This window comes from Micromonospora sp. NPDC005367 (genome assembly GCF_040606825.1).
Taxonomy (GTDB): Bacteria; Actinomycetota; Actinomycetes; order Mycobacteriales; family Micromonosporaceae; genus Micromonospora.
Genome location: NZ_JBEXFP010000027.1, coordinates 1 through 56,148 on the forward strand (window position 1 = coordinate 1; position 56,148 = coordinate 56,148).

The following is a 56,148-nucleotide window of genomic DNA, read 5'->3' on the forward strand; positions in this document are numbered from 1 at the left end:
GTGGGAGAGTAGGACACCGCCGGACATTCTTTCCGTTCAGGGCCACCCCTTTTTGGGGTGGCCCTGAACGCGTTTCCACAGCAAATCCAGCAACATCCGACATCGGCCGGTCGATGAGGGTCCGCCGGCGGGTGATGGCCGCCGACTGGATGAGCCACCAGATGGCCCGCCGGCAGGGACGCCAGGCACTGAACCGAGCCGCGCAGAAACGCGCCAGCCCGGCGAATCAGCCGCGGGTCTGGATGGCGGTCCGGATGTCGCGGAAGAGCTTGCCCGCGTCGTCGACGCTGCGGCCGGGGAACATGCCCAGCACCACGCTGCCGTGATCGGCCCACCCGCAGACGGCGAAGTCGCCGCCCTCCCCGCTGGTCGTGCCGCACTTCATGACGCCACCGAGGTCACCGGCGGGCACGTCGCGCAGCCGGGTCACCTTCCCCGTCTCGTCGGCCATCAGGCCGAAGAGGCTGTCGAGGTCACGCTCCGGCTGCCACAGCAGGGTCGTGCCGCCGAAGATCAGCACCGAGCGCTTCTCGTCGGCCGGGTCGCGGTAGACGGTGCCGAAACTGCGGTCCAACTCGATGTCCGCGGCGAAGCCGCTACGGAGGTAGTCGGCCGTGCTGCGGGCCCGATCGCTGTCGTCCCGAGACAGCCCTGCCACCTGGTCGGGCGAGGAGATCCTCGTGTCCTTCTCCTGGGCGATCCGCCAGCCCATCACGCCCAGCGCGCCGGCTCCGGCCAGGCCCACGGCGAGCGCCGCACTCCACGCGATCCGCTGCCGCCGGGACCAACCCGCCCGCCGCTCCGGGCCGCTGGCGGGGTCCCGGTTGCTCAGCTGGATTGGCTCCTCGGTCAGCTCGACGGGCTCCGGGCCGTCGGAAAGCTGGCGATCAGTGAGATGTGCGTCGGACATAGCCGACACCGTACGCGAATGAGAGGTGGCGCACGCCAGGTCCGCCGAAGCCCTCCGTAGACTTTCTCGGGTGACCGAGAGACTGGATGCCCGACGCCCCGACGCCCCGACCCTGCCCGGCCAGTACCAGCCGGGTGAGGTAGAGCAGCGACGGTACGAGCAGTGGGTAGCCGCCGGCCACTTCCGGGCGTCGGCGCAGAGTGACAAGCCCCCGTTCACCATCGTCATCCCGCCGCCGAACGTCACCGGCTCGCTGCACATGGGGCACGCGTTCGAGCACACCCTCATGGACTCGCTGAACCGGCGTAAGCGGATGCAGGGCTTCGAGGCGCTCTGGCTGCCCGGCATGGACCACGCCGGCATCGCCACCCAGAACCTGGTCGAGCGGCAGCTCGCCACCGAGGGGTTGTCCCGGCACGACCTGGGCCGGGAGAAGTTCGTCGAGCGCGTCTGGCAGTGGAAGGCCGAGTCCGGTGGCGCGATCCTCGGCCAGATGCGGCGCCTCGGCGACGCCGTCGACTGGGACCGGGAGCGCTTCACGATGGATGCGGGGCTGTCCCGCGCCGTCCAGACCATGTTCAAGAAGCTCTTCGACGACGGCCTCATCTACCGGGCCAACCGGATCATCAACTGGTGCCCGCGCTGCCTCACCGCGCTCTCCGACATCGAGGTGGAGCACACCGACGACGAGGGCGAGCTGATCTCGATCCGCTACAGCGACGAGGTGGTCGTGGCCACCACGCGGGCGGAGACCATGCTCGGCGATACCGCGGTCGCCGTGCACCCGGACGACGAGCGGTACAAGCACCTGATCGGCACCGAGGTGGCGGTGCCGCTCACCGGCCGGCGGATCCCGATCGTCGCCGACGAGCACGTCGACCCGAGCTTCGGCACCGGCATGGTCAAGGTGACCCCCGCGCACGACCCGAACGACTTCGAGATCGGCCAGCGGCACGATCTGCCGGCACTGACGATCATGGACGAGCGGGGCATCATCACCGCGCACGGCCCGTTCCAGGGGCTGGACCGTTACGAGGCCCGCCCCGCGATCGTGGCCGCGCTGCGCGAGCAGGGCCGCATCGTCAACGAGAAGCGGCCGTACGTGCACGCGGTCGGGCACTGCTCGCGGTGCAAGACCACCGTCGAGCCGCGCCTGTCGCTCCAGTGGTTCGTGAACACCTCGCCGCTGGCCAAGGCCGCCGGCGACGCGGTACGGGACGGCCGGGTGAAGATCGAGCCGGCCGAGCTGGCCAAGCGCTACTTCGCCTGGGTGGACAACATGCACGACTGGTGCATCTCCCGCCAGCTCTGGTGGGGCCACCGCATTCCCGTCTGGTACGGGCCGGACGGCGAGATCGTCTGCGTCGGCCCGGACGAGCAGCCGCCGACGGGCGAGGGCTGGCGGCAGGAGGAGGATGTCCTCGACACGTGGTTCTCCAGCGGCCTGTGGCCGTTCTCGACCCTCGGCTGGCCGGAGCAGACCCCGGACCTGGCGAAGTTCTACCCGACCAGCGTCCTGGTCACCGGGTACGACATCCTGTTCTTCTGGGTCGCCCGGATGATGATGTTCGGCCTGTACGCGATGGACGGGGTGCAACCGTTCGACGTGGTGGCCCTGCACGGCATGGTCCGCGACGAGCACGGCAAGAAGATGTCCAAGTCGTTCGGCAACGTGGTCGACCCGCTGGACTGGATCGACAGGTTCGGTGCCGACGCCACCCGGTTCACGCTGGCGCGCGGCGCCAACCCGGGCCAGGACGTGCCGGTCAGCGAGGAGTGGTGCCAGGGCTCCCGCAACTTCTGCAACAAGCTCTGGAACGCCACCCGGTTCGCGCTGATCAACGGTGCGCACACCGACGGGCCGCTGCCGGCCGCCGAGCAGCTCTCCACCGTCGACCGGTGGATCCTGTCCCGGCTCGCGCACGTCACCGCCGAGGTCGACGAGCAGTTCGAGGCGTACGAGTTCGCGAAGGTCTGCGACCTGCTCTACCACTTCGCCTGGGACGACGTCTGCGACTGGTACGTCGAGCTGAGCAAGCCGGTGCTCGGCGAGGGCGGGCGGGCCGCCGAGGTCTCCCGCCGGGTGCTGGGGCACGTGCTGGACCAGCTGCTGCGGCTGCTGCACCCGGTGATCCCGTTCGTCACCGACGAGCTGTGGACCGCCCTGACCGGCGCGGAGAGTGTGCTGGTCGCCGCCTGGCCGGTGGCCGACCGTACGCTCGTCGACGACGCCGCCGAGGCCGAGGTCGGCACCCTGCAGCGGGTGGTGACCGAGATCCGCCGGTTCCGTTCCGATCAGGGGCTGCGGCCGACCCAGCGGGTCGCTGCCCGGCTCGATGGTCTCGTGCCGGCGGGTATCGCCGCGCACGAGCCGCTGATCCGGTCCCTGGCCCGGCTGGACCCGGCCGACGCCGACTTCCAGGCGAGCGCGACGCTGACCATGCCGGGCGAGGTGAGCGTGGCCCTGGACACCCGGGGTTCGATCGACGTGGCCGCCGAGCGGGCCCGGCTCACCAAGGACCGGGCGGCCGCCGAGAAGGAGGCCGCGCAGGCGCGGGCGAAGCTCGACAATCCCGCTTTCGTCGGGAAGGCGCCGGAGCACGTGGTTGCCAAGATCCGTGAGCGACTGGCGGTGGCCGAGGCGGACCTGGTCCGTGTCGACGCCGCGTTGGAGGCGCTGCCGTCGTGACCGATCACCAAGCCTTCGCCGAGGTGGAGGCCGAGCTGGCCGAGCGGGGCTTCACCCGGATGGTCTTCGAGCTGGACCGTATCGAGTCCCTGCTCGACCTGCTCGGCAGCCCGCAGCGGGCGTACCCGTCTATCCACCTGACCGGGACCAATGGCAAGACGTCGACGGCCCGGATGATCGACTCCCTGCTGCGGGCGTTCGGCCTGCACACCGGGCGCTACACCAGCCCGCACCTGGAAACCGTCCGGGAGCGGATCAGCCTGGACGGGGAGCCGGTCAGCGAGGAGCGGTTCGTCGCCACCTACCGCGAGGTGGCTCCGCTCGCCCAGCTGGTCGACGAGCGGTCGGCGGAACCGCTCACCTACTTCGACATGACCACGGCCCTGGCGTTCGCGACCTTCGCCGACGCGCCGGTCGACATCGCGGTGGTCGAGGTGGGGCTCGGCGGCGCCGAGGACTCGACGAACGTGCTCCAGGCCGGCGTCGCGGTCATCACTCCGATCGGTCTGGACCACACCGAGTGGCTCGGCGACACGATCGAGGACATCGCCCTGCACAAGGCGGGCATCATCTACCCCGGTGCCACGGTGATCTCCGCGGCGCAGGAGGAGGAGGCCGCCCGGCCGATCCTGGAGCGCTGTGCCGAGGTGGGGGCGACCATCGCCCGGGAGGGCTCGGAGTTCGGCGTGCTGCGCCGGTCGGTCGCCGTCGGAGGGCAGGTGCTGACCCTCCAGGGTCTCGGTGGTGTCTACGAGGAGGTGTTCGTCCCGCTGCACGGCGCGCACCAGGCGCAGAACGCGGCGGTGGCGCTCGCCGCGGTTGAGGCCTTCCTCGGTGCCGGCGCCCGCCGGCAGCTCGACATCGAGGCGGTACGTGAGGGGTTCGCGGCGGCCAGCTCGCCGGGACGGCTGGAGCGGGTACGCAGCGCCCCCACCATTTTGCTCGACGGCGCGCACAACCCGCACGGGATGGCCGCCACCGTCACCGCCCTGCAGGAGGAGTTCGCGTTCAGCAAGCTGGTGGCGGTCGTCGGCGTGCTCGATGACAAGGACGCCCCCGCCCTGCTCGAGCTGCTGGAGCCGGTGGTCGACCAGTTGGTGGTCACCCGCAACAGCTCGCCGCGGGCGATGCCCGCGCAGGAACTGGCGGCGCTTGCCGCCGAGGTGTTCGGCCCCGATCGGGTCGAGGTGGCGGAGGAGATGCCCGACGCGATCGAGACGGCGGTGGCGCTGGCCGAGGAGGACGTACCGGGCGAGCTGAGTGGGGTGGGTGTTTTGATCACCGGGTCGGTGGTGACCGTGGCCGACGCCCGCCGGCTGCTGAAGCGATGACCGGCCCGGAACAGCCGCGCCGTTCCGGGCTGCGTAACCCGCAGCGATCGGTACGCAGCCTCGGTGCCGCCACCCTGAGCATCGAGGCGCTGGTGCTGCTGCTCGCCATCCAGCCCATCCGGGTGGTCGGCGCGGACCTCAGCGGTGCCGCGGTCGGCACCGTGGTGGCGCTGGCGGTGCTGGGGGTGGTGCTCGCGGGCATGATGCGTCGCCCGTGGGCGTGGCACGCCGGCACCGTCCTGCAGGGGCTGTTGCTGCTCTCCGGCCTGCTGCACTGGTCGTTGCTGGTGCTCGGCATCATCTTCGCCCTCGTCTGGGGCTACGCCCTGCACGTACGCCGAGTGATCCTCGGCTAACCTCCCGCGCCGGGCATCCACCCGATGCCGGTGCACGCGTTCATGGAAAGAGTGGCCATCCCCCGCGGGATGGCCACTCTTTCCATGAACGGGGCCGCTCAGGGGCGCCGGGGGTGGGGGGTCAGGCGTCGGCGCGTTCGCGCCACTGGGTCAGGGCGATGCCGTGGCCGTCCGGGTCACGGAAGGCCGCGGCCCACACCTCGAACTTGGTACCCCGGTTGACCACGCGGGGCGCGTACGTGAAACGCACGCCAGAGTCGCCCAGCCGCCGGTACGCCGCCTGGATGTCGTCCACCTCGAGGTTGACGTGCACCAGCCGGCGGCTCACCGGCGCGGCCTCGCTCACCTGGCGGAGCACGAGCCGGGTCGGGCCCGAGGCGAGCAGCGCGTTGCCGTCGCCCCGGTCGATCTCGGTGAAGCCGAGCACGTCCCGGTAGAAGTCGAGCGACCGAGACAGTTCGGTGACCAGCACGGTCAGACCGATCCCGCTGATCGGTGCGGCGGGATCGGCCGGATCGTCCGTCGGGTCGCCGCCGAAGATCGCCTCGTCGAGCTCGGCCGGCGTGACGTCCTCGTCGCGCGGTTCGCGGAGCGGAGTGGGCTCGTCCAGCGGCAGATCGAGAGGGTCGAGCGGGTCCTCCCGGCCGGAGGTGGGAGCTGTGCTCGCGGATGCGACCGTTTCGAAGTCCTCCTCTGCCGGCGGGCGCGGAGCCGGAGTGGCCCGGCGCGGCAGCGGGCTGCTCGCCCCCGGCTCGACCACCGTTCCCTCCAGCACGACCGGGCCGCCCGGGCGCTGGTGCACCACGACCGGCTCGCGCTCGGCGGGCGGGCCGCCCGGGTCGTCGCGCAGCGGATCGCCGTCGAATGGATCACCACCGAGCGGGTCGCGGAAGTCGTCGTCGGCCGGGCGTCCCGCCCAGGGCGGGGCGTCCTGCGCGATCAGCATCTCGTCCACCGGCTCGGCGTCGGCGTACTCGGGTGGAAGGTCGGCGGCGGCCGCGGCTGTCTCGGCGTGCGTGGGCACCTCGTCCCAGAGCACCCGGACGTGCCGCTGGTCGTCGAGCGCCACCCGGATCGGCAGGGTCTGCCCGAGCGACGGCCACTTGGACACCGGCACCCGTGGTTCGATGATCTTCTTGCTGCGGGGCGGCAGCCCCGGCGCGTCGATGACCAGTTGCAGCTCGCACCGGCCGAACGCGTACTGGGTGGGTGGCTCGGAGGCGCTGTGCACGTGCCCCTCGCCGATCACCCACGTGCGTCCCCCGCCACGTACCGTGGCCAGCGCGATCGCCAGCACCAGCAGGGCGGTGCCGAGCGCTACGATGGCCCAGCTCATCATGCCGAGGCCGAAGAGCATCACGAAGGTGGCCACGGTGCCGAGCACCGCGGCGATCAGCTTGCGTACCGGTGCGATGGGCCGGCTCCCGCCATTCGCCACAGTGGACCTCCCGGGGGTCAAGGGTCAGGCTAGGCCGCAGCGGCCACCGGGGGATAGGTCAGCCGCCGCGCCGGTGCCGGGACCGGGTCGCTAGGCTGACCGTACCCAGCCAGACCGGCTTCCGCGCACAGGAGGAACTCAGCGTGTCCAGCAGCATCCCCGAGGAGCGCACGCTCGTACTGATCAAGCCTGACGCGGTCCGCCGCGGCCTCGTCGGCGAGATCATCTCGCGTTTCGAGCGCAAGGGGCTGCGGATCGACGCGATGGACGTCCGGACCATGGACGCCGCGCTGGCCGACGCGCACTACGCCGAGCATGTGGACAAGCCGTTCTACCCGCCGCTGCACGCCTTCATGACCGGCGGACCACTCGTCGCTCTGGTGCTCTCCGGCGACCAGGTCATCGACGTGGTCCGCAACCTGGTCGGCGCCACCGACGGGCGGCGGGCGGCGGGCGGCACCATCCGCGGCGACTTCTCCCTGTCCAACCGGGAGAACCTGGTGCACGCGTCCGACTCCGTCGACAGCGCCAAGCGCGAGATCGCGCTCTGGTTCCCCGAGCTGGCCTGACGCCGTCGCTCCTGCTCACCACCGTGCCGCCGGGCTCAGCCCGGCGGCACGGGTAGTTTCTCCGGGTTCCCCACGAGGTACAGCCCGGTGATCCGGCCCGCGACGGCGGCCAGGGTCAGCGCGTAGAAGGTGCCGACGGACTTCCCGATCAGAGCGCCCGGTCGGCCGTTGAGCTCCATTCGCCGTACCGTCACCGGGCACCGCGGGCCGTAGGCACCGGCGACGAAGCGGGCCACCCGGTCCGCTCCGACGATCGGATTGCGGGCCGCGGTCACCCGTCCGCCGCCATCGGTCCACGCGATCGCGTCGTGGGCCACCAGCCCGGTGAGCGCCGCGAGGTCGCCGTCGCGGGCGGCGGCGAGGAAGGCGTCCAGCAGCCGTTCCTGCTCGGCCGGGCCCGCGGTGAACCGACGCCGGTCCTGGCGTATCCGGGCTTCGGCGCGGTGCTGCAGCTGCCGGCACCTTCGGGTGACGGACCCGCCATCCACCGCCTACGTTGCCCGTCGGTCGGGTACAGAGAATCGCGGCTACGTCGCATCCAGCCCCACCGGACCAGCGCTCGCTCGGCCCACCACCCCTTCGGGGATTCGGGGTACGTCCGCTACCGTGACACCGCCCGCTCGTACACGATCTGCCGGAGGACCAGTGCCCCTGCTCTACACCATCGGCAAGCTCACCGTGGGGCCGACGATGCGGCTGGCGTTCCGCCCCACCGTGGAGGGGCTGGAGCATGTGCCGGAGACCGGTGGAGCGATCTTCGCCGGCAACCACCTCTCGGTCGCCGACGAGCTCATCCTCGGCACGGTGGTACCGCGGCACCTGGCGTTCTGGGCCAAGTCCGAGTACTTCAAGGGCGTCGGCCTGAAGGGGGCCTTCTCGAAGTTCGTGCTCACCGGGCTCGGCGCGATCCCGGTCGAGCGGGGCGGTGGACGGGCCGCGTTGTCCGCGTTCGACGCGGCGATCCCGGCGCTGAAGGCCGGTGACCTGGTGGTCGTCTATCCGGAGGGGACACGGTCGCCGGACGGACGGCTGTACCGGGGCCGCACCGGGGCGGTACGGCTGGCCGTCGCCGCCGGTGTGCCGATCATCCCGGTCGGCACGATCGGGACGGAGAAGGTGCAGCCGATCGGGGCCCGGATTCCGCGTCCCGGCACCGGGAAGATCACCGTCCGGTTTGGCAAGCCGCTGGACTTCACCGGCCGATCGGACGACCGGACCTCGTTGCGTGCCATGACCGACGAGGTGATGAGCGAGATCCAGAAGCTCACCGGTCAGGAGTACGTCTCGAGGTACGCGCCGCCGCGCGCCCATCCGGACCCGATCCGCCCCGATCCGGCCTGAGCCGCCATTCCACCCGAGGCGGGTCGGCGTCGCGCGGAGGGTCGACCGTTCACCACGGGCCGGGTCAGTTCTGATCCGTGGTGACGATCCGGCCGCGCAGGGTGTCGAGCAGGCCGGCGCTGTCCTGCAGGGAGAGGCGGGTGAAGATCGCGCTGGCGATGCTGCCGTGGTCGACCGACGTGCAGACGACCACCGCGTCACCCTCGGCGCGTCCCACCGCGCAGCGCTGATGCCGGCCGCGTACGCCCGTGTCGACGGTTTCGACGGAGCCGAGCTGGTACTCCTCGCTGAGCCGCGCGATCTCGTCGTCCGCGGCCGATTCGGTGTCGAACCGGAAGCCGGTGCCGCCGAAGACGGTCACCTGCTTGCCGTCCGGGTTCGTGTAGACGCCCGCGAAGGTGTCCTCGGCGAGCAGGTGCGTCTTGCGTACCTCCGCCTCCAGCTGCCGGGCCGCCTGCGTGCTGCGGCCGTCCTGCCGTAGCGACAGGTCGGCGACCTGGGCGGGGAGTGCGGCGTGAGCCGGGTACTGCGACCAGATCGGCATCCCGTAGTACGCCGGAGCGCCACAGCAGCAGGCGAGAGCGAGCAGCAGCAGCCACGGCCAGCGGCGTCGCTTCCGGACCGGGACGGGCACGTACCCCTTCGGGGCCCGCCAACCGGGCGGCGGCGCGGCCGGTGGCGGCGCGGGCCGTCGCTTCGACCGGCGCTGCTTCGGCGGCGCGGCGGGCTGCGGCGGTATCGGTTGCGGTAGCGGCGCTACCCGCTGCGGCGGCGATCCGACCGGTTGCGGCGGCGGTGCGCTCGGTGCCGGAGAAACCGGGTGCGCGGGCGGCGGCACCGGGTGCGCGACCGGCGGCGGTGGGGTCGGCGCGGGCGGCCCGGAGTAGGGGCGCGTCGGCGGAGCTGGTGGGTAGGACAGCGTCGGCGGCAGGGCCGGCAGTTCGGCCGAGGGCAGCTCCCAGCCGTCGGTGTCCGCGCCGGCCCAGGGATCCACCGGGATTCGGTGTTCGGGCGGCTCGGGCATCGGCGGCGGGGTCGGCTCGGCGGACTCGCCCCAGGAACGTCGCCGTGGCGGTGGCGGCGGTACCGGGGCGGAACCGCTCCAGCGCGGCGCCGGCTCGGGCGCCCCGCCGACGGGCAGCGGCCTGGTGCCGGAGGGGCCGTCGGGCTGTGGCGCGCCCCCGCCTGTCGGCGCGATTCCGTCGACGCGGCTGCCCTCCGGCTCGTCGACGAGGGTGGGCTCCGTCAGGTCGGTGCCCGTGGGCCCGTCGGTCCTCATCGGTTCGTCGAGGCCGAGGGTGCCGTCGGTCCGGCCCGGCGGCGCGGTCTCGTCGAGGCGGCGCGTGTCGTCGGGACCGATCGGGTCGTCGGGACCGATCGGGCCGTCCGACCCGCTCGGGGTCGGCGCGTCAGCGGGAGCGGCGACCGAAACGCCGGACGGAGCCGCCGGGCCCGTGGCGGCGGCTTCCGGTGGTGCGGGGGAGGGATCGGGCTGTTCGGCGACGGCCGGATCACGGTCCGACCCCGTGCCCGGGGCGTTTCCGTGGGTCGGCCGGTCCGCCCCCGGCTGCGGCTCCGGCATCCGGCAATCTCCTCTCGCGCCGACCCGAGGTTAGTACCGGTCCGCCACGCGCGGGGAGGCGGCCACCGCGCCTCGGACGGCTCCGGTGGCTCACCAGCGCGGGGGCGGACCGGGTGAACGCCGCCCCGGCCGTCGTGCCACCGCCGCGCGCGTGGCCGCCACCGGCGGGCGCGTACGCTTGGGCATCATGAGCGCCCAGTCCACGACGCCGCGCCCGGTCGCGGCCAACTCCGTTTGGCCCCAGCTGGAGTCGCTGCTGCCTCAGGTGACCAAGCCCATCCAGTACGTCGGTGGTGAGCTGGGGGCGGTGGTGAAGGACTGGGACGCGGCGACGGTTCGCTGGGCGCTGATGTACCCGGACGCGTACGAGGTGGGCCTGCCCAATCAGGGTGTGCAGATCCTCTACGAGGTGCTCAATGAGCTGCCCGACGTGCTGGCCGAACGGACGTACGCGGTCTGGCCGGACCTGGAGAAGCTGATGCGCGCGCACGGCGTGCCGCAGTTCACCGTCGACGCGCACCGTCCGGTGCGTGACTTCGACGTGTTCGGCATCTCCTTCGCCACCGAGCTGGGCTACACGAACCTGCTCGCCGCCGTCGACCTGGCCGGCATTCCGCTGCTCGCGGCCGACCGCACCGACGCCGACCCGGTGGTCCTGGCGGGCGGGCACGCCGCGTTCAATCCGGAGCCGATCGCCGACTTCATCGACGCCGCCGTGCTCGGCGACGGCGAGGAGGCGGTCCTGGAGATCACCACGATCGTCCGGGAGTGGAAGGCCGAGGGCTGCCCGGGCGGGCGTGACGAGCTGCTGCTGCGGCTCGCCCGTACCGAGAGCGTGTACGTGCCGCGCTTCTACGACGTGGACTACCTGCCGGACGGCCGGATCCAGCGGGTCGTGCCGAACCGGGCGGACGTGCCGTTCCGGGTGCACAAGCGCACGACCATGGACCTGGACGCCTGGCCGTACCCGAAGAAGCCGCTGGTGCCGCTCGCCGAGACGGTCCACGAGCGGTACGCGGTCGAGATCTTCCGGGGCTGCACCCGGGGCTGCCGGTTCTGCCAGGCGGGCATGATCACCAGGCCGGTGCGGGAACGCTCCATCACCACGGTGGGGCAGATGGTGCAGGAGGGTCTGGAGTTCTCCGGCTTCCACGAGGTGGGGCTGCTCTCCCTCTCGTCCGCCGACCACTCCGAGATCGGCGACATGTGCTCCGGCCTCGCCCAGCAGTACGAGGGCACCAACGTCTCCCTCTCGCTGCCGTCCACCCGGGTCGACGCCTTCAACATCGACCTGGCCCAGGAGCTGTCCCGCAACGGTCGCCGGACCGGTCTGACCTTCGCCCCCGAGGGCGGGTCGGAGCGGATCCGCAAGGTGATCAACAAGATGGTGTCGAAGGATGACCTCATCCGCACCGTGGTCACCGCCTACACCAACGGCTGGCGGCAGGTGAAGCTCTACTTCATGTGCGGCCTGCCCACCGAGACCGACGAGGACGTCCTCGAGATCGCCGACATGGCGCACGAGGTCATCAGGGCCGGTCGGGCGGCCACCGGTTCCAAGGACATCCGCTGCACGGTCTCCATCGGCGGGTTCGTGCCGAAGCCGCACACCCCCTTCCAGTGGGCGGCGATGGAGCGGCCGGAGGTGATCGACGGCCGGCTCAAGCTGCTCAAGCAGGCGATCAACGCCGACCGGTCGCTGGGCCGGGCCATCGGCTTCCGCTACCACGACGGCGAGCCGTCGCTGATCGAGGGCCTGCTCAGCCGCGGTGACCGCCGGGTCGGCGCGGTGATCCGCAGGGTGTGGGAGAACGGCGGCCGGTTCGACGGGTGGAGCGAGCACTTCTCCTACCAGCGCTGGGTGGACGCCGCGGCCGAGGTGCTGCCCGCGTTCGGGGTCGACCTGGACTGGTACACCACGCGTGAGCGTGACGAGCTCGAGGTGCTCCCGTGGGACCACCTGGACTCCGGGTTGGACAAGGACTGGCTCTGGCAGGACTGGCAGGACTCGCTGAGCGAGTACGAGCAGGACGACTGCCGTTGGACGCCGTGCTTCGACTGCGGTGTGTGCCCGGCAATGGACACCGAGATCCAAATCGGGCCAACCGGTAAGAAGTTGCTCCCGCTGACCCCGGTGAACGGGCTGAAACTGCCCGCCAGCGCCCAGCAGTAGCGTCGAGACGTTCCCGCCCCCGGCCGCGTACCGTCCCGGACCCTGCGCCAGGATGGGGCGGACACGCAGGTACATACGAGGAGTTCACGATCGCCAGAAAGCCTCAGCCCGAGGGCGGCCAGGCGCCCGTCGTCCAGCGGGTCCGAATCCGGTACGCCAAGCGTGGACCGCTGCGGTTCACCTCGCACCGGGACTTCGCCCGAGCCTTCGAGCGCGCACTGCGCCGGGCCGGCGTGCCGATCGCCTTCTCCCAGGGCTTCACCCCGCACCCGAAGATCTCGTACGCCTCCGCCGCGCCCACCGGTGTGGGGAGTGAGGCGGAGTACCTGGAGATCGGCCTGCGCGAGCCGGTCGACCCGGGGCGGCTGCGCGACGCGCTGGACGCGGCGCTCTCACCCGGGCTCGACGTGCTCGACGCGGTGGAGGCGGCCGGCGGCAGCCTCGCCGACCGGATCGAGGCGTCCCGCTGGCGGATCGAACTGCCCGACGTCGACCCGGCCGCGCTGGAGCAGGCGGTGACGGCGTTCACGGCGGCCGGGGAGATCCAGGTCGAGCGGATGACCAAGCAGGGGCGGCGTACCTTCGACGCGCGTGCCGCCGTCATCGCCATCGATATGCTCCCGCCGTCGGAGACGCCTTCCGGGGAACCGGCCGTACCGTGTGCGATACTCGAAGTGGTCGTGCGGCAGGTCACCCCGTCCGTACGACCCGATGACGTCCTTTCCGGCCTCCGCGTGGTGGCCGGCCTGGAGCCGCCGGTTCCGCCGAGAGTGACTCGGCTGGCTCAGGGCACGCTGACCGCGCAGGGCGAGATCGTGGATCCGTTGGATGCGGACCGCGACGGGGCAACCATCGGTGAACGCTGACCGACGGTCAGTGTTCGAGTAGGCAGACTTCGGCGGTCGCGCACCTCGCGCACCGGCGGAACACCTTTTGCGGCGACCCTGCGTGGCAGCGCTCACCCGCGCCCGGGGCAGCCAGAACTGGAGAACGTCCATGCTCGAGAACGAGCCCGAGGGCGGCGAACGGACCGGTTCACAGCCGGCCGCCGACACCGCCGATCAGCAGCACAACCCCGTCGACGGGGCCGCCGTGGAGAGCCGCATCGGTGTGGAGGGCGCGGAGGAGTCCGGCGCCGCCGAGCCGGCGCCGACCCGACGGCGTACCACCCGGCGACGCGCCACACCGGTGAACAAGCCGGAGGAGGGCGAGGTCCCCGTCGAGGCGCCCAGCACCGGTGTGGGCAGTGCGGAATCTCCGCAGGCGGAGGTCTTCGCGCCCGTCTCCGGCGACTCGGACGTCGCGCCGAAGACCCCGCGCCGCCGCCGAAAGGCGACCGCCGCGAAGGCGGTCGAGGAGCCCGTGGTCGCGGAGGCCGTCGAGGAGGGCGCCGCTGACCTCGTCCCGCCGGTCAAGGTCACCCGTACCCGGCGACGGAAGAGCACGCCCACCGTCGAGCCGGAGGCCGCGACGCCGGCCGAACCCACCGTTGAGGCGCCGGCCGAGGAGGCACCGCCGGCAGCCGCCGAGGAGACCACCGGCGAGGTCGCCCCGGCCGAGGAGCCGGAGACCGCGGGCGAGCAGGCGGCGCAGCCGGAACCCGACAGGGGCGCCGAGGCCCAGACCGGCGATGTCGCGCCGGGGGTGGCCGTGCCCGCCGCGGAACAGCCCACCGACGCCGCCGAGCCGGCGGATCAGCCGCGTGGCCGCCGCCGACGGGCCGCGCTCGCCGCCCCCACCGTGCTGTTCATGGCCCCGCAGCCGGAGGTGGCACCGGTCGTGCGGGCGGTTGAGCCCGCCCCGGTCGAGGAGCCGGTCGCCGAGGAACCGGCCGAGCCCGCCCGCCGCCGCCGGCGTGGCCGCCGGGAGGCCGAGTTGGCGGAGCCGGTCGAGGTGGAGCAGGAGCCGATCGAGGAGGCTGTCGAGGCCGAGGAGGCCGCCGAGGCGGAGGAGGACGAGGACGACTCCCTCGCCGCCCGGCGCCGCCGTCGGCGCGGCCGGCGCGGCCGTGGCCGGGGCAAGGGCGGTGCCGATGAGGCCGAGGACGATGAGGCCGAGGAGGCGGCGCAGGCCGAGGTCGAGGCCGAGGAGGCCGAGGCTGAGGAAGCCGAGGACGAGGAGACCGAGGGCGGAGACGGCCTGACCCGCCGTCGCCGGCGGCGCCGGCGCCGTGGCGCCGGTGACGTCGAGGCGGGCGCGGACGACGGCGTACCGACCGTGGTCAAGATCCGTGAGCCGCGCCGGACCGTGGACGAGGTCCAGGGTGTCTCCGGCTCCACCCGCCTCGAGGCGAAGCGTCAGCGCCGCCGGGACGGCCGGGAGCAGCGGCGTACCCGGCCGCCGATCCTCAGCGAGTCGGAGTTCCTGGCCCGCCGCGAGGCGGTGGACCGGGTGATGGCGGTACGCCAGCGCGGCGACCGCACCCAGATCGCGGTGCTCGAGGACGGCGTCCTGGTCGAGCACTACGTCACCCGCAACTCGTCGGGCACCATGGCCGGCAACGTCTACCTGGGCAAGGTGCAGAACGTCCTGCCGAGCATGGAGGCGGCCTTCGTCGACATCGGCCGAGGGCGCAACGCGGTGCTCTACGCCGGCGAGGTCAACTGGGACACCTCCGGCCTGGAGGGCCGGGCCCGCTCAATCGAGCAGGCGCTCAAGTCCGGCGACTCGGTGCTGGTGCAGGTCACCAAGGACCCGATCGGGCACAAGGGGGCCCGGCTGACCAGCCACATCGCGCTCTCCGGCCGGCACCTGGTCTACGTGCCGAACGGCAACGCGTCCGGGATCAGCCGCAAGCTGCCGGACAACGAGCGCAAGCGGCTGCGGGACGTGCTGAAGAAGCTGGTCCCGGACGGCGCGGGCGTGATCGTCCGTACCGCGGCCGAGGGGGCCAGCGAGGACGAGCTGGCGCGTGACGTCAAGCGGCTCCAGGCGCAGTGGGAGGACATCCAGGCCAAGGCGGCCGAGGGCGGCGCTCCTGTGCTGCTCTACGAGGAGCCGGACCTGGTCATCCGGGTGGTCCGGGACCTGTTCAACGAGGACTTCCGCGAGCTGGTCATCGAGGGCGACGAGTCGTACGACGTGGTCGAGTCGTACCTGTCGCACGTCTCGCCGGACCTGGTTCCCCGGCTGCGCCGGTACGTCGGGACCGCTGACGTCTTCGCCGAGTACCGGATCGACGAGCAGATCCTCAAGGGGCTGGACCGTAAGGTCTTCCTCCCCTCCGGCGGCTCCTTGGTGATCGACCGCACCGAGGCGATGACCGTCATCGACGTCAACACCGGCAAGTACACCGGCTCCGGGGGCAACCTGGAGGAGACGGTCACCCGCAACAACCTGGAGGCGGCCGAGGAGATCGTGCGCCAGCTCCGGCTGCGCGACCTGGGCGGCATCGTGGTGATCGACTTCATCGACATGGTGCTGGAGTCGAACCGCGAGTTGGTGCTGCGCCGGCTGACCGAGTGCCTGGGCCGGGACCGCACCAAGCACCAGGTAACCGAGATCACTTCTCTCGGCCTGGTGCAGATGACGCGTAAGCGGATCGGCGCGGGGCTGCTGGAGGCGTTCAGCGAGACCTGCGAGTGCTGCAAGGGCCGCGGCGTGATCATCCACACCGAGCCGGTGCCGGAGAAGCCGCGTACCGGTGGGGCGGCGGAGAAGGTCAAGGCGGTGGCCTCCGCGGTGGTCACCCCGGCCGCCGAGTCGGCCGGCACGTCCCGGCGCCGGGCGCGTAAGGCCGCCCCGGTGGAGCGGACGGTGGCCGAGGTCAGCGAGACCGAGCCCGGCGCCGACACCACCGAGGTGGACGCCACCACCAGTGCGGCCGCCGTCACCGGTGCCGACACGACGGCGGGCCACGACGCCGACTACTACGACACGATGGGTTACGACCTCTCCCGCTACGAGGCGGGGACCGCGGCGGCCCCGGCGGTCGCCGACAGCCAGGAGGGCGACTCGGCCCGGCTGGCCGCGGCCGACGACCCGGACGCGCTCACCGAGGAGAGCGACGAGGAGACCACCGGCCGGCGTAGAGCCCGCCGCAGCGGCGCCCGGCGGCGTACCCGCCCGTGAGCTGACCGGTCGCCCCTTCGCGCGGACGGCAGGGCCCCCATTCCGGCACGATGACGCCGGTTGGGGGCCCGGCCCGTTTCCGCCGGGACGACCGGGCGAAGGGACCGCCATGCGCCGGTTGCTCGTGGTGGGTGTGCTGGTGGCGCGGGCCTCTGGCCGGTCGGCGACGTCGCGGCCCGGGCGTACGAGGAGGAGCTGGGCCGGATGGTCGCGGCGGTCGGTGCCAACGACAGCACGGCGGCCGACGCCGCCCACCGGCGCGCCGCAACTGCCCTCGCCGGCTGGCGTGCCGTGCTGCGCGAGCAGTCCGCCCGGGCCACCGCCCCGCAACCGGGGGTGCTCCTGGCCGATCAGGGCGCCGAGGTGGAGGCGTTGGGCGCCGACGTGAACGGGTTCGACGAGACCGAGCTGGACCGCCTCCAGCAGCGTCTCGACCGGCTCTGTCCGGGCTGATCCGCGGGCCGGTTTGGGCTGCGGGGTGGGCATGGCGTACGCTTGCCTGCGGCGCACTCTTGTGTGCCGAGTTCCCGCGTGCCCGCGCCGCCGTGCCACTGCTACCCGGCGAGCCGCCGTGGGGACGACCACCAGCAGCCTCAACGACAGGGAGTCCGCCTCCGATGTACGCGATCGTCAAGACCGGCGGCAAGCAGTACAAGGTCGCCGAGGGCGACGTGATCGAGGTCGAGAAGCTCGCCGGTGCCCCCGGCGACGCGGTGCAGCTGGCCGCGGTGCTCCTCGTCGACGGTGACGACCTGGTGACCGACGCGGCGCAGCTCGCCAAGGTCGCGGTGTCCGGCGAGATCGCCGCGCACACCAAGGGCCCCAAGATCCGGATCCACAAGTTCAAGAACAAGACCGGCTACCACAAGCGCCAGGGTCACCGCCAGCCGCTGACCCAGGTCAAGGTGACCGGCATCTCCAGCGGGAAGTAGGTCGTCCTCAGATGGCTCACAAAAAGGGTGCGTCCAGCTCGCGTAACGGCCGTGACTCCGCGGCCCAGCGGCTCGGCGTGAAGCGTTTCGGTGGCCAGGTGGTCAGCGCCGGCGAGATCATCGTCCGGCAGCGCGGCACCAAGTTCCACCCGGGTGACCTGGTTGGCCGTGGCGGGGACGACACGCTCTTCGCGCTGTCCGACGGTGCGGTCCAGTTCGGCACCAAGCGCGGTCGTAAGACCGTCAGCATCGTGCCGCAGCAGTAGTTTTCCGGCGAAGCGGGCCGCGGACCTGGTGTCCCGGCCCGCTTCGCTTTTCTCGTGCGGGGCGCTCCCCGCTGGAAGGATTGACAGCGTGACGACGTTCGTTGACCGGGTCGTCCTGCACCTGCAGGCCGGCGACGGCGGGCACGGCTGCGTCTCGATCCACCGGGAGAAGTTCAAGCCGTTCGGCGGGCCGGACGGCGGCAACGGCGGGCACGGCGGCAGCGTGACGCTGGTCGTCGACCCGCAGGTGCACACCCTGCTCGACTTCCACTTCCGCCCGCACGTGAAGGCGCCGAACGGCAAGGGTGGCGCCGGTTCGCACCGGGACGGTGCGAACGGCGGCGACCTGGTGCTCAAGGTCCCCAGTGGAACCGTGGTGCAGAGCCAGGACGGCACGGTGCTCGCCGACCTGGTCGGGGCCGGCACGACCTTCGAGGCGGCGCGTGGCGGCCGGGGTGGCCGGGGCAACGCCTCGCTGGCCAACTCCCGGCGCAAGGCGCCGGGCTTCGCCGAATTCGGCGAACCGGGCGAGACGCTCGACGTGGTGCTGGAGCTGAAGAGCGTCGCTGACGTCGGCCTGGTCGGCTTCCCGTCGGCGGGCAAGTCCTCGCTCATCTCCGTGATCTCCGCGGCCAAGCCGAAGATCGCCGACTACCCGTTCACCACGCTGGTGCCCAACCTCGGCGTGGTCCGGGTCGACAACCACACCTTCACCGTCGCCGACGTGCCCGGCCTGATCCCCGGCGCCGCCAGCGGCAAGGGCCTCGGCCTGGAGTTCCTCCGCCACATCGAGCGGTGCGCCGTGCTGGTGCACGTCATCGACACCGCAACCCTGGAACTCGGCCGGGACCCGCTGGCCGACATCGAAGCCATCGAGGCCGAACTGAACCAGTACGGCGGTCTGGCGGACCGGCCCCGGCTGGTGGCGCTCAACAAGATCGACGTACCGGATGGCCGGGACCTGGCCGAGATGGTCCGGCCGGACCTGGAGGCGCGTGGCCTCAGGGTCTTCGAGGTCTCCACCGCCACCCGTGAGGGGCTGAAGGAACTCACGTACGCCATGGCGGAACTCGTCGAGGGTGCCCGCGCCGCGATGCCGATCATCGAGCCGACCCGGATCGTGATCCGGCCGTCCGCCGTGGACGACACCGGCTTCACGATCGAGGCGGAAGCGGACGGCTCCTACACCGTCCGGGGGGCGCGTCCGGAGCGTTGGGTTCGGCAGACGAACTTCGACAACGACGAGGCGGTCGGTTACCTCGCCGACCGGCTGGCCCGGCTCGGCGTCGAGGAGAAGCTGGCGAAGGCCGGCGCCCAGCCCGGTGACCTGGTCCGCATCGGGGAGCGCGAGTTCGACTGGCAGCCGACGCTCTACGCCGGTGCCGAGTTCGTTCCCGGCGTACGCGGCGCCGACCAGCGGTTGGAAGAGAAGTCGACGCGCGCCTCGGCGGCTGAGCGGCTGGCCGCCCGCAAGGCGCGCCGGCAGCGGCCCGCCGACGAGATCGGGGCCGACATGGCCGACGAGGTCGGGGCCGACGCGACGGACGAGGTCGAGGACTCCGAATAGCTCGGTACCGTCCGCAATCGGGTCGTTTCGCGGAAACCTGGTGGAAATCCGCCCGGCCTACCGTGAAGCGATGTTGATCGAGTCCCGTGCGGCCACCGATCCGGAGGTCGCCGCCCTGGTCACGGCGCAGCAGCGTGAGCTGCGTGAGGCCGACGGCGGGTTGACCGGGCAGGTGACCGAGACCCACGACGACATCCGGTATCTCGCCGTCGTGGTCAACGGTCGGGCGGTCGCCTGCGGCGGCGTCCAGGCCCTCGACGAGGAATCCGGCGAGATCAAGCGGATGTACGTCCGGCCGGCGTACCGGGGGCGGGGAATCGCCCGCCAGTTGCTGGCCGCGCTGGAGGAGTTGGCGTACCAGTACGGGCACAGCAGCCTCCGCCTGGAGACCGGCACGTATCTGCCGGCGGCGATCGGGCTCTACACCTCGTGCGGGTACGAGCCGATCCCGACCTACGGCGAGTACGTCGGCAATCCGTACAGCGTCTGCTTCGCCAAGCGTCTGCCGGTGCCGGCCTGACCGGCGCCCGGCGCGGGGCCCGGCCGGGTCGTGCGCCACGCCGACGTCGAGCCGCTGCTCAGGCGCCGGTCTGGGCGTGCGCCCTGGTGACCGGTTTCGACTCCGGGGAACCGTGCTGACGCAGGAAGATGCTCAACACGATCAGGGTGCCGACCGCCAGGAACTCGCTCTGCCAGTTCTGCATCGACTGGAACCAGAAGTCGCTGGTGCCGAGGAAGTGCAGCGCGCTGACCGGGGCAGCGCCGCTCTGCAGCGCCTGCTCCGCGTTGTACTGCGCGGTGCCGCCGAGCAGGTGCCCGACGAATGAGCCGACGAAGATCAGCAGTAGCGCGAGGGCGAGGCTGTTCCGGTAGATCACGAGCGGCAGTCCGCCGTGGCGCACCGGCCAGGGTGAGGCCGCAGTGGCGCGGCGCTTGTCGTCCTCGGAGCGGTCGGTCTCGCCCTCCGGCTTCGACTCCGCCGAACCCCGCTGCACCAGGTACGCGGTGAGCAGGACGTAACCGCCCATCTGGAGGAACTCCGACTCCCAGTTCTCGAAGATCGCCTCAGCGAAGTGGCCGGTGGACAGGTACGCCGGCCAGCTCAGCGGAGCGGCACCGAACTCGGTCAGCTCCTCGTTGTGGCTCTGCCAGCCGAACACGCTCTGCAGTGCCAGAAAGACGAAGAAAGCGCCGAACATGGCGACTGCCAAGGCGTTGTTCCGCAACCAGCGCGGCATCTCGACCTCCTCGCGGTGATCTGGTAACTGTCCGTTGCCCAGCGGGTTCAGCGGGCAAACCGGACCGCTGCCGGCCGGCGCGGGAGCATCCGTTCGGGTGACCACGCCGGACAGGAGTGACCGAGCGGTCGGTGCGCCGGGCGAGTCGTACCGGTGGCGTCGGGGCGTCAGGGGCGGTCGGCGGGGGTGTCCAGGCGGCCGCCGGTGCCGTACCGGTTGGAGAGCAGCAGGCCGAAGACGAGCATGCCGAAGCCCAGCCCGAGGTGCAGCCAGTTGTCGGCGTTGTTCACCGGCAGGAAATTGGCCGCGCCGTGCTGGTTGATCGCGAACCCGTAGAGCCACAGCGCGAGGTAGAGCGCACCACCGCCGGCCAGGTAGAGCCGAGTTCCGGCGAGGGTGCGGGCCATCACGAGGCCGAGCAGGCCGAAGAGGAGATGCACCGCGTTGTGCAGGATCGAGATCTGGAACACGCCGAACAGCTTCGCGCCCGAGTGGTGCCCGGCGCCGAACAGCTCGTCGTAGCCGGTGGTCACACCGGGGACGAAGCCCAGCACGCCTATCAGGAGAAAGACCACGGCGACCGCTACGGCAGCCAGTTGCACCCGGGGCTTGGGCCCCGCCGGTCGGCCGCCGCGCGCGTCCCGTGCCATCGATGCCACCTCCGAGATTCGTCCCGCCCGCGGTCGTCGGGCGCCGGTCGTGAGGAGCGTTCACCTCGTGGTCCGAGGTGGTGACGTGACGCAGCCCGACGGTCCTCAATTTTGTAGTCGAGGTGCCCCACGGCGCAGCGGAATGCCGGAACAGGTATGGACGGGACGACGCAGGGTAGGCGATCGGACAGCGCTGACGAACGGGTGGTCGTGCCGGCGCAGACCGGCCGGTGGCGCTTTCGCCGCGCCGGGCGGGGGACCGGTCAGCCGGTACGCCGTACGCCGGTGATGACGAATCCGCTCGGCGGCAGCGCCGGCATCCGGCCCAGGCTCACCGCCAGGTCCTGCGGTGGCACGTCGTACCGCATCCTGCTGGTCAGGTTGGTCACCGCGCGCTTCATCAACTCGATGGTGATCCACTCTCCGGCGCAGCGATGGCCGGTCGCGTGCTCCCCGCCGCCCTGCGGAATCAGCCCGAACGGGGTCGGCCGGTGGCCGTCGAAGCGCTCCGGGCGGAATCGATCGGGTTCGGGCCAGAGCGCCGGATGATGGTTGGTGCCGTAGAGGTCGAGCAATACCCGCCGGCCCTGCGGGAAGTGGTACCCCCGCCAGTCGAAGGAGCGCCGGACCCGCGCGGCGGCCGCCGGAAAGAACGGGTAGTACCGCCGGACCTCCTGCACGAGGCTCTCGGTGGCCGTGTCGTCGTCGCGGATCCGGTGCCGCCAGGCGGGGTGGTCGTGCAGGGCGAGCGCGGCGAACACGATGAACCGGTCGATGGCGACGGTCGGCCGCAGCACGTTGAGCAGTTCGACGGCGGCGATCCGGCGGGGAAGGACCCGGCCCTGTTCGTCGCGGTGCTCGGCGATCACCCGCAGTGCGCTGCCGACGGGGGCGGGCAACGTGCCGCGGCGGGTTCTGTCGACGAGTTCGGCCAGCCAACGTTCGCCCCGGCGGCGGGCGAGCAACCCTCGCCAGTGCCCCGGCCCGACCGCCGCCCCGCTTCCGATCATGGCGTGCAGGTCCGCGGTGCGCCGGTCGACCTGCGCATCGGTCAACGGCACCCCCGCCCAGGCACAGACCACCCGGGTGAGCATCCGGCCCAGCTCGGGATAGAGCACGACGGCTCCGGCCTGCTCCCAGCGGGAGAGGCGGGCCGCCCACTCGTCGTCGAAGAGCCGGCCCAGGTGACGGATCGCGGCCGGTGTCATCAGCGACATCAGCATCGCCTTGCGCTCGCGGTGTGCGGCGTCGTCGAGGCCCTGCACCCCGCCGCGCCCGGTCAGCGTCCGCTGCACCCGCAACGGCATGGCGCCCGCACGCTCGAAGCGGTCGGCGTCGTAGAAGAGCGTCGCGGCGTCCCGCCCGCGCAGGCAGATGGTGCGCCGTAGCAGCAGCCGGGTCTGGAAGATGTCGCTGCCGTGGCGGTCGCAGCGTGCGCCGATGAACCGGTAGCCCTCGCGGAGCAGCGCGAGGCTGCTGTCCGGGCTCCGGTCGGTCGGGATGCTCGCCATCAAGCCTCCTGACGCGGTTGGTGGCGGGGCGACCCCCTCGGCCGACTGCCGTCTACCCAGGTCCGGGTGCGCTGAATCCCGAGCGGGCGTACGGGCGGTGGCGGGCGGCCGTCGGGGGAGGGGCCAGCGGATCACGACGTCCGCTGGCCCCTCCCAGGAGCGCGGAAACCTGGTTGGCTGCGGTGAGCGGCTCAGCCCCGTGGAGCGCCGTCCGGCGCTGCGAGCGGGCACGCCGGTGCGGACACGGATCACGGGGAGGCGGAATGCGGGGGAACAGCTCGCCGCGGTGGCGGCGGACGACCGGTGCGCCGGGCGGCGGGCCGGGCAGGGCGGGTGGCCGCGGTCCGCTCGACCTGGCGTCGGGTGCCGCGGAGACCCCGCTGATCGCGCCGCCACGGCGGCCCGCCCCACCGCCTCGGCACTTCACGGTGCATCTGGGCTTCGTCGCGGCCGGCCCGGCGCAGGCCCGCGAACTGGCCGTCGGTTACGCCGAGGCGCTGAGCCTGCTCCGCCCCGAGCTGGCACTCGGTGCGGCGGCTCTCTCGCCGGCCGACGCCTGGCACCGGGCCGAACGACTCTTCTGCGGCGCGGTCGGCCCGGACGGCGAGCACTGTGCCGATGTGGCCGGTCACCCCGGATTCCACCACGCACCCGGTCCGGGCGGGCTCGGCTGGGGCGACGGTGACTCGTGACCCGGCTCCCCGGGCGGAGGGGCGGCGTCGCGAACCCGCACCGCTCCTCCGCCGGACCGCACCGGTCACGCCCGGCGCGGAGGTGGCCTCAAGCCAGGTCGAACTCGCCGTCCTGAGCGCCGGCGACGAACGCGTCCCACTCGGCCTGCGTGAACACCAGGACCGGCCCCTCCGGCTCGGCGGAGTTGCGCATGCCGATCAGGTCATCGACGAAGGCGACCTCCACTGCGCTGTCGGAGGTGTCACTCTCGGCCCGCTGCCAGACCGCCCGGGACAGGTCGAAGTCTCCCTTGGGGTGCTGAGCCATGGTCATTCCTCCAGTGCACGGTCGAAGTCGGGAAGCGCATATGGATCCCTATCGGGCAGGATAAGCGGATGCCCAGCCTTACCCGTGTAGAGGCGACCGCGCGTGGCGCGGCGATTACCGTCGAGTCCTACGAAGTGGACCTCGACCTGACCGGTGGCGCGGAGCTGTTCCGTTCTCACGTGACGATCCGGTTCCGGGCGGTTCCCGGCGCCGAGACGTTCGTCGAGGTCAAGCCCGCGAAGCTGCTGGCGGTACGCCTCAACGACGACGACCTCGACCCCGCGCTGCTGAGCGACAACCGGCTCCCGCTGGGCGGGCTGAGGGAGCGCAACACGCTCACCGTCGAGGCGGAGATGGCGTACTCGAACACGGGTGAGGGCCTCCACCGCTTCGTCGACCCGGCCGACGGGGAGACCTACCTCTACGCCATGTCGTTCCTCGACGACGTGCAGCGCATCTTCGCCGCCTTCGACCAGCCCGACCTGAAGGCGTCGTTCACGCTCACCGTCACCGCCCCTGCGGAGTGGACGGTCGCGGCGAACGAGCGGGTCGTCGCCACGCCACGACCCGGACGTTGGGAGTTCGCGCCGACCCGGCCGCTCTCCACGTACCTCTTCACGTTGATCGCGGGGCCCTACCACATTCGGCGGGACGAGCACGACGGGATCCCGCTCGCCGTCTACTGCCGCCGGTCGCTGGCCGAGCACCTCGACGCCGACGCCGACGAGATCTTCACCGTCACCAAGCAGAGCTTCGACCGGTTCCACGAGCTGTTCGCCGAGCGTTATCCGTTCGGCAAGTACGACCAGGCGTTCGTACCGGAGTTCAACGCCGGCGCCATGGAGAACCCCGGCCTGGTCACCTTCCGCGACGACCTCGTGTTCCGGTCCGCGGTGACCGACACCGAGCGTGAGAGGCGGGCCACCACGATCGCGCACGAGATGGCGCACATGTGGTTCGGTGACCTGGTCACCATGCGCTGGTGGGACGACCTCTGGCTCAACGAGTCCTTTGCCGACTACCTGGGCACCCGGGTGACCGCGGAGGCGACCCGGTTCGACCGGGCGTGGACCACGTTCGCCCTGCGGCGGAAGGCGTGGGGGTACGCGGCCGACCAGCGCCCCTCCACTCATCCCGTCGCCCCGCACGAGGTGGTCGACGCGGCGGAGGGCCTGCTGAACTTCGACGGCATCTCGTACGCCAAGGGCGCGAGCGTGCTGCGACAGCTGGTCGCCTGGCTGGGCGACGAGGCATTCCTCGCCGGGTTGAACCGCCACTTCGCGACGCACCGGTTCGGCAACGCGACGCTCGCCGACCTGCTCGCCAACCTTTCGGCGGCCAGCGGTCGTGATCTCGCCGACTGGGCCGAGCGCTGGCTGCGCCGGGCGCAGGTGAACACGCTGCGGGCCGAGGTGACCGTCGACGCGGACGGGCGCTACCGGGAAGTCGCCGTGGTGCAGACCGCGCCCGAGTCGCACCCCGTGCCGCGCCCGCACCGCATCGGCGTCGGTCGGTACGCCGCCGACGGGACGGTCGACCGCATCGAGGTGGACGTGGCCGCCGACGCGCCCGACGATCGGACGGTGTTGCACGAGCTGACCGGCCTGCCGGCCGCCAGACTGCTACTGCCCAACGACGGCGACCTCACCTTCGCGAAGGTGCGCCTCGACTCCGCCTCGGCGGACGCAGTGCCGTTGGTGCTGCCCGGCCTGGCCGATCCGTTGGCCCGGGCGCTGCTCTGGCGGGAGGCCCTGGACGCGGCGACCGACGGGGAGCGTCCGGTGAGCGGGCTGGTCTCGCTGATCGCCGCGGCGCTTCCCGCCGAGACCGAGGTGATCATCGCCGAGGACCTGTTGGCGCAGAGCCGGTCGCTGGTCGACCGCTATCTCGACGCGGCGACCCGCGAGGCGTCGCTGGCCCTGATCGCAGAGGCCTGCGCCACCCTGCTGCGCGGCGCGCCGTCCGGCGGTTCGCTCCAACTCGCCGCCGCGCGCGGGCTGATCAGCGCCACCATCGACAGCGACCTGCTGGTCGGCTGGCTCGCCGGCCGGGGAGTGCCGGCGGGACTGTCCGTCGACGCCGAACTGCGCTGGGCGGTGCTGCGCCGTCTGGTGGTGCTCGGTGGGGCCGGCGAGCCGGAGATCGCCGCCGAGGCCGCGGCCGACCGCAGTGCGGCCGGCGCCGAACAGGCCGCCCGGTGCCGTGCCGCGCTCCCCGACGCGGACGCCAAGCGCGCGGCCTGGGAGATCGTGGTGAGCAACATGGAACTCTCCAACCGGCTGGTGGAGGCGGCCGCGGAGGGCTTCTGGCAGCCCGAGCAGGCCGAGCTCACCTCGCCGTACGTCGACCGGTACTTCGCCGACATGCCAGCCACTGCACGGCTGCGTACGCCCTGGACGGCCGACCGGGTCGCCAGCCTCGCCTTTCCCCGTTACGCGGTGGCGCAGCCCACCCGGGAGGCGGCGGCGGCGCTGCTGGCTCGCGACGACCTGACGCCCGGCCTGCGCCGGGTGGTCACCGACGCCGACGATGACCTGCGCCGGGCGCTGATCGTGCGCACGGCGGTCGCGGCCGCCACCGCCTGAGCGCACCCCCTCGGGCGCGCCGCCCCGCCGACCCGGTGCTTCGGCGGCGGGGCACTTAGCCGGCGTGGGACTTAGCCGGCGGGCACTTCGGCAGCGTGGGACTTCGGCGGCGTGGCGATTGGACCGCGCGGTGTTTCGGTGCTTCGACGCCAGGGGTGCGTACCCGGGTGCGCACCCCTGAGGCCGTCAGCGCAACGCCGGCTCGGTGGTGACCGGGGCGTCCCAGTCGATGACGTGGCGCTGCTCGGGGCCCAGCGTCCGCTCCGGGTTCATGGCGGTCCGCATGAGCAGCGGCATGAGCAGCGGCATGAGCGCCCTGGCCACCGGACCGGGCGCCTTGGTGTGGTTGATCCGTGCCGCCCGTGCGGCGACCCGCTCGACCCGGGGCCGCCGAAGCCGTTCGTACGCGGCGAAGGCGGACGGCACGTCGGGCAGATCCCGCAGGCAGCGGGCGAGTTGCACGGCGCTCTCGATCGCCAGCGACGCGCCCTGGCCGGAACTGTTCGACGGCGCGTGCGCCGCGTCACCCACCAGCACCATCCGGCCCCGGTGCCAGCGCGGCACGGGCGGCATGATCAGCAGGGAGCCCACGGTCTGGAGGCACTCGGGATCGGTCGCACCCACGAGTTGCCCGCCCGGGTCGTCGTTGCCGTACGCGGCGCGTAGCCTGCGCAGCCACTCCTGCGGCGACAACGCTCGCGCCTCGGTGAGCGTCATCGGACGCTCCTGCGGCAGGTTCGCTCCCCATCGCGTGCCGCCGCCCGGCTCCGGCCAGTAGAGGTAGTACGCCTGCCGACCGAAGGCGAACATCATGGTGTCCGGTTCGGCGGACACCTCGTGCCGGGCGACCGCCTCGAAACCGAGCAGGCCGGTGCAGCGGGGACCCGGCGCGGCCGGGTCGATGAGCGTACGCACCGTGGAGCGGATGCCGTCAGCGCCGACGAGGACGTCGGCCGTGGCGCTACTGCCGTCGGCGAAGAGCGCCGTGACACCGTCCCCGCTCTCCCGTACGTCGACCAGGCGTTTGCCGTGTTCGATCACGATGCCCTCGGCGGTGGCGTGGTCGTGCAGCGTCCGATGGAGCTCGGCCCGGTGGACCATCCGCAGCGGCGGTACGTCGGTCAGGCCCGGCAGCTCGACGGTCTTCCGGCCGAAAGCCATCACCGAGCGGTGGAAGGGGGTGGCGATCGCGGTGACGGCACGGTCGGCGTTGACGGCACCCAGCGCGGCGACGCCGTTGGGGGCGAGTGCCAGGGTGCCGCCGATGCCGTCGGCGATGCTCGGGTACGCCTCGTGGACGGTCGCCGTGATGCCCGCTCGGTTCAGTGCGAGCGCGGTCACCGGGCCGGCGATCCCGCCGCCGATGACGATGGCCGTTCTAACTGTCGTCATATTCCTCTCCCTGGTGGTCGATGCGGGTGCGTGGCACCGACGCGCTGTCGTGTCGGTGCGTGCGTGGTCGCGCCGACGTGCGGTCGTCGGCGTGGGTGGCGGCACCGGCGCTGTCGCCGCTGTCCGCCTTGGCGCACCTACCTGGGAGGGAAGCCCGGCTATCCTCGTGGTTGCCGCTTCGGGGCCGAGCACCTTCCCAGGTGCGGTGCCGAGGTATGCGCCCCGGCGCGGTGTTGGCGCACCGCGCCGGGGCCGTCCGTGTCACTGCGTCGCGTCGCCCCTTTCAGTGGGTCCAGCCAGCTCGGGTGGCAGCTCACCTGTCTCGTGGAAGGTGCGCCACTGCTCGAGCCCCGGATAGGTGCCGGCGGTGAATTCGGCGAGCAGGTCGCGGACCCAGGCGACCTCGGCCTCCTGGATGGCCAGCTCGTACTCGGACTCGACCAGGAGCAGCCGTGGGAGCTGCCGCTGGTACTCCGCGAGGGCGTCACGCCCGGCCCGGACGGTCTCCTCCAGCTTCGAGAGGCGTTGACGTAGCAGCGCCACCGCCTCGTCGGGCGGCAGGACGGCCAGCACGCTGAGCCCGGCCCGGAACCGGTGATGCTCTGGCTCCGGGGTGGACACCAGCTCCCGTGCCCAGTCGCGCATCTCCGCGTGGCCCTCATCCGTGATCCGGTAGACCGTGCGTTCGGGACGTCGGCCCGTGCGCACACTCTCCACGGCCTCGATCAGGCCGTGCCGGTCCATGTTGCGGATGACCGTGTAGAACGACCCCCACTTGATGTCCATGTCCTGCTCCTTGCCCCAGGCGCGCAGGGTGGTGGCGATCTCGTACGGGTGCATGGGTCGCTGGGCGAGGGCGGAGAGCACGGCAAGGGCGAGCAGGTTGCCGACTCGGCGTTGCTTCGGCACGGGCTCTCCCTTCATTCCTTCGTTCACGATTACTTGTCGACGAATATACGGCTGCGAGTGTGGCGAGCGCAACGTCTTTGCCGGTGCGGAGCGTCGGGTGCGGAGCGAACCAGGTGGAAGCGCTGCCGGTTGACCGTCGTGCCCCCGGGCGGCCCGGCAGGCGCGTGGTGCGGACCACGTCACCACCGCGGGTGTCCGCGCCGGCCTGCGGCCTACGATCACTGGGTGGAGGAAGATATCCGGCGGATCGGGATCATGGGTGGCACCTTCGACCCGATCCACCACGGGCACCTGGTCGCGGCGAGCGAGGTGGCGGACCGGTTCGGGCTGGACGAGGTGGTCTTCGTGCCCACCGGTCAGCCGTGGCAGAAGACCGACACGCCGGTCAGCCCGACCGAGGACCGCTACCTGATGACGGTGATCGCCACCGCCTCCAATCCGCGCTTCCAGGTGAGCCGCGTCGACATCGACCGTGGTGGCCCGACGTACACCGTCGACACGCTCCGGGACCTGCAGGCGGCGTACGGCCCCAAGGTCCAGCTCTACTTCATCACCGGAGCGGACGCGCTGGAGAAGATCCTGTCCTGGAAGGACCTGGACGAGATCTTCGAACTGGCGCACTTCATCGGCGTGACCCGGCCGGGCTTCGAGCTCACCGACAAGCACCTGCCCGCCGACACGGTCAGTCTCGTGCAGGTGCCGGCCATGGCCATCTCCTCGACCGACTGCCGCGCGCGCGTCGCGCGGGGAGAGCCGGTCTGGTACCTGGTGCCGGACGGTGTGGTGCAGTACATCGCCAAGCGAGGTCTCTACCAGCGGCGATAAGCCCGGTATGCCCCTGATTGAGGGGGTTAACGGCCAGAACTGACGAGCCCGGACGACGCGACGTGTGAGACGCTTGAGAGGTCGCACGGTTGATCGAAGGAGAACGGTGACAGTTTCCGAACGCGCGTACGAGCTGGCGACCGCCGCGGCGCAGGCCGCCGCCGACAAGAAGGCGCAGGACATCGTCATCATCGACGTGGGTGACCAGCTCGCCATCACCGACGCGTTCCTGCTCGCCGCCGCCCCCAACGAGCGTCAGGTGCTCGCCATCGTCGACGCCATCGAGGAACGCCTGCTGGAGCTGCCTGAGAAGGCCAAGCCGGTGCGGCGGGAGGGCGAGCGGGGCGGCCGGTGGGTGCTGCTCGACTACGTCGATGTCGTGGTGCACGTCCAGCACACCGAGGAGCGTGAGTTCTACGCCCTCGACCGGTTGTGGAAGGACTGCCCGACCATCCCGTTCGTCGACCGGGCACTGGTCGACGCCGAGTCCGGCGCCGGCTCCGCGGCCGAATGACCCGTCTGATCGTCTGGCGGCACGGCAACACCGACTGGAACGCCGCCAATCGGGTCCAGGGTCAGACCGACGTGCCCCTGAACGACCTCGGGCGGGAGCAGGCGCGCGCGTCCGCGCCGCTGCTCGCCGCGTTGCGCCCGGACGCCATCGTGGCGAGCGACCTCAGCCGAGCCGCTGACACCGCTGCCGCGCTCGCCGCCGTGACCGGACTGCCGGTGACCAGCGACGCCCGGCTACGGGAGCGCTACTTCGGGCGTTGGCAGGGCCTCACCCTCACCGAGGTCGCCGAGCGTTCTCCCGACGAGTACACCCGCTGGCGCGCCGGTGACCCGGACCCGGGCGCCGAGATCGAGACGCTGCACGATCTCGGCAAGCGGGTCGGGGCGGCCCTCACCGCTGCTGCGGCCGCCGCTCCGGGCGGCACCGTCGTGGTCGCCACGCACGGCGGCGGCGCGCGTCAGGGCGTGGGGCAGCTGCTCGGCTGGGACGCATCCGTGCTGCGGACGGTGGGCTCGTTGCAGAACTGCCACTGGACGGAGCTGCGCCACGACGACGTACGGGGCTGGCACCTGCGGGCGCACAACGTCGGCCTGGTCGTCGCTCCGGTGGTCGCCGACGCCGTCTGAACCGACGCCGTCACGCCGGCCGCCCCGACGTACCCGGACGGGGTCGGCTGCACCGCGCCCGCTGATGGGCGGCCGCCGGCGCCCTCGTGACGCGCGGCCTCGTCGTGACGACGCGGCATGGGCTAGCGTGCCGGACATGCCCGTCGCGGTCGTCACCGACTCCACCGCCTACCTCCCGGCCGAGCTGGTGCGTGCCCACCGGCTGACCGTCGTGCCTCTGACCGTCGTGCTCAACGGCGTGGAGGGGCTGGAAGGGGTGGAGGTCTCGCCGGCGGACGCGACCAGGGCCCTCGGCGCCCGCCGGCTGACCGCGAGCACCTCCCGCCCCGCCCCCGAGCAGTTCGCGCAGACGTACCGCCGCCTGCTCGACTCCGGCGCGGACGGCGTGGTGTCGGTGCACCTGTCGGCGGAGCTGTCCGGCACGGTCGAGGCGGCCCGGCTCGCAGCCGACGGCCTGGGCGACCGGGTCACCGTGGTGGACAGCCGCTCCACCGGCATGGGACTGGGCTTCCCGGTGCTCGCGGCCGCCGCGGCCGCCGCGCAGGGCGCCGATCTCGACGGGGTACGTCGCGCCGCGGTCGACGCCGCGACCCGGACCACCATCTACTTCTACGTGGACACGCTGGAGTTCCTCCGCCGCGGCGGTCGGATCAACGCGGCTGAGGCACTGCTCGGGACCGCGCTGTCGGTCAAGCCGATCATGCACATGCCCGATGGGGCGATCGTGCTGCGGGACAAGGTGCGTACGGCCAGCCGGGGCGTGGCCCGCCTGGTCGACCTGGCCGTCGAGGCGGCCGGAGATGCCGAGGTCGATCTGGGCGTGCATCATCTCGCCGCCGTGGAGCGGGCGGCGGCGTTGCTCGCCGCGTTGACCGAACGGCTCGGCGATAAGGTGCGCGAGACGTACGTGTCGGAGGCCGGCGCCGTCGTCGCGGCGCACGCGGGACCGGGCCTGGCCGGCGTCGTCGTGCACCGCCGGTCGCACCCGGCCCTGACCGATGACGCCGACCGGCCCTGACCGCCGGGCCTAACTAAGGCCTGTTTCAAACGGCTCGGTCGAGCGAGCCGAGGCCCAGGCGGCGGTCCGACAACGCCGCCGGTCGTCGCCTGGGTCCGGCGCAGCCGGGCACGGTCTTATGAAACAGGCATTAGCAGATGTCGGCATGATCAGGGCGTTGTCCACAAGCGGGTGACCGTCCACAGGTGACGAGCCGCGAGCCGCGCGCAGGTGGAGCGTGGCCGTAGCGTCACGCCGTGTCACACGACGACGAGACCGTGGTACGCCGACGCCTGCTGCGGCTGACCGCGCAACCGCCGCCCGGGTCGGTGTCCGTCGACCCGCTGCCGGCGCTACCTGCGACAGCCGCGCCCGGCAGGCCGTCCGCCGCGCTGGTACCCGGCGAGTTGCCCGCCGAGCCGATGGCCGACGACGGAGCTGATCCACTCACCGGTCCGAACGTCGATCGACCGTTGCGGCCGGCCGTCGCTGACGGCCTGCCACTGGCATCCGGGCCCACCTCGCCGGCTGGCGTCGCCGCGGACGAATCGTCGGTCCCGGGCGGATCGGAGCCGACGGCCGCGCGCCGGCTGCCCGGCCCGGGAGCGTTCGACCCCGGGCGGCGCGGCGTGCGCGCGCTGGCGGCCGTCGCCGTGCTGGTGGTGGTGGCAGCCGGGTTCTGGGCCTGGCGGTCACGGCCGCAGGCGGAGCCGGTCGCGCCCGTGGCCGGCGCCACCGTACCGGCGGACGACGACGTCGTCGATCCCGTGGCGAGCCCGAGCGCCGAGCTGGTGGTCGCGGTCGCCGGCAAGGTCCGCCGCCCCGGGCTGGTGCGGCTGCCGGTCGGCGCTCGCCTCGCCGACGCCGTCGAGGCGGCCGGTGGCGCGCTGCCGGGAGTGGACGTGGCCCTGCTCAACCCGGCCCGCAAGGTGGCCGACGGCGAGCTGATCGTAGTCGGGGTGACCCCGCCACCCGCCGCCGCCGGGCAACCCGTCGCCGGCGGAGCGCCGACCGCGGGTGGCGCCCCGGCGGCCGGCGCTCCGGTCAACCTCAACACGGCGACCCTGGCGGACCTCGACGCGTTGCCCGGGGTCGGCCCGGTGCTCGCGCAACGCATCCTCGCCCACCGGGAGCAGCACGGTGGCTTCAAGTCGGTCGGCGACCTCCGCCAGGTCGACGGCATCGGCGACGCCCGCTACGAGCAGCTCAAGGAACTGGTGACGGTGTGAGGGCGACACCAGACGCAAGCGACAGCCCGATCGTGGCCGGCGGCGTGCCGGATCTGCGGCTGGCCGGGCTGGCGGTCTCGGCCTGGCTCACCGCGCTGGCCGGGCTGCACCTCGGTGCGGCGACCGTGCTGCTGGCCGCGGTGCTGGCGGCCGTCTTCTCCGCAGCCGGCGCGCTGCACCTGGTCGGCGTGCTCGGGCGGCCCGGTCGGCGCGCCCGGCGACACGGCTGGATCGCCGTCGCGGTGGGCCTCGGCATCGTCTGCGGTGGCACGGTCGGCGCCGCCCGGCTGGTCGTACGCGACGCCGAGGCACTGCGTTCCCTCGCGGAGCAGCGCGCGAGCGTCACCGCCGAACTCGTGGTCCGCGACGATTCCCGGCCGGTCCGAGGCAATTCCGGCCGCCCCGCCACCCTGCTGGTCACCACGGAGCTGGTCGCCCTCACCGAGCCGGACGGCCGGCGGCTCAGCGCGCCGGTCCAGGTCCTGGTGCTGGCCGCGCACCCGGCCTGGCAGGGACTGCTGCCCGGGCAGCGGCTGACCGCCCAGGGGCGACTCGGTGTCCCGCGGGGCGGCGACCTGACGGCGGCCGTGCTCAGCGCCAGCGGGCCACCGGTCCGGCGCGGCGCACCTTCGTGGGCTCAACGCGCCGCCGGATCGCTCCGCGCCGGGCTTCAGCGTGCATGCGCGCCGCTCCCCGACGAGCAGGGTGGATTGCTGCCCGGGCTGGTGGTGGGCGACACCAGCCGGCTGCTGCCCACCGTCGAGGAGGACTTCCGGGCCACCGGGATGACCCACCTCAACGCGGTGTCCGGCTCCAACGTGGCGATCGTGGTCGGTGCGGTGCTGCTGCTCGCCCGCTGGTGCCGGGCGGGCCCGTGGCTCGCCGCCGGTCTCTGCGGGGTCGCCCTGGTGGGCTTCGTGATCCTGGTCCGCCCCTCGCCGAGCGTGGTCCGCGCCGCGACGATGGGCGCGATCGGGCTTGCCGCGCTGGCTGCCGGCCGGCCCCGAGCGGCCCTCCCGGCCCTGGCCGCCGCGGTGACCGTGCTGGTGCTCCTGGACCCTGCCCTCGCCGGGGACGCGGGTTTCGCGCTCTCGGTGCTGGCCACGGGTGGACTGCTGCTGCTCGCCCCGCGTTGGCGCGACGGCCTGCGTCGCCGTGGTGTGCCGTCGGGGCTGGCCGAGGCGCTCGCGGTGCCCGCTGCCGCCCAGCTGGCCTGCACGCCGGTCGTGGCCGGGATCTCCGGCACGGTCAGCCTGGCCGCCGTGCCGGCGAACCTGCTGGCGGTGCCGGCCATAGCCCCGGCCACTGTGCTCGGTGTGCTGGCGGCGACCGTGTCACCGATCTGGCCGGCCGGTGCCGAGTTCGCCGCGTGGTTGGCGAGCTGGCCGGCGTGGTGGCTGGTACTGGTCGCCAGGTACGGTGCCCGGCTGCCGGCGGGCACGCTGCCCTGGCCGGGCGGGGTGTGGGGTGCCCTGCTGCTGGCGGCGTTGACCGTGGCGCTGCTGGTGGCCGTCCGGCGGCCCGTGGTGCGCCGACTGGTGGCGGTGGTGACCGTCGCGGCGGTGCTGGGCACCCTGCCGGTTCGGCTGGTCGCCCGGGGCTGGCCTCCGCCGGGATGGGTGGTGGTGGCGTGCGCGGTCGGGCAGGGTGACGCCGTGGTGCTGCCGGTCGCAGCGGGTCGGGCGGTGGTGGTCGACGCCGGGCCGGAACCGGGTGCGGTGGACGGTTGCCTACGCCGGCTGGGCATCCGCGAGGTGCCGCTCTTCGTCGTCAGCCACTACCACGCCGACCACGTCGGCGGCGTCGCCGGGGTGTTCAACGGACGTCGGGTGGCGGCCGTACTCACTCCGTCGCGGCGCGAGCCGGAGGGCGGGCAGGACCTGGTGGAGGCGGCGGCCGACGCCGGGCAGGCCCGACTGTTGACGGCGTCCGTCGGCGGGGCGTACAGGGTGGGCGGCGCGGAACTCGTGGTGCTCGGCCCGCCCTATCCGCTTCGCGGCACCAGATCCGACCCGAACAACAACTCTCTCGTCCTGCGCGTGACGGTGGCGGGGGTCCGGATCCTGCTCCCGGGCGACGCCGAATCCGAGGAACAGCGCGCGCTGCTGGATCGGCTGCCACTGGGCGCGCTACGTGCCGAGGTGTTGAAGGTGGCGCACCACGGTTCGGCCTATCAGGACCCGGAGTTCTTCGAGGCGGTCCGCCCAGCCGTGGCGCTGGTGCCGGTGGGCACGGGCAACACGTACGGCCATCCGCATCCGGAACTGCTCGCCCGGCTGGCCCGCGACGGTGTGCGGGTGCTGCGTACCGACACGGACGGTGACGTGGCGGCCGTTCACGGCGAAGGTGGCCTCGCGGTGGTGGTCCGGGGTACGCCGGCCGGCAGGCAGCCGTGAGCGGGCCGCCGGCCCGGTGGCACCCGCGCATCCGCTCCGGAGCGGCAGGCAGCACGGATCTGCGGGTACCTTGTTGTAATTGACGGTGAATTGGGATAGATGTCGGGATTTGCGCTGAGTGCAGGCTCCGCCGCCTGAGCGGCCGGTGAGCAGGCACGATCCCGCAGCAGGCCGTGCGAATATGGGCGCGTGACCCCCGCCAGCCTTGCCCCCATTCTGCTCGTCCTCGGCGATGAGGAACTGCTCGCCACGCGCGCGGTGACCGAAGCCGTCGCGAAAGCCCGCAGCGTCGACCCCGACGTGGACGTTCGCGAGTACCAGGCCGGTGCGCTCACCCCGGGTGAGGTCGCCGAGATGCTCAGCCCATCGCTGTTCGGCGGCCGGCGGCTGCTGGTGCTCCGCGCCGGTCAGGATGCCCGCAAGGACCTGGTCGCCGCCCTGCTGGCGTACGCGAAGAACCCCGATCCGGACGTGCAGCTGGTCGTCCTGCACCTCGGCGGCGCCAAGGGGAAGGCGTTCGCGGACGGGCTGAAGGCGGCGGGCGCCACGGTGGTGCCGGCGGTGAAGCTGAAGGGACACCGGGACCGGGTCGCCTTCGTCCGCGACGAGATCCGCCGGGGTGGTGGCAAGTGCACCGAGGACGCCGCCGAGGCGCTGCTCGCGGCGGTCGGCAACGACCTGCGGGAACTCGCTGCGGCCTGCTCCCAGCTGATCGCCGACACCGACGGGCGGATCGGCGCGGACACGGTGGCCCGGTACTACCGGGGCCGGGTGGAGGTGAGCGGCTTCACGGTCGCGGACGCCGCGATGATCGGCGACGTGCCGGCCGCCCTGGAGGCGCTGCGTTGGGCGTTGCACGTCGGGGTCGACCCGGTGCCGATCGCCGACGCGCTCGCCGACGGCGTCCGCACCGTGGCCCGGGTCGCGTCCGCCGGACGGGGTAGCCCGTACCAGCTGGCGAGCACGCTCGGCATGCCGGCATGGAAGATCGAGCGGGCGCAGCGGCAGGGTCGAGGCTGGACGCCGGAGGGGCTGGCGCAGGCGATGCAGGCCGCCGCCGAGTGCAACGCGGCCGTCAAGGGCGGCTCCGACGATCGCGCGTACGCCCTGGAACGCGCCGTCTTCTCGATGGGCGCGGCTCGGCAGGGTGGCGCCCGGTGACCGGACCGCCCCGCACGGCGTGGGCCACTCTTCCAGCCGACGAGGAGCAGTACCGACCGCTCTACGCGCGCGTGCTGGGGCTGCGGTTCGTCAATCCCGGAGGGGTGCTCTGCTTCCTCTTCTTCGAGGGAGTGGTGGCGCTGGCGGTGCTGCTCGCCCTCGCCGAGCTGGTCAGCTGGTGGGCGGTGCTGATCCTGCCGGCCGCCGTGGCGGTCATGGTCAAGCTCAACGACATGGTGGCCGCGGTCGTGGTCCGCTCCGCGGCGCTCGTGCCGGAGCAGGAACGCGACCGGTTCCGCCGGCAGATGGAACCGGTGGTCGGGCGGGCCCGGGTGGAGTGGGTCGCACACAGCGTCCCCGGCATCGTGGTCTCGGCGGAACCGCTCGGCCCAGCCGCCCGTCCGGACCTGCACGAGGCCGGGCCCGCCCGTCGCGACATCGGTCCGGGCGCCGGTCTCTGATCGGCTCGACCTCACCTGAAATCGCGGAAACCCAGCACCCCAGCACCCCAGCACCCTGGCACACCGCGACCGGCGTGCCGCCGGGACACAGAACGTAGACAGCCGGAAGCCCCGAGCGATGCCCGGGGCTTCCGGCGAGATCTGACGCCGCGTGGGTCAGGCGGAGAACGACGCGACGCGCTTGGCGATCGCGGACTTCCGGTTCGCGGCCTGGTTGGCGTGGATCACGCCCTTGCTGACCGCCTTGTCGAGCTTGCGCGAGGCGTCCCGCATGAGGGCGGTGGCCTGCTCGACGTCGCCGGACTCGGCGGCCTCGTGGAACTTGCGGACTGCGGTCTTCAGCGACGACTTGACCGACTTGTTACGCAGCCGGCGCTTCTCGTTCTGCCGGTTGCGCTTGATCTGGGACTTGATGTTCGCCACGCGACAGCCTCGTCTTGATAGCTCGGGTTGGTCAGCTTCTGCGCGCGGCGAGCATGCGTCATCACCACGCGAAAAGCCAGGCTACCAGGTCGGCCGCGACGAGCCAAAACGGCCCGACCCACCCGGCCGCCGATCGCGCCCCGAACGTGTCCCGGCCCGGATCGTGCGCGAGCCGCCGATCCTTCAGCTCCAGCCCTGCCGGGTCGCGAGCCAGGCCAGCGCCTGCTCGCCGCTCCATCGATGGTGCCGGCGGATCTGCGGCGAGGCGGTGGGCGGGGCGGCCGCGGCGGTGGTGAGAAAGTACCCGGCCAGCGCGGCCAGCGTCACGTCCAGCGCGTCCGGGGGAGCGTCGGCCGCGGCCGGATGCCCGGCGAAGAGACCATCCGCGTCCAGCCCGCTGGCGTACCCGGTGATCAGCAGGGTCACCAGGTCGAACCAGGCCGGCCCGTGGCAGAGCCAGGTCCAGTCGCAGAGCCAGGCCCGGTCGTGGCCGTCGATCAGCACGTTGTCCAGGCGTAGGTCGCCGTGGACGAGTCCGGTGCCGGCCGCGGCGTAGCCGGGGAGGCGGGACTCCAGCGCGACCAGTTCGGGCAACCGGTTCCGCGCCGGCGCGGGCAACGGCGGCGCCGGTTCACGCCCGGCGGCGACCTCGCCCCACCAGAGGATGTCGTCCCGGGCCAGGTCGGCGAGGTGGGGCAAGCCCAGGCCGACCAGTTCGGCCGGCGGGTGAACCAGCGCGGACGCGACCTCGGCGTACCCGGCCAGCGTGGCCGCGAGCGCGGCCGGCGCCCAGGGCAGGTCGGGCGTACGGCCGTGCACGGCGTCCAGACCGATCGCGTACCAGTCGGCTGCGGTGAGGGTCCAGCGCAGCCGCGGGACCGGCAGTCCGGCCGGGAGCCGGGCGAGGACGGCGGCCTCGCGGACGTACCAGTCGACCAGCCGCGGTTGGTCGGTCCGCGCCGCGGCCTTGACGAACACCGACGAGCCGTCGTCGGTGTTCAGCAGGGCGGCGAAGCCCCGGGTGAAGCCCGCCCCCGCGATCCGGGCGGCGGTGACCGGGGCGCCCAGCCGCGCGGTGATCGCCGACCGCAGGTCGGGTGGCAGATCACTCCAGCCCGGCCGTACGGCTGTGGCGTCGTACGGCGGTGGCGTGACCGGCATCCCCCCATGCTGTCGTACCCCGGTGGCGCCGTGCAGCCTCGGCAGGCCGGCGATTCGCGGCACCGGTGCGCCCGAAGCCGGCATCGAGCGCCTGCCCCGCGAGATCCTTCCGTTGTCCCGTCCGGTCGTCTGAGAGACTGCCAGCTCATGAGGACCGACGAGTTCTGGCAGTTGATCGATCGGGCCCGGGCCGGCGGCGGGGGAGAGGCCCCGGCGGTGGCCGCGCGGGCGACGGCGCTGCTGGCCGAGCACGACCCGGCGGACATCGTCGGCTACGCGCGCCACCAGCGGCGGGTGCTCGTCGCGTCCCGTACGGTGGATCTTTGGGGGGCCGCGTACCTGATCAACGGGGGTGCCTCCGACGACGGCTTCGAGTACTTCCGCGGCTGGCTGATGACCCAGGGGCGGGAGGTCTTCGCCCGAGCGGTCGCGGACCCGGACTCGCTGGCCGAACTGCCGCAGATCCGGTCCGCCGCGCTCAGCGGCGAGGAGTTCGAGTCGGAGGACATGCTCGCGGTGCCTTGGGAGGCGTACCGGAAGGCGACCGCGACCGACCTGCCGGCCGAGCCCGACCCGGCACCCGCGCCGGATCTCGACTTCTGGGACTTCGACGACGAGGAGTCGGCACGGCAGAGTTTGCCGCGTCTCGCCGCGCTCTTCGTCGAGCCGCCCGAGGAGTGATCCGACCGCGCCCGAGACGGCGTGGGAGCATATAAGGGGGCCGGCTCCGTGCCGGCCTGATCACGTCAGCCGACCAGAACGGACAGCTGTGCCTCCGACGCTCGATTCCGGCGCGAACGCTCCTGGTGCCACCGACCCGGCGCGCATCAGGAACTTCTGCATCATCGCCCACATCGACCATGGCAAGTCGACCCTGGCCGACCGGATGTTGCAGCTCACCGGCGTGGTCGACCCGCGGCAGATGCGCGCCCAGTATCTCGACCGGATGGATATCGAGCGCGAGCGTGGCATCACGATCAAGAGCCAGGCCGTCCGGATGCCCTGGACGATCCGCGAGGGCGACCGGACCGGCGAGCAGGGCGTGCTCAACATGATCGACACCCCGGGGCACGTCGACTTCACCTACGAGGTGTCCCGGTCGCTGGCCGCCTGCGAGGGCGCGATCCTGCTGGTCGACGCGGCGCAGGGCATCGAGGCGCAGACCCTGGCGAACCTCTACCTCGCGCTCGAGAACGACCTGCACATCATCCCGGTGCTCAACAAGATCGACCTGCCGGCGGCCCAGCCCGAGAAGTACGCCGAGGAGCTGGCCCACCTGATCGGCGGCGACCCGGCCGACTGCATCAAGGTCTCCGGCAAGACCGGCGAGGGCGTGCCGCACCTGCTCGACGAGATCGTCCGGCAGTTCCAGCCGCCGGTCGGCGACGCCGACGCGCCCGCCCGGGCGATGATCTTCGACTCGGTGTACGACGTCTACCGGGGCGTGGTCACCTACGTCCGGGTGATCGACGGTCGGATCAGCGCCCGCGACCGGATCAAGATGATGTCCACCGCGGCGGTGCACGAACTGCTGGAGATCGGCGTCATCTCGCCGGAGATGGTGAAGGCCGACGCTCTCGGTGTCGGCGAGGTGGGCTACCTGATCACCGGCGTGAAGGACGTGCGCCAGTCCCGGGTCGGCGACACGGTCACCATCAACAGCCGGCCGGCGACGGATGCGCTCGGCGGCTACAAGGACCCGAAGCCGATGGTCTACTCCGGCCTCTATCCGATCGACGGGTCCGACTATCCCAACCTGCGCGACGCCCTCGACAAGCTCAAGCTCAACGACGCCGCGCTGGACTACGAGCCGGAGACCTCGGGTGCGCTCGGGTTCGGGTTCCGCTGTGGGTTCCTCGGTCTGCTGCACCTGGAGATCATTCGGGAGCGGCTGGAGCGGGAGTACAACCTCGACCTGATCTCCACCGCGCCGAACGTGGTCTACCGGGCCATCACCGAGGACGGCCAGGAGATCGTGGTGACCAACCCGAGCGAGTACCCGACCGGCAAGATCGCCGAGGTGTACGAGCCGATCGTGCGGGCCACCGTGCTGACGCCGAACGACTACGTCGGCGCGGTGATAGAGCTCTGCCAGGGCCGGCGGGGCACTCTGCTGGGCATGGACTACCTCTCCGCCGACCGGGTGGAGCTGCGCTACACGCTACCGCTCGCCGAGATCATCTACGATTTCTTCGACCAGTTGAAGAGCCGGACCAAGGGCTACGCGTCGCTCGACTACGAGCCGTCGGGCGAGCAGGCGTCCGACCTGGTGAAGGTCGACATCCTCCTGCACGGCGAGCCGGTGGACGCGTTCAGCGCCATCGTGCACAAGGACAAGGCGTACAACTACGGCCTATCGATCGCCGCGAAGCTGCGTAACCTGATCCCTCGGCAGCAGTTCGAGGTGCCGATTCAGGCGGCGATCGGCAGTCGCGTCATCGCCCGCGAGACCATCCGGGCGATTCGCAAGGACGTGCTCGCCAAGTGTTATGGCGGTGACATCAGCCGTAAGCGCAAGCTGCTGGAGAAGCAGAAGGAAGGCAAGAAGCGGATGAAGATGGTGGGCCGGGTGGAGGTCCCGCAGGAGGCCTTCATCGCGGCGCTCTCCTCCGATGCCTCCGAGGGGAAGCCCACCGGAAAGAAATAGCGCACACCGACCGGCTGGTACGACGGCCGGCACCCGTACGGCACATCACGCCGTGGGTGTCGGCCGTCGGCGTTCCCGTGCGCCGGGGGTAGGAAATTTTCTTCGGCCACGGCCGGTCGCCGAGCTCGCCCTACCGGCTCCGACCTGGGTGGACGGTGCGCTGCTTCACCTTTCACATTGATTCATGCGGACGTTTTGTGCTCGCTCCGGTTTGGCCTTTCGATGGCTCGGGAACTTAGCGGCCACCACAGGAAGTACACATCGTGTGACTCATTCTTGAAGGAGGGCGGCCATGGAGCTGACCGTTTGGGGCATCATCACTGCGCTCATCGTTGGTCTGATCGTCGGGGCGCTGGGCCGTCTGATCGTCCCGGGCCGGCAGGACATGCCGATGTGGCTGCACATGCTGATCGGTGTGGGTGCCGCGTTGCTCGGCACGGTGCTGGCGCGGGCGCTGGGGATCGCCACGGAGACCTCGGGGGTGGACTGGGGCGAACTGCTGGTGCAGGTCGTGCTGGCGGCGGTCGCGGTGGCTCTGGTGGCCGGCGTGGGCCGGCGCCGCAGCGTCACCCGGTGACGATCGCGCCGGCGTGCGACCGGCGACCGTACTGCGACGGGCGTCCGACCGAACGGGTCGGGCGCCCGTCGGCGTACGCGCGCGTCGCCGGTCGGAGTGGCCGTTGCCGCGGGGCGAGGGTGTGGGGCGAGTCGCTGATGCGGGTCGTGCTGGCGGCGGTCGCGGTGGCTCTGGTGGCCGGCGTGGGCCGGCGCCGCAACGCCATCCATCGGTGACTCGAGAATCGACGGACGGGGGGCCGGTCGGTGGGTCGGGGTACCCGTTCGTCTGCGTACGGCCGGATTCGTCTGTTGCGACGCCTGCCCTACGCCCCTCGACCTGCGATACGGTCGCGTCGCCTTCCCTCGATCGCCCACTGTCGTAAAGGATTTTTTCCTACTAAGGTGCGGCGGTAAAGGTTAGTGCCAGGCGGCGCGAGGGGAGATGTGGCGTGAACAGGTGGAAGCGGCTGGCCCCGGTCACCGCCTTGGTGGCTTCGGCCGCGATGGTGCTGACCGGCTGTGGCGGCTCTGACGACGAGGCGGCCGACACCAGCAAGTTGACCGTCTGGATGATGGGCGAGGGCGGCGAGGCCCAGGCCAAGTTCCTCGACGGCGTCGAGGCCGAGTTCCGGCAGAAGCATCCGGACACCGACGTCGTGGTGCAGTACATCCCGTGGCTGGAGGCGCCGAAGAAGTTCCAGGCCGCCCTGGCCGGCGGTGAGGGACCGGACGTCACCGAGCTGGGTAACACCGAGACCCAGGGCTGGGCGGCGCAGGAGGCCCTCGCCGATCTGAGTGGCCGGATGAGCGGCTGGGCCGAGGGCAAGGACATCCTGCCGGATCTCGTGAAGAACGCCCAGCTCGACGGCAAGCAGTACGGCGTGCCGTGGTACGCCGGCGTGCGGGCCATCTACTACCGCACCGACTGGTTCGCCGAAGCCGGCGTGAAGCCGCCGACCACCTGGGACGAGCTGGTGACCGTGGCCAAGGCGGTGCAGGCCAAGAAACCGAACACCTACGGCATCGCGCTGCCCGGCAACTCCGAGCTGCCGTTCTACTCCTTCCTCTGGGCGGCGGGCGGCGAGATCGCCACCGACCAGGGAGGCACCTGGAAGTCGGGCTACACCTCGCCTGAGGCGCAGAAGGCGGTCAAGTTCTGGACCGACCTGGTGACCGTGCACAAGGTCGCGCCGCCGGCCGCCGCCGGTTGGAACGAGATCGACGCCCGGACCCAGTTCGCCACCGGCAAGGCCGCCATGGCGTTCGCCGGCAGCTGGCAGCAGGGCGCCATCAAGAAGGACAACCCGGACATCGAAAAGGTGTGGGGCACGTTCCCGATCCCCGGACCGGACGGCAAGGCGGCGCCCGGTTTCGCGGGCGGCTCGGACATCGCGATCTGGAAGGACAGCGAGCGCCAGGACCTCGCCTGGGACTACATGACCGTGCTGCTGAACAAGAAGAACGGTCAGGCGTTCGCCGACAGCCTGGGCTTCTTCCCGGTCTACCAGGACCTCGTGGCCGGCGGCAGTTACGCCAATGACAAGATCATGGCGGCGTTCGCGACCACGATGCAGAACACCAAGATCACGCCGCTCACCCCGAAGTGGGTGGAGGTCAGCCGCACCAAGACAGTGACGCAGGCGATGAACAGCTCGGTCATGAAGGGTCAGAAGACGGTCGAGAAGGCTACCGCCGACGCGGCCGCGGAGATGGAAAGCATCCTCAACTCCAAGTGACCACGCTGACCGACGCGCCGGAGGCGTCCGCCGCGCGGGAGACCCCCGCGCGGCGGCGTCGCCCGGTCGACCGCCTGCCGTATCTGCTGCTCCTGCCCTGCCTGGTCATCATCGGCGTACTGCTGCTCTGGCCGCTCGGCCAGGTGGTGACCATGTCCTTCTACCGGTTGAACAACGTCCGGCAGCTGCGCGGGGACCGGGAGTGGCCGTGGATCGGGCTGGAGAACTACACCCAGATCCTGGGTGACCCGTTCTTCCTCACGGTGCTGCGCAACACCGTGCTCTTCGCGGTGGCGAACGTGGCGCTCACCATGATCCTGGGCACCCTGGTCGGCCTGCTGCTCAACCGCCTCGGCCGGAAGATGGCCACCTTCGTGGCCAGTTGCGTGATGCTCGCCTGGGCGACCCCGGCGCTGACCGGCACGATCGTCTGGAAGTGGATCTTCGACGACACCAGTGGCCTGGTCACCTGGCTGTTCAACGCGTTGCCGGACGGGCTGTCGCAGGCGCTCTTCGGGCACAGCGACTGGACAGGTTACGGCTGGTTCAACTCGCCACTGCTCTTCTTCTCGATCCTGACCCTGGTGGTGGTCTGGCACTCGTTCCCGTTCATCGCGGTGAGCGTCCTGGCCGGGCTCAAGAGCGTGCCGAGCGAGCTGCACGAGGCGGCCCGGGTCGACGGCGCGAGCGCCTGGCGGGTCTTCTGGCGGATCACCTTCCCGCTGCTGCGCCCGGTCTTCGGGATCCTGATCGTGCTCTCCACGATCTGGGACTTCAAGGTCTTCACCCAGCAGTTCGTGCTGGCCGGCGGCACCCAGGACCGACCGACGTTCATGCTCTCCATCTACTCGTACGCGGAGGCGTTCTCGCCGCCGCCGAAGTACGGCCTCGGCGCGGCCATCGCGGTGATCCTCACCGTGATCCTGCTCGTGGTGACCGGCTTCTACGTACGGATGGTGCTCAAGCAGGAGGACGAGTCGTGAAGAAGGTCGCGCTCAACTGCGCCGGACTGCTGGTGGCGCTCTTCGCGGCCTTCCCGGTGTACTGGATGATCGCCACGTCGCTGAAGCCCAGCCGGGAGATCTTCTCCGCCACCCCACGGCCGGTGCCGACGCACCCGACGCTGGAGCACTACCGGGAGATCCTGACCGGGAACCTGATCCCCGGGGTGACCTTCGCGGACTTCTTTCTCAACAGCGCCCTGGTCGCGGTCTCCACTGTGGTGCTCAGCGGCCTGGTCGCGCTGCTGGCGGCGACCGCCGTGGCCCGGTTCCGGTTCCGGCTGCGGACCAGCTTCCTGATCATGCTGCTCGTGGTGCAGATGATCCCGTTGGAGGCCCTGGTCATCCCGCTCTTCCTGATGATCCAGCGGCTCGGGCTCTACAACACGCTGCCCAGCTTGATCCTCACCTATCTGGGCTTCTCGCTGCCGTTCGCCGTCTGGATGCTGCGCGGCTTCGTCGCCGCGGTGCCGAAGGAGTTGGAGGAGGCGGCGGCGATCGACGGGGCGAGCCGGGCCCAGACGTTCCGGCGGATCCTCTTCCCGCTGGTGGCTCCCGGCCTGGTGGCGACGAGCATCTTCTCCTTCATCACCGCCTGGAACGAGCTGATCTTCGCGCTCACCTTCATCAACGACCAGAACCGGTACACGCTGCCCGTGGCCATGACGTTCTTCTTCGGGCGTGACGACACCGCCTGGGGACCGTTGATGGCGGCGTCCACTCTGTTCACCCTGCCGGTGATCATCTTCTTCCTGCTGGTGCAGCGGCGGATGGTCTCCGGGTTGGTCGCCGGAGCCGTGAAGGGCTGAGCCCGTTCGTGGCCGGGCGCCTCAGGTGCCCGGCAGCACGCTGGTGCCGGCCTGCGCCACGATCTGCTGCAACGCCGCCACATGTCCGTCGAACGCGGCACGTCCGCGTCGGCTCAGCTTGACCGAGGTGCGCGGCCGCTTGCCCACGAAGCTCTTGCGCACCTCGACATAGTCGGCCTGTTCCAGGGTGCTGATCTGCTTGGACAGCGCCGAGTCCGAGAGCCCGAGATGGTCCCGGAGGTAGCGGAACTCGGCCCAGTCGGTGGCGGCGAGCAGGCTGACCAGGGAGAGTCGGGTGGGCGCGTGGATCAGCTCGTCGAACCGGGGTGCGCTCACCGCCGGCCACCGATCGGCCGGGCGGACATCAGGCGGCGAAGGTACGCCATCAGCGGCCGTCCGGTCGCCGTCATCGCGCCCGCCGTGACGGCCGCGCCGAGCGTCGCCGGCCAATCCAGCCCCGCCGACTCCGCAGCGAATCCGGTGACCAGACCGAGGGCGATCAGGCAGAGCACGTAGACCATGATGGCGGCCACCCCGCGTACGCCCAGCAGGGCGGTGCGCACCTGCGCCCGGTGCCGCCGCACGACCCAGGCGACCAGGGCACCGAGGCCGAGGGCGTACCCGACGGATCCGACGGCGACGACCCAAGGCCGGTCCGTCTCGACGGCGGCCGTGAAGGCCACGATCAGGCCACCCAGCGTTGGCCAGTACCAGGCGGGGACGAGCGTTGCAGTGACCGCCTGTTCGCGCCGCGCGCGGATCTCGGCTAGCGCGTCGGTGGCCGCGGCGGGGGAGATGGCCGGCTCGGACACGATGTCCTCCTTGAGGTCGAGGAAAGTGCTTGCCTGCAGGGAAAGCATATCCTGTCTTTCCCTACAGGCAAGCACTTTCCTCGATAGAGAACTCGGCGTCTGGTCCACTAGGCTGACTGCCATGACGGGCAGAGTCGCGTCGGTGAACCTCGGTGTGGTCACCGAGGCCGAGTGGGCGGGCGACCCGAGCGGTCGCAGCGGCATCGACAAACGGCCGGTGGACGGCCCGGTGCTGTTCCGCGTCGACGGTGTGGCCGGCGACTTCATCGGCGAGCGAGCCCACCACGGCGGCGCGGACCAGGCGGTCTACGCGTACGCCGAGGAGGACGCCGCCTGGTGGGCGGGCGAGTTGGGGCGTGACATCCGACCCGGCGGCTTCGGCGAGAACCTCACCACGTACGCGGTGGACGTGACGGGGGCGGTGATCGGCGAGCAGTGGCAGATCGGATCCGCCCTGCTCCAGGTGACCAAGCCGCGCACGCCGTGTACCACCTTCGCCGGCTTCTGGGGCGTACCGGATCTGATCAAGCGGTTCACGGTCCGCGCGCTGCCCGGCGCCTACCTGCGGGTGCTGCGCGAGGGGGAGGTGGGCCCGGGTGACCCGGTCGAGGTGGTGGAGCGGCCCACGCACGGGGTGACCATCGGTGAGGTCTTCCGGGCCACCAGCCTGGAGCCGGAGTTGCTGCCCCGGCTGCTGGACGCGCCGGACCTGCCGGAGTCGATCCGGGAGAACGTGCGTCGCCGGCTCGCCGTGCGGTGAGCGTCCGGCGGGAGATGTGACGAAGGGCCCCCGGCCGTACGCGAGGCGACGGCGGGGGGCCCTTCGCTAGCAGGTCAGCGCAGCCAGGGGACGCTGCGGTCGAGCAGACCGCGCTCCTTCAGCTCCTTGCGCAGCGGGATCTCGTCGTCGACGTACCCGTCCCAGTTGATGCCCCAGTAGTTGGCGGTGTGGGTGCCCTCACCGATCAGCTGGCGCTGAACGGGGGTGCGGTTGCGGTACCACTCGCCGTTGACGTCGGGGTGCAGCTCGTCCAGCGGGCGGATCCATCGGTAGGTGTAGCCCACGAAGAGCATCTTGCGGGTGATGTTCGACAGGTTCGTCGACCGGGAGTGCCACTGGCGGCGGTCGAAGATGAACGCGTCGCCCGGGTTGGCGGTGATCTCCACCGTGCCCTCCGGGTCGGGGTTGTGCACGCTGAGGTCCTTGGGCCGGTCCAGCGAGTTCCACAGGTGGCTGCCCGGGATGACCTTCGTGGCGCCGCGCCCGGTCTCCGAGAGGTCGGAGAGCACGTAGGCGACCTTCAGCGAGAACATCGGCCGGGGCAGGTTCGGGTCCATGGTCTCCGGGTCGGAGTTCTGCCGGTACCCGTCCTGGTGCCAGCCCCAGTACGGCTTCTCCGGCTCCAGCGCCGGCGGGGTCACGTCCAGGTGGTTGTGGTGGGTGTAGATGTTCCACCCGGCCAGGCCCCACATGTAGGGGAAGGCGATCGGGTGGGTGAGCAGTTCGCCGAAGAGCTCGTCGCGCTCGAGGAAGCCGAGAAGGTGCAGGGTGCCGTCCTTCTTGGTGTTGCCCTTGGCCTTCTCCTCGGCGTAGACGCGGTCGACCGCCTCTTCGAGCGCTGCCCGGTGGTCCTCCGTCAGGACATTGCGCAGCAGGAGGAAGCCCTGCTCGTGGAACTCCTTGCGGTCTACGTCACTGATCGGTTCGTAACCGGTCCGGCCGTCGTAGTCGAACGCCACGTCGTACCCCTCCAGAGAGGCGAAAGATTTTCTTGGCACAGGGCGCCGATCGTAGCGCGGTAAGCCGTGAACTGGGGGGGCGGAAGGCCCGGATTCTCCGGAGTTGGGCGATGCGCGATGACGTGGTCACCTGGCGTGACGAAAGCCGAGCCATAGGCGACAGTTTGAGTAGTTGGCCGGATTGTGCGGTGACCGAAGGTGCAAAAAACCATTCGATCAATCGTCGGCGAAGACCTCCGCCACGACCCGGGCGCCGGCCTGCGGACTCCCGGCCACCTCGATCCACTTCCCGTCGCGGGCGGTCCACTCCAGGTCTCCGAAACGTACCCGCTTCACCCCGTGGTCCTGGGCGTGCGAGACGAGCCAGTGCGCGTACCGCCAGCCGTCACGTTGGTCGGCCGTCGCCAGGCTGAGCCCGGTCAACTCCGCCGGGGCGGCTCTGCCGACGACGCCCCAGTCCAGCTCCAGGTTGCGGGTCAGCGCGGCCGCCGCAGCGGCGCCACGCATCACCGGCGTCCGCCCGACCGTGCAGGCCACGGCCCGCGTCGCGTCGCCGAGCAGGGCCCGGGTCAGCACCGCCGACTCGTCGGCCCACTTCTGGTAGGCCTCGGGGAACGCCGAACGCTGCACTCGCTGGGCGGCGTCGGTGACCCGCATCCGCTCCCAGCCGCGGACCTTCTTCAGTGCCGCGTAGAACCGTTTGGCCGCGTACCGCGGGTCACTGAGCTGTGTGGGGTCGCCCCAACCCTGGCTGGGGCGCTGCTGGAAAAGGCCGATCGAGTCCCGGTCGCCATCCGGGAGGTTGTGCAGGCCGGACTCCTGGTAGGCGGTCGCCAGCGCCACCACCACGCCCCGCTCCGGCATGCCCTGCTGCGCGCCGATCGCCGCGATGGTCGCCGCGTTGGCCATCTGGTCGGCGTCGAGCACCACCCGGCCGTCGGCCTGCACCGTGCAGGTTCGGCCGGCCAGGGGAAGGCGCAACTCACTCCCGAGCTGTCGGACGAGCACCACGACAACCACCACGGCGAGCAGGGCGAGGACCACGCCACCCGCCACCACGGTCCGAGTTCGCACCCACACCCCCTGTTCGGCAGTCCGACAAGCGTACGTCCGGCGTAGGCCCGGCCGGGCTGTCTGACCGGTTCAGGTCGACCCGGCCCGGCCCGCCCGGACCGGATGTTCCCGCCCCGGCTGCGGTCTCACCTGCCCGCTTCGCCCCCTCGTCCGGTGTCGTTCCGTTGACGACAGGCGTTACGGGCCGGCAGGCGGCGCCCGTTGCGAGATCCGCCCGCACTCTGGCAGAGCACGGTACGTGGCCCTGGCCGGTCTGTCATGGGCGTCACCGTGGAGAAGCACTGCTGGCTGCGGCGCCTGGTCCAGTTGGCGAACACCAAGCGCGTGCTCGTGGAGGGACTGGGCGTCAGCCTCGGCATCTACCGGGACGAGGCCCAGCGGGAGCGGGTGTTCCAGGCTGCCGTCAAGGGCCTCGCGGCCCGTTGAGCGGTGCCCGTCGGCTGCCCGGTCAGCTCTCCGCCGGCACCCACCGTGCCGGCCGCTTCTCCCGGAAGGCCGACACGCCCTCCCGCCCCTCGTCGGAGAGGAAGTAGCCGGTCGACAGCGCGGCCAGGTCGGCGATCTCGGCCGGCAGGTCGGCGGCCGCGGGGCGGCGCAGCAGCTGCTTCGCCCCGGCCAGGGCTCCCGGCGCGCCTCGCACCAGCGAGGCGCAGTACCGCTGCACCGCGGCGTCCAGCCCGTCGGCCGGCACCGCGGCGGTCACCAGCCCGATCTCGGCGGCCCGCCGGCCGTCGAAGGTGTCCCCGGTCAGGTAGAGCTCGGCAGCCGCGCGCGGGTGCAGCCGGGGCAGCACCGTCGCCGAGATCACCGCGGGGATCACCCCGAGCCGCACCTCGGTGAACGCGAAGGTGGCCTCCTCGGCGCAGACCGCCAGGTCGGCGGCCGCGATCAGCCCGAGGCCACCGGCGCGGGCCGGCCCCGCCACTCGGGCGAGCACCGGCTTCGGGCACTCCCAGACCGCCGCCAGCACGTCGCCGAGCATCCCGGCCGGCACCGTCCCGCTGGCGTACGCGGCGGCGGTCTCCTTCAGGTCGGCGCCCGAGCAGAAGATCGGCCCGGTGTGGTCGAGCACGACGACCCGGACCGCGTCGTCGGCGACCGCGTCGGCCAGACCGGCGAGCAGTTGCGTCATCAGCGGGGTGGAGAGCGCGTTGCGGTTGTGCGGGCTGTCGAGGGTGAGGGTGGTCACCCCACGGGCCGTGGCGACCCGCACGAGCGCGTCGGGAGAGGTCATGCCGGGCACACTAGTGGCCATGCCCGGCGTCCTTCCAGATGGCGAACCCGTACCGGCCGACGGTTCGCTGCCCGCCAGCGCGACCCGCGAGGTCGGCGCGCGCGGATTCGGCGTGTACGTCCACGTGCCGTTCTGCGCGAGCCGCTGCGGCTACTGCGACTTCAACACGTACACCGCCGCCGAACTCGGTGGGGGCGCCACCCGCGAGGGGTACGCCGACACCGTCCTGGCCGAGCTCCGGCTCGCTGCCCGGGTGCTCGGCGACAACCCGCCCCCGCGGGTCGACACCGTCTTCGTGGGCGGGGGCACCCCCACCCTGCTGCCCGCCGACGACCTGGCCCGGATCCTGGACGCCGTCGACCGCGCCTGGGGGCTCGCTGCCGACGCCGAGGTGACCACCGAGGCCAACCCGGAGTCGGTCACGCCCGAGTCGCTCAAGGCGCTGCGGGCGGCCGGCTACACCCGGATCTCGCTGGGCATGCAGTCCGCCTCGCCCGGGGTGCTGGCGATCCTCGACCGCAAGCACAGCGCGGGCCGGGCCAGCGCCGCCGCCGCCGAGGCGCGCGACGCCGGGTTCGACCACGTGAACCTCGACCTGATCTACGGCACGCCGGGGGAGCGGGCCGAGGACTTCGCCCGCTCGCTGGACGAGGTGGTCGCCGCCGGTGCCGACCACGTCAGCGCGTACGCCCTGATCGTGGAGGACGGGACCCGGCTCGCCGCCCGGATGCGCCGCGGCGAGTTGCCGTACCCCGACGACGACGTGGCCGCCGACCGCTACCTGGCCGCGCAGGAGGCGCTCGGCGCGGCAGGTTTCTCCTGGTACGAGGTCTCCAACTGGGCCCGTACGCCCGCCGCCCGCTGCCGCCACAACCTGCTCTACTGGTCCGGCGGGGACTGGTGGGGGCTCGGGCCGGGCGCGCACAGCCACGTGGGCGGGGTGCGCTGGTGGAACGTCAAGCACCCGTCGACGTACGCGCAGCGCCTCGCGGAGGGACGGTCGCCCGGCCTGGCCCGCGAGGTGCTCACCGCCGACGAGGCGCACATGGAGGACGTGATGCTACGGCTGCGCCTCGCCAGCGGGCTGCCGCTCGACGTGCTGGACGACACGGGGCGGGCCGGCGCTGAGCGGGCGCACGCCGCCGGCCTGCTGGCCCCGGACGAGTACGCGGCCGGCCGCGCGGTGCTCACCCTGCGCGGCCGGCTACTCGCCGACGCTGTCGTACGGGACCTGCTGGCCTAGTCGACGGCCGGGTCGCATTCCGGCCGCGGCCGTACACCTGCCGGGCCGCACCACGGCCGGGCCGGACGTGGCGCGGGCGGTGCCCGAACCGGAACGGGGCGTGGCGCGTCCGCCGGTGCGCTGTCGGTGCCCGGGCCGACCGGGGGAGCGGTCGGCCAGGGGTCACTTGATGAAGCTCGCGGACATCGGATAGCGGTAACTGTTGCCCTCGTTGGCCCGCATGCCGGCGATCACGCCGAACACGATCTGGATCACCACGACGGCCACGCTGGGCAGGAAGAACAGGCACCAGCTGATGAACAGCAGCACGAAGGCGATGCCGGACCAGAGGAGCTGGAAGTTGAGCGCCGCGAGCGCGTGCGCCCGCGCGGCCGGGGACTGCTGCCCGCGCACCAGGTAGGCGATCAGCGGGGCGACGAAGCCGAGCGGCCCGAAGCTGATCAGCGCGCCGACCGCCCCGCCGAAGTGGGCGACCAGCGCCCAGGTCTTGTCCTCGTTGCCGGCGTAGCCGGCCGGCGGGCCGTAGCTGCCCCCGGTCGGATAGCCGGCGCCCGGCGGTGGATAGCCGCCTGGCGGGACGCCGCCGGGCGGAGGCGGGTAGCCGCCGGGCGGGGGATAGCCACCGGGCGGGGGATAGCCACCCGGCCCGGGTGCCCCGGACAGTGGTGCGGTGGGCTCGTTCTCAGCGGACGGGCCGGGAGTTGCCGGCGGCGGGGTCGGGTCCGGGCGGTCGCCCGGGTCGCCCGCGCCGGGAGGGCGAGGTGGTTCAGTCATGAACGTCACGGTAGGGGTCGCCGACAACGACGCGCCAGAGCGGCGCGGAGGGGCCACCTCGATCGATCCGTCGAGCGTCGCCGGACAGCCGCGGCCCTGACGCGGGCAGGACCCGCACCCGTGGTCCGTCCTTGATCATCGCGTTGGCGGGCCTGCCGACGTAGACTGGCACTCGCTACAGTCGAGTGCCAGGAACGCCGTGTGTGGCGCAGAACGCCGGCGGCCGATGCGCGTAGGAGGTGGGGAGGATGGGTCTCGACGACCGCAAGCTCGCCGTGCTCCGCGCCATTGTCGAGGACTACGTCGCCACGCAGGAGCCGGTCGGAAGCCGGGCGCTGGTCGAGCGACACCAGCTCGGTGTCTCCCCGGCGACGGTTCGCAACGACATGGCGGTGCTCGAGGAAGAGGGCTACATCCGGCAGCCGCACACCAGCGCCGGCCGGGTGCCCACCGACCGCGGCTACCGGCTCTTCGTGGACCGGCTGTCCCGGGTCAAGCCGCTCAGCCCGGCCGAGCGCCGGGCCATCGAGCGTTTCCTGCTCGGCGCCGTCGACCTGGACGACGTGGTGCACCGCACCGTCCGGCTGCTGGCCCAGCTGACCCGGCAGGTCGCCGTCGTGCAGTACCCGAGCCTGGCCCGGTCGTCCGTCCGGCACCTGGAGCTGGTGCCGATCTCCACCACCCGGCTGATGCTGGTCATGATCGCCGACACCGGGCGGGTCGAGCAGCGACTCGTGGAGATGCCGGGGCCGATCCCGGCGGACGACGTCACCGACCTGCGACGGCTGGTCAACGAGAAGCTGGTCGACACGCGGCTGTCGGAGACACCCCCGCTGGTGCAGGCGCTGGTCGACGAGGTCAGCCCCGACCTGCGTCCGGCCATGGCCACCCTCTCCAGCGTGCTGCTGGAGACGCTGGTCGAGCGGCACGAGGAGCGGATCGCGCTGGCCGGCACGGCCAACCTGACCCGCGGCGGGCTGCTCGACTTCCAGGGCTCGCTACGCCCGATCCTCGAGGCTCTCGAGGAGGAGGTGGTTCTGCTGAAGCTGATCGGCGAGGTCGAGGAGAGCTCGATGCGGGTGCGCATCGGCGACGAGAACGAGATCGACAATCTCCGCGCCGCCTCGGTGGTGAGCACCGGCTACGGCCCGGGTTCGACGATCGTGGGTGGCCTCGGCGTGCTCGGGCCGACCCGGATGGACTACCCCAGCACCATCGCCACGGTGCGCGCCGTGGCACGCTACGTGGGCGATCTGCTGGCCCAGAACTAGGCAGTACCGTCCGGCCGGATCCGGTCGGCGGCCGGCGCAACGCAAACGAACATGAGGACACGGAACGCAGTGGCCAGGGACTACTACGGCATTCTCGGCGTGAGCCGGGACGCCTCCGACGACGAGATCAAGCGCGCCTACCGCAAGCTCGCGCGCCAGTTCCACCCGGATGTCAATCCGGACCCGGAGGCACAGGAGAAGTTCAAGGACATCAACGCCGCGTACGAGGTCCTCTCGGACGACCGGAAACGGCAGATCGTCGATCTCGGCGGCGACCCCCTCGCGCCTGGGGGCGGCGGCGCCGGTGGCCCGGGTGGTGCCGGTGGGGCGGGCCCGTTCGTCGGCTTCCAGGACATCATGGACGCCTTCTTCGGCGGTGCCGCCGGCGGATCGCGGGGGCCTCGGCCACGTACCCGGCCGGGCGCCGACGCGATCCTGCGGCTGGAGTTGGACCTGCACGAGACGGCGTTCGGCGTCGAGGCGCCGATCACCGTCGACACCGCAGTCCTCTGCACCACCTGCTCGGGCGCCGGCACTGCGGCGGGCACCCACCTCGCCACCTGTGAGGCATGCGGTGGCCGCGGCGAGGTGCAGTCCGTACAGCGCACCTTTCTCGGCCAGGTGGTCTCCGCCCGGCCGTGCACCGTCTGCCAGGGCTACGGCACGACCGTCCCGCACCCCTGCCCGACCTGCGCGGGTGACGGCCGGGTGCGTACCCGCCGCTCGCTGACCGTGAAGATCCCGGCGGGCGTCGAGGACGGCATGCGGATCCGCCTCGCCCAGCAGGGCGAGGTCGGCCCCGGCGGCGGCACCGCCGGTGACCTCTACGTGGAGATCCACGAGCGTCCCCACGACGTCTACTCCCGCAAGGGCGACGACCTGCACTGCCGGGTCACCGTGCCGATGACCGCGGCGGCGCTCGGCACCCGGCTGATCATCAAGACGCTGGACAGCGAGGAAACCGTCGACGTCAAGGCCGGTACCCAGCCGGGCAGCACGCTGCGGCTACGCGCCCGCGGCGTGCCGCACCTGCGCGGCACCGGCCGGGGCGACCTCTACGTGCACCTCGACGTGCGTACGCCCAGCAAGCTCGACCCCGAACAGGAGCGGATGCTGCGGGAGTTCGCGAAGACCCGGGGCGAGGAGGTCGCCGAGCTGAGCAAGCAGGGTGGCTTCTTCTCCCGGATGCGCGACGCCTTCAACGGTCACGTCTGACGCTTCGGCCGGCCCCCGTCCGGGCACGGTCGGGCGCCGGCGGGGTCTGGGACGCCCGGCCGGCCTGGCGGTGCGTCCCCTCCGTCAGCCGGCCGGGGCTGAGCCGGCCGGCTGGCCGTTCCGGCCGATGCCGGGGCGGTTAGCCTGTTGACCGTGTCCGCCCCGCTCTTCCTCATCGAGTCGCTGCCCACCGCCGACACGCTGACCCTCGACGGCCCCGAGGGCCACCACGCGGCCACCGTGCAGCGGCTGCGGGTGGGCGAGGAACTACTGCTCGCCGACGGCGAGGGCGGCACCGCCACCGCCGTGGTCACGGCCGTCGGCCGGGGCAGCCTGGAACTCGACGTGACCTCCCGGGGGTACGTCGACGCGTCCGTCCCGCGACTGGTCGTGGTGCAGGGGATCGCCAAGGGGGACCGGGGCGAGTTGGCGGTGCAGGCGATGACCGAGGTCGGGGTGGACGAGATCGTGCCCTGGGCGGCGTCCCGCTCGGTGGCGCAGTGGCGCGGTGACCGGGGCGTACGGGCGCGGGAGAAGTGGGTCGCGACCGCCCGGGAGGCGGCCAAGCAGGCCCGGCGTTCGTGGCTGCCGGTGGTGACCGGGTCCCCGGACGAGTCGACCAACCAGGTCGCCCGGCGCATCGGCGGGTCCGCCGCCGCGTTCGTGTTGCACGAGGAGGCCGACGAGCGGCTCAGCACCGTGGACCTTCCCGACGCCGGCGAGATCGTGCTGGTGGTCGGCCCGGAGGGCGGCATCGCCCCGGCCGAGGTGGACGCGTTCGCCGCCGCCGGTGCCCGCCCCGTACGCCTCGGCCCCTCCGTGCTGCGCACCTCGACGGCCGGGGTCGCCGCCCTCGTCGTCCTCGCCACCCGCCTCTCCCGCTGGTGACACCCGCGCCCTGAGCCGGGGCGGGAGTCAGCTGCGCAGGTAGGAGGCGCCGTTCAGATCGACGATGGTGCCCGTCGCCCACTCGGCCTCCGGAGAGGCGAGCCAGTGCACCGCGGCGGCGATCTCCTCGGGGCGGGCGACCCGGTTGAAGGGGCTCTGCGCCCGTACCGCCACGCCGCGCTCAGCCTTCAGGTGCTCGTTGGTCATGTCGGTCTCCACGAAGCCGGGCGCGACCGTGGCCACCGCGATGCCGTACGGCGCGAGCGCCACGGCCAGCGACTGACCCGCCGCGTTCAAGCCCGCCTTGCTCGCCCCGTACGCCGGGTTCGCCGGCTCACCGCGGAACGCGCCCCGGGAGGAGACGTTGACGATCCGGCCGCCCCGGTCGCGCATGTGCTGGGCGGCGCACCAGGCGGCGTTGGCCGCGCCGAACAGGTTCGTGTCCAGCACCTCACGCCAGCGCTGCCGCCACTGCTCGTAGGTGCTCTCGAAGACCGGGTGCGGCGGGTCGGCGGGTCCGAAGGTGCCCGCGTTGTTGACCAGCACGTCCAGCCCGCCGAGCAGGCCCGCCGCCTCGTCCACCATCGCCCGGACCGCGTCCGGGTCGGCGAGGTCGGCCCGCACCACCACGTGTCCCTCGCCGGGCAGTTGCGCCCGCAGCTCCTCGGCCAGCTCCGCGGAGTCCCGGTGGTGGATCGCCACCCGGTCACCGCCGGCCGCGAAGGCCTTCACCACCGCCCGCCCGATGCCGCGCGAGCCCCCCGTCACCAGTACCGCCCGTGAAGTCACGCGGCCATCCTGCCGCACCTGCCGCCGGGGGCGAGAAGCGGTCCTTCCCATAGCA

55 protein-coding genes are annotated in these 56,148 nt (G+C 72.0%); 36 read left to right on the forward strand and 19 right to left on the reverse strand.

What is annotated here, in order from left to right; genetic code table 11:
- Nucleotides 1–226: 226 nt before the first annotated feature.
- On the reverse strand, nt 227–910 hold the full coding sequence (locus ABZS42_RS19380) for a hypothetical protein (protein ID WP_355147094.1): 684 nt from the start codon (nt 908–910) through the stop codon (nt 227–229).
- A gap of 70 nt (nt 911–980) precedes the next feature.
- Between ABZS42_RS19380 and ABZS42_RS19385 the strand changes: the two genes are divergently transcribed.
- From ABZS42_RS19385 to ABZS42_RS19395, 3 genes are read left to right on the forward strand one after another with little or no spacing between them, the layout of a single operon-like run.
- A complete protein-coding gene (locus ABZS42_RS19385) occupies nt 981–3,599 on the forward strand; it encodes a valine--tRNA ligase (RefSeq protein ID WP_355147096.1) in 2,619 nt (872 codons plus the stop codon).
- Nucleotides 3,596–4,930: a folylpolyglutamate synthase/dihydrofolate synthase family protein gene (locus tag ABZS42_RS19390; protein ID WP_355147098.1), complete on the forward strand. Its 1,335-nt coding sequence runs from the start codon at nt 3,596–3,598 to the stop codon at nt 4,928–4,930. The genes ABZS42_RS19385 and ABZS42_RS19390 overlap by 4 nt, the downstream gene beginning before the upstream one ends.
- On the forward strand, nt 4,927–5,286 hold the full coding sequence (locus tag ABZS42_RS19395) for a DUF4233 domain-containing protein (protein ID WP_355147100.1): 360 nt from the start codon (nt 4,927–4,929) through the stop codon (nt 5,284–5,286). Before ABZS42_RS19390 ends, ABZS42_RS19395 begins: the two co-directional genes overlap by 4 nt.
- Before the next feature lie 121 nt (nt 5,287–5,407).
- On the opposite strand, the gene ABZS42_RS19400 is transcribed toward ABZS42_RS19395, so the two are convergent.
- Nucleotides 5,408–6,724: a VOC family protein gene (locus ABZS42_RS19400; RefSeq protein ID WP_355147102.1), complete on the reverse strand. Its 1,317-nt coding sequence runs from the start codon at nt 6,722–6,724 to the stop codon at nt 5,408–5,410.
- A 143-nt stretch (nt 6,725–6,867) separates the two neighbouring features.
- Between ABZS42_RS19400 and ndk the strand changes: the two genes are divergently transcribed.
- On the forward strand, nt 6,868–7,293 hold the full coding sequence (ndk, locus tag ABZS42_RS19405) for a nucleoside-diphosphate kinase (RefSeq protein ID WP_355147104.1): 426 nt from the start codon (nt 6,868–6,870) through the stop codon (nt 7,291–7,293).
- A gap of 35 nt (nt 7,294–7,328) precedes the next feature.
- On the opposite strand, the gene ABZS42_RS19410 is transcribed toward ndk, so the two are convergent.
- Entirely contained in the window at nt 7,329–7,781 is a 453-nt protein-coding gene (locus tag ABZS42_RS19410; protein ID WP_355147106.1) for a hypothetical protein, read from the reverse strand.
- Between the two features lie 157 nt (nt 7,782–7,938).
- On the opposite strand from ABZS42_RS19410, the gene ABZS42_RS19415 reads away from it, so the two are divergent.
- On the forward strand, nt 7,939–8,634 hold the full coding sequence (locus tag ABZS42_RS19415) for a lysophospholipid acyltransferase family protein (protein WP_355147108.1): 696 nt from the start codon (nt 7,939–7,941) through the stop codon (nt 8,632–8,634).
- 64 nt (nt 8,635–8,698) lie between these two features.
- Here the strand turns inward: ABZS42_RS19415 and ABZS42_RS19420 are convergent, their stop codons facing one another.
- On the reverse strand, nt 8,699–10,216 hold the full coding sequence (locus ABZS42_RS19420) for a hypothetical protein (RefSeq protein ID WP_355147110.1): 1,518 nt from the start codon (nt 10,214–10,216) through the stop codon (nt 8,699–8,701).
- Between the two features lie 187 nt (nt 10,217–10,403).
- Here ABZS42_RS19420 and ABZS42_RS19425 point away from each other — a divergent pair, with 187 nt between their 5' ends.
- The 8 genes from ABZS42_RS19425 (at nt 10,404) to ABZS42_RS19460 (ending at nt 19,745) form a co-directional block, all read left to right on the forward strand.
- On the forward strand, nt 10,404–12,389 hold the full coding sequence (locus ABZS42_RS19425) for a TIGR03960 family B12-binding radical SAM protein (RefSeq protein ID WP_355147112.1): 1,986 nt from the start codon (nt 10,404–10,406) through the stop codon (nt 12,387–12,389).
- Nucleotides 12,390–12,535: 146 nt separating this feature from the next.
- The gene (locus ABZS42_RS19430) at nt 12,536–13,255 is read left to right on the forward strand and encodes a TIGR03936 family radical SAM-associated protein (protein ID WP_355147249.1); all 720 of its coding nucleotides are present in this window, start codon (nt 12,536–12,538) and stop codon (nt 13,253–13,255) included.
- 130 nt (nt 13,256–13,385) lie between these two features.
- A complete protein-coding gene (locus tag ABZS42_RS19435) occupies nt 13,386–16,460 on the forward strand; it encodes an Rne/Rng family ribonuclease (RefSeq protein WP_355147114.1) in 3,075 nt (1,024 codons plus the stop codon).
- Nucleotides 16,461–16,664: 204 nt separating this feature from the next.
- On the forward strand, nt 16,665–16,913 hold the full coding sequence (locus ABZS42_RS19440; RefSeq protein ID WP_355147116.1) for a hypothetical protein: 249 nt from the start codon (nt 16,665–16,667) through the stop codon (nt 16,911–16,913).
- Nucleotides 16,914–17,077: 164 nt separating this feature from the next.
- Complete coding sequence (gene rplU / locus ABZS42_RS19445; RefSeq protein ID WP_076473268.1) at nt 17,078–17,392, forward strand: 50S ribosomal protein L21; 315 nt, start codon at nt 17,078–17,080, stop codon at nt 17,390–17,392.
- A gap of 11 nt (nt 17,393–17,403) precedes the next feature.
- Nucleotides 17,404–17,658 carry a 50S ribosomal protein L27 gene (gene rpmA, locus ABZS42_RS19450; protein ID WP_076473269.1) on the forward strand — a complete coding sequence of 85 codons (255 nt, stop codon included), beginning with the start codon at nt 17,404–17,406 and terminating at the stop codon, nt 17,656–17,658.
- 88 nt (nt 17,659–17,746) lie between these two features.
- Nucleotides 17,747–19,225 carry a GTPase ObgE gene (gene obgE, locus ABZS42_RS19455; RefSeq protein WP_355147118.1) on the forward strand — a complete coding sequence of 493 codons (1,479 nt, stop codon included), beginning with the start codon at nt 17,747–17,749 and terminating at the stop codon, nt 19,223–19,225.
- A gap of 70 nt (nt 19,226–19,295) precedes the next feature.
- A complete protein-coding gene (locus ABZS42_RS19460; protein ID WP_355147120.1) occupies nt 19,296–19,745 on the forward strand; it encodes a GNAT family N-acetyltransferase in 450 nt (149 codons plus the stop codon).
- 58 nt (nt 19,746–19,803) lie between these two features.
- On the opposite strand, the gene ABZS42_RS19465 is transcribed toward ABZS42_RS19460, so the two are convergent.
- The 3 genes from ABZS42_RS19465 to ABZS42_RS19475 form a co-directional block, all read right to left on the reverse strand.
- The gene (locus ABZS42_RS19465) at nt 19,804–20,463 is read right to left on the reverse strand and encodes a DUF6766 family protein (RefSeq protein ID WP_355147122.1); all 660 of its coding nucleotides are present in this window, start codon (nt 20,461–20,463) and stop codon (nt 19,804–19,806) included.
- 167 nt (nt 20,464–20,630) lie between these two features.
- Nucleotides 20,631–21,113: a DUF4383 domain-containing protein gene (locus tag ABZS42_RS19470; RefSeq protein WP_355147124.1), complete on the reverse strand. Its 483-nt coding sequence runs from the start codon at nt 21,111–21,113 to the stop codon at nt 20,631–20,633.
- A 263-nt stretch (nt 21,114–21,376) separates the two neighbouring features.
- Nucleotides 21,377–22,624 carry a cytochrome P450 gene (locus ABZS42_RS19475; RefSeq protein ID WP_355147126.1) on the reverse strand — a complete coding sequence of 416 codons (1,248 nt, stop codon included), beginning with the start codon at nt 22,622–22,624 and terminating at the stop codon, nt 21,377–21,379.
- A 263-nt stretch (nt 22,625–22,887) separates the two neighbouring features.
- Here ABZS42_RS19475 and ABZS42_RS19480 point away from each other — a divergent pair, with 263 nt between their 5' ends.
- Entirely contained in the window at nt 22,888–23,316 is a 429-nt protein-coding gene (locus tag ABZS42_RS19480; protein ID WP_355147128.1) for a hypothetical protein, read from the forward strand.
- A gap of 88 nt (nt 23,317–23,404) precedes the next feature.
- Here ABZS42_RS19480 and ABZS42_RS19485 read toward each other — a convergent pair whose 3' ends face one another.
- On the reverse strand, nt 23,405–23,623 hold the full coding sequence (locus ABZS42_RS19485) for a DUF397 domain-containing protein (RefSeq protein ID WP_355147130.1): 219 nt from the start codon (nt 23,621–23,623) through the stop codon (nt 23,405–23,407).
- A gap of 68 nt (nt 23,624–23,691) precedes the next feature.
- Between ABZS42_RS19485 and pepN the strand changes: the two genes are divergently transcribed.
- On the forward strand, nt 23,692–26,208 hold the full coding sequence (gene pepN, locus ABZS42_RS19490; protein ID WP_355147132.1) for an aminopeptidase N: 2,517 nt from the start codon (nt 23,692–23,694) through the stop codon (nt 26,206–26,208).
- Nucleotides 26,209–26,394: 186 nt separating this feature from the next.
- On the opposite strand, the gene ABZS42_RS19495 is transcribed toward pepN, so the two are convergent.
- Both ABZS42_RS19495 and ABZS42_RS19500 read right to left on the reverse strand, forming a co-directional pair.
- Nucleotides 26,395–27,600, reverse strand: coding sequence for an NAD(P)/FAD-dependent oxidoreductase (locus ABZS42_RS19495; RefSeq protein WP_355147134.1), 1,206 nt, complete (start codon nt 27,598–27,600; stop codon nt 26,395–26,397).
- Between the two features lie 261 nt (nt 27,601–27,861).
- Nucleotides 27,862–28,509: a PadR family transcriptional regulator gene (locus tag ABZS42_RS19500; RefSeq protein WP_355147136.1), complete on the reverse strand. Its 648-nt coding sequence runs from the start codon at nt 28,507–28,509 to the stop codon at nt 27,862–27,864.
- A gap of 225 nt (nt 28,510–28,734) precedes the next feature.
- On the opposite strand from ABZS42_RS19500, the gene nadD reads away from it, so the two are divergent.
- The 8 genes from nadD (at nt 28,735) to ABZS42_RS19540 (ending at nt 36,718) form a co-directional block, all read left to right on the forward strand.
- Entirely contained in the window at nt 28,735–29,334 is a 600-nt protein-coding gene (gene nadD / locus ABZS42_RS19505) for a nicotinate-nucleotide adenylyltransferase (protein ID WP_355147138.1), read from the forward strand.
- 106 nt (nt 29,335–29,440) lie between these two features.
- A complete protein-coding gene (rsfS, locus tag ABZS42_RS19510; RefSeq protein ID WP_076473283.1) occupies nt 29,441–29,848 on the forward strand; it encodes a ribosome silencing factor in 408 nt (135 codons plus the stop codon).
- Nucleotides 29,845–30,474 (forward strand): histidine phosphatase family protein, encoded by a 630-nt coding sequence (locus ABZS42_RS19515; RefSeq protein WP_355147140.1) that lies wholly within the window; start codon nt 29,845–29,847, stop codon nt 30,472–30,474. Before rsfS ends, ABZS42_RS19515 begins: the two co-directional genes overlap by 4 nt.
- A gap of 136 nt (nt 30,475–30,610) precedes the next feature.
- Complete coding sequence (locus ABZS42_RS19520; RefSeq protein WP_355147142.1) at nt 30,611–31,492, forward strand: DegV family protein; 882 nt, start codon at nt 30,611–30,613, stop codon at nt 31,490–31,492.
- A gap of 236 nt (nt 31,493–31,728) precedes the next feature.
- The gene (locus ABZS42_RS19525) at nt 31,729–32,700 is read left to right on the forward strand and encodes a helix-hairpin-helix domain-containing protein (RefSeq protein WP_355147144.1); all 972 of its coding nucleotides are present in this window, start codon (nt 31,729–31,731) and stop codon (nt 32,698–32,700) included.
- Complete coding sequence (locus tag ABZS42_RS19530) at nt 32,697–35,096, forward strand: ComEC/Rec2 family competence protein (protein WP_355147146.1); 2,400 nt, start codon at nt 32,697–32,699, stop codon at nt 35,094–35,096. The genes ABZS42_RS19525 and ABZS42_RS19530 overlap by 4 nt, the downstream gene beginning before the upstream one ends.
- A gap of 189 nt (nt 35,097–35,285) precedes the next feature.
- Nucleotides 35,286–36,257, forward strand: a complete 972-nt coding sequence (holA, locus tag ABZS42_RS19535) for a DNA polymerase III subunit delta (protein ID WP_355147148.1) — start codon at nt 35,286–35,288, stop codon at nt 36,255–36,257.
- A complete protein-coding gene (locus ABZS42_RS19540) occupies nt 36,254–36,718 on the forward strand; it encodes a hypothetical protein (protein ID WP_355147150.1) in 465 nt (154 codons plus the stop codon). Before holA ends, ABZS42_RS19540 begins: the two co-directional genes overlap by 4 nt.
- A gap of 156 nt (nt 36,719–36,874) precedes the next feature.
- Here ABZS42_RS19540 and rpsT read toward each other — a convergent pair whose 3' ends face one another.
- The gene (gene rpsT / locus ABZS42_RS19545) at nt 36,875–37,141 is read right to left on the reverse strand and encodes a 30S ribosomal protein S20 (protein WP_076473291.1); all 267 of its coding nucleotides are present in this window, start codon (nt 37,139–37,141) and stop codon (nt 36,875–36,877) included.
- Between the two features lie 183 nt (nt 37,142–37,324).
- A complete protein-coding gene (locus ABZS42_RS19550; RefSeq protein ID WP_355147152.1) occupies nt 37,325–38,302 on the reverse strand; it encodes a phosphotransferase in 978 nt (325 codons plus the stop codon).
- 147 nt (nt 38,303–38,449) lie between these two features.
- Between ABZS42_RS19550 and ABZS42_RS19555 the strand changes: the two genes are divergently transcribed.
- From ABZS42_RS19555 to ABZS42_RS19585, 7 genes are all read left to right on the forward strand, one after another.
- Nucleotides 38,450–38,983 (forward strand): DUF4240 domain-containing protein, encoded by a 534-nt coding sequence (locus ABZS42_RS19555; RefSeq protein WP_355147154.1) that lies wholly within the window; start codon nt 38,450–38,452, stop codon nt 38,981–38,983.
- Between the two features lie 88 nt (nt 38,984–39,071).
- Complete coding sequence (lepA, locus tag ABZS42_RS19560; RefSeq protein WP_355147156.1) at nt 39,072–40,949, forward strand: translation elongation factor 4; 1,878 nt, start codon at nt 39,072–39,074, stop codon at nt 40,947–40,949.
- A gap of 292 nt (nt 40,950–41,241) precedes the next feature.
- Nucleotides 41,242–41,526: a GlsB/YeaQ/YmgE family stress response membrane protein gene (locus ABZS42_RS19565; protein WP_355147158.1), complete on the forward strand. Its 285-nt coding sequence runs from the start codon at nt 41,242–41,244 to the stop codon at nt 41,524–41,526.
- Nucleotides 41,523–41,741 carry a hypothetical protein gene (locus ABZS42_RS19570; RefSeq protein WP_355147160.1) on the forward strand — a complete coding sequence of 73 codons (219 nt, stop codon included), beginning with the start codon at nt 41,523–41,525 and terminating at the stop codon, nt 41,739–41,741. The genes ABZS42_RS19565 and ABZS42_RS19570 overlap by 4 nt, the downstream gene beginning before the upstream one ends.
- 215 nt (nt 41,742–41,956) lie before the next feature.
- Complete coding sequence (locus ABZS42_RS19575; protein WP_355147162.1) at nt 41,957–43,243, forward strand: sugar ABC transporter substrate-binding protein; 1,287 nt, start codon at nt 41,957–41,959, stop codon at nt 43,241–43,243.
- Nucleotides 43,240–44,226: a sugar ABC transporter permease gene (locus ABZS42_RS19580; protein ID WP_355147164.1), complete on the forward strand. Its 987-nt coding sequence runs from the start codon at nt 43,240–43,242 to the stop codon at nt 44,224–44,226. Before ABZS42_RS19575 ends, ABZS42_RS19580 begins: the two co-directional genes overlap by 4 nt.
- Nucleotides 44,223–45,053 carry a carbohydrate ABC transporter permease gene (locus ABZS42_RS19585; protein ID WP_355147166.1) on the forward strand — a complete coding sequence of 277 codons (831 nt, stop codon included), beginning with the start codon at nt 44,223–44,225 and terminating at the stop codon, nt 45,051–45,053. Before ABZS42_RS19580 ends, ABZS42_RS19585 begins: the two co-directional genes overlap by 4 nt.
- A 21-nt stretch (nt 45,054–45,074) precedes the next feature.
- On the opposite strand, the gene ABZS42_RS19590 is transcribed toward ABZS42_RS19585, so the two are convergent.
- Together ABZS42_RS19590 and ABZS42_RS19595 are read right to left on the reverse strand one after the other, a co-directional pair.
- Complete coding sequence (locus ABZS42_RS19590) at nt 45,075–45,389, reverse strand: transcriptional regulator (protein WP_355147168.1); 315 nt, start codon at nt 45,387–45,389, stop codon at nt 45,075–45,077.
- Nucleotides 45,386–45,865 carry a hypothetical protein gene (locus tag ABZS42_RS19595; protein ID WP_355147170.1) on the reverse strand — a complete coding sequence of 160 codons (480 nt, stop codon included), beginning with the start codon at nt 45,863–45,865 and terminating at the stop codon, nt 45,386–45,388. The genes ABZS42_RS19590 and ABZS42_RS19595 overlap by 4 nt, the downstream gene beginning before the upstream one ends.
- A 121-nt stretch (nt 45,866–45,986) precedes the next feature.
- Between ABZS42_RS19595 and ABZS42_RS19600 the strand changes: the two genes are divergently transcribed.
- Nucleotides 45,987–46,625: an MOSC domain-containing protein gene (locus ABZS42_RS19600; protein ID WP_355147172.1), complete on the forward strand. Its 639-nt coding sequence runs from the start codon at nt 45,987–45,989 to the stop codon at nt 46,623–46,625.
- Nucleotides 46,626–46,699: 74 nt separating this feature from the next.
- Here ABZS42_RS19600 and ABZS42_RS19605 read toward each other — a convergent pair whose 3' ends face one another.
- Both ABZS42_RS19605 and ABZS42_RS19610 read right to left on the reverse strand, forming a co-directional pair.
- Entirely contained in the window at nt 46,700–47,644 is a 945-nt protein-coding gene (locus tag ABZS42_RS19605) for a phytanoyl-CoA dioxygenase family protein (protein ID WP_355147174.1), read from the reverse strand.
- A 177-nt stretch (nt 47,645–47,821) separates the two neighbouring features.
- Entirely contained in the window at nt 47,822–48,685 is an 864-nt protein-coding gene (locus ABZS42_RS19610; RefSeq protein WP_355147176.1) for a hypothetical protein, read from the reverse strand.
- A gap of 252 nt (nt 48,686–48,937) precedes the next feature.
- Between ABZS42_RS19610 and ABZS42_RS19615 the strand changes: the two genes are divergently transcribed.
- Nucleotides 48,938–49,105, forward strand: coding sequence for a hypothetical protein (locus ABZS42_RS19615; RefSeq protein ID WP_355147178.1), 168 nt, complete (start codon nt 48,938–48,940; stop codon nt 49,103–49,105).
- A gap of 22 nt (nt 49,106–49,127) precedes the next feature.
- Here the strand turns inward: ABZS42_RS19615 and ABZS42_RS19620 are convergent, their stop codons facing one another.
- Nucleotides 49,128–49,913: an enoyl-CoA hydratase family protein gene (locus ABZS42_RS19620; RefSeq protein ID WP_355147180.1), complete on the reverse strand. Its 786-nt coding sequence runs from the start codon at nt 49,911–49,913 to the stop codon at nt 49,128–49,130.
- Between the two features lie 19 nt (nt 49,914–49,932).
- Between ABZS42_RS19620 and hemW the strand changes: the two genes are divergently transcribed.
- Entirely contained in the window at nt 49,933–51,156 is a 1,224-nt protein-coding gene (hemW, locus tag ABZS42_RS19625; RefSeq protein WP_355147251.1) for a radical SAM family heme chaperone HemW, read from the forward strand.
- A 162-nt stretch (nt 51,157–51,318) separates the two neighbouring features.
- Here hemW and ABZS42_RS19630 read toward each other — a convergent pair whose 3' ends face one another.
- The gene (locus ABZS42_RS19630) at nt 51,319–51,930 is read right to left on the reverse strand and encodes a DUF4870 domain-containing protein (RefSeq protein WP_355147182.1); all 612 of its coding nucleotides are present in this window, start codon (nt 51,928–51,930) and stop codon (nt 51,319–51,321) included.
- 248 nt (nt 51,931–52,178) lie between these two features.
- Between ABZS42_RS19630 and hrcA the strand changes: the two genes are divergently transcribed.
- The 3 genes from hrcA (at nt 52,179) to ABZS42_RS19645 (ending at nt 55,304) form a co-directional block, all read left to right on the forward strand.
- The gene (gene hrcA / locus ABZS42_RS19635; protein ID WP_355147184.1) at nt 52,179–53,201 is read left to right on the forward strand and encodes a heat-inducible transcriptional repressor HrcA; all 1,023 of its coding nucleotides are present in this window, start codon (nt 52,179–52,181) and stop codon (nt 53,199–53,201) included.
- A gap of 69 nt (nt 53,202–53,270) precedes the next feature.
- Nucleotides 53,271–54,416 (forward strand): molecular chaperone DnaJ, encoded by a 1,146-nt coding sequence (gene dnaJ, locus ABZS42_RS19640; RefSeq protein ID WP_355147253.1) that lies wholly within the window; start codon nt 53,271–53,273, stop codon nt 54,414–54,416.
- A gap of 153 nt (nt 54,417–54,569) precedes the next feature.
- Nucleotides 54,570–55,304, forward strand: coding sequence for a 16S rRNA (uracil(1498)-N(3))-methyltransferase (locus ABZS42_RS19645; RefSeq protein ID WP_355147186.1), 735 nt, complete (start codon nt 54,570–54,572; stop codon nt 55,302–55,304).
- Between the two features lie 27 nt (nt 55,305–55,331).
- Here ABZS42_RS19645 and ABZS42_RS19650 read toward each other — a convergent pair whose 3' ends face one another.
- Complete coding sequence (locus tag ABZS42_RS19650; RefSeq protein WP_355147188.1) at nt 55,332–56,093, reverse strand: SDR family oxidoreductase; 762 nt, start codon at nt 56,091–56,093, stop codon at nt 55,332–55,334.
- Nucleotides 56,094–56,148 lie beyond the last annotated feature (55 nt).

Bases quoted from the DNA above. Each gene is read 5' to 3' on its own strand.
- ABZS42_RS19380 (WP_355147094.1), bottom strand. From the start codon at position 910: ATGTCCGACGCACATCTCACTGATCGCCAGCTTTCCGACGGCCCGGAG.
- ABZS42_RS19395 (WP_355147100.1), top strand. From the start codon at position 4,927: ATGACCGGCCCGGAACAGCCGCGCCGTTCCGGGCTGCGTAACCCGCAG.
- ABZS42_RS19420 (WP_355147110.1), bottom strand. From the start codon at position 10,216: ATGCCGGAGCCGCAGCCGGGGGCGGACCGGCCGACCCACGGAAACGCC.
- ABZS42_RS19425 (WP_355147112.1), top strand. From the start codon at position 10,404: ATGAGCGCCCAGTCCACGACGCCGCGCCCGGTCGCGGCCAACTCCGTT.
- ABZS42_RS19435 (WP_355147114.1), top strand. From the start codon at position 13,386: ATGCTCGAGAACGAGCCCGAGGGCGGCGAACGGACCGGTTCACAGCCG.
- ABZS42_RS19440 (WP_355147116.1), top strand. From the start codon at position 16,665: ATGGTCGCGGCGGTCGGTGCCAACGACAGCACGGCGGCCGACGCCGCC.
- rplU (WP_076473268.1), top strand. From the start codon at position 17,078: ATGTACGCGATCGTCAAGACCGGCGGCAAGCAGTACAAGGTCGCCGAG.
- rpmA (WP_076473269.1), top strand. From the start codon at position 17,404: ATGGCTCACAAAAAGGGTGCGTCCAGCTCGCGTAACGGCCGTGACTCC.
- ABZS42_RS19460 (WP_355147120.1), top strand. From the start codon at position 19,296: ATGTTGATCGAGTCCCGTGCGGCCACCGATCCGGAGGTCGCCGCCCTG.
- ABZS42_RS19465 (WP_355147122.1), bottom strand. From the start codon at position 20,463: ATGCCGCGCTGGTTGCGGAACAACGCCTTGGCAGTCGCCATGTTCGGC.
- ABZS42_RS19470 (WP_355147124.1), bottom strand. From the start codon at position 21,113: ATGGCACGGGACGCGCGCGGCGGCCGACCGGCGGGGCCCAAGCCCCGG.
- ABZS42_RS19475 (WP_355147126.1), bottom strand. From the start codon at position 22,624: ATGGCGAGCATCCCGACCGACCGGAGCCCGGACAGCAGCCTCGCGCTG.
- ABZS42_RS19480 (WP_355147128.1), top strand. From the start codon at position 22,888: ATGCGGGGGAACAGCTCGCCGCGGTGGCGGCGGACGACCGGTGCGCCG.
- ABZS42_RS19485 (WP_355147130.1), bottom strand. From the start codon at position 23,623: ATGGCTCAGCACCCCAAGGGAGACTTCGACCTGTCCCGGGCGGTCTGG.
- pepN (WP_355147132.1), top strand. From the start codon at position 23,692: ATGCCCAGCCTTACCCGTGTAGAGGCGACCGCGCGTGGCGCGGCGATT.
- ABZS42_RS19495 (WP_355147134.1), bottom strand. From the start codon at position 27,600: ATGACGACAGTTAGAACGGCCATCGTCATCGGCGGCGGGATCGCCGGC.
- ABZS42_RS19515 (WP_355147140.1), top strand. From the start codon at position 29,845: ATGACCCGTCTGATCGTCTGGCGGCACGGCAACACCGACTGGAACGCC.
- ABZS42_RS19520 (WP_355147142.1), top strand. From the start codon at position 30,611: ATGCCCGTCGCGGTCGTCACCGACTCCACCGCCTACCTCCCGGCCGAG.
- ABZS42_RS19550 (WP_355147152.1), bottom strand. From the start codon at position 38,302: ATGCCGGTCACGCCACCGCCGTACGACGCCACAGCCGTACGGCCGGGC.
- ABZS42_RS19555 (WP_355147154.1), top strand. From the start codon at position 38,450: ATGAGGACCGACGAGTTCTGGCAGTTGATCGATCGGGCCCGGGCCGGC.
- ABZS42_RS19565 (WP_355147158.1), top strand. From the start codon at position 41,242: ATGGAGCTGACCGTTTGGGGCATCATCACTGCGCTCATCGTTGGTCTG.
- ABZS42_RS19600 (WP_355147172.1), top strand. From the start codon at position 45,987: ATGACGGGCAGAGTCGCGTCGGTGAACCTCGGTGTGGTCACCGAGGCC.
- ABZS42_RS19615 (WP_355147178.1), top strand. From the start codon at position 48,938: ATGGGCGTCACCGTGGAGAAGCACTGCTGGCTGCGGCGCCTGGTCCAG.
- ABZS42_RS19620 (WP_355147180.1), bottom strand. From the start codon at position 49,913: ATGACCTCTCCCGACGCGCTCGTGCGGGTCGCCACGGCCCGTGGGGTG.
- hemW (WP_355147251.1), top strand. From the start codon at position 49,933: ATGCCCGGCGTCCTTCCAGATGGCGAACCCGTACCGGCCGACGGTTCG.
- ABZS42_RS19630 (WP_355147182.1), bottom strand. From the start codon at position 51,930: ATGACTGAACCACCTCGCCCTCCCGGCGCGGGCGACCCGGGCGACCGC.
- hrcA (WP_355147184.1), top strand. From the start codon at position 52,179: ATGGGTCTCGACGACCGCAAGCTCGCCGTGCTCCGCGCCATTGTCGAG.